Genomic DNA, 46,454 nt, shown 5'->3' with positions numbered 1-46,454 from the left:
TGGGGCGGCGAGACCATCTGCTGCAAGGTCTCCGCCAAGAAGAACATCGGCATCGACAACCTGCTGGAGATGGTGACCCTCACCGCCGAGATGGCGGAGCTGAAGGCCAACCCCAACCGCGCGGGCCAGGGCACCGTCATCGAGGCCCGCCTGGACAAGGGCCGGGGCCCCGTGGCGACCCTGCTGGTCCAGAACGGCACGCTGAAGCAGGGCGACATCATCATCGCGGGCACCGCCGTGGGCCGCGTGCGGACCATGCTGGACTACAAGGGCGGGCGGCTCACCGAGGCGGGCCCCTCCGTCCCCGTGGAGATCGCGGGCCTCAGCGAGGCCCCCACCGCCGGATCCCCCTTCTTCGCCGTCAGCGACGAGCGCATGGCCCGGGAGCTGGTGGAGCAGCGCAAGGCCGAGGAGCGCGCCAAAGCCGCCGCCCCCGTGCAGAAGGTCAGCCTGGAGAACCTGTTCGACCAGATCCAGGCCGGCGAGCGCAAGGAGCTGGCCCTGATCGTCAAGGCCGACGTGCAGGGCAGCGTGGAGGCCGTGAAGGCGTCGCTGGAGAAGCTCTCCAACGACGAGGTCAACGTCCGCGTGATCCACGGCGGCGTGGGCGCGGTGAACGAGTCCGACGTCATGCTGGCCTCCTCTTCCAACGCCATCATCGTGGGCTTCAACGTCCGGCCCGACGCCGCCGCCCGGGACGGCGCGGCCCGGCAGAACGTGGATATGCGCATGTACCGGGTCATCTACGACTGCATCGACGAGATCACCGCCGCCATGAAGGGCATGCTGGCCCCCAAGTACCGGGAGGCCCTGCTGGGCCATGCGGAGGTCCGCCAGACCTACAAGGTCTCCGGCGTTGGCACCGTGGCCGGTTGCTACGTGCAGGACGGCAAGATCGTGCGGAACTGCTCCGTGCGCCTGGTCCGGGACGGCATCGTCATCCACGAGGGCGCGCTGGCCTCCCTTCAGCGGTTCAAGGACGCCGCCAAGGAGGTCGCCAGCGGCTATGAGTGCGGCCTGACCATCGAGAAGTTCAACGATATCAAAGAAGGCGATATCGTGGAAGGTTATACCATGGAGGAGATCCCGCAGTGAGCGCAAACTAAGGACCGGCATCCGCGGCCGGGGGATGCCGGACGGGCGGAGGAGACCGCCCCTCCGGCGGCCGCGGACAGCGGATGCCGGTCTTAAGGGCGGCGGCACAGCCGCCGCCCTTTCCCCTGCGCCTCGCGGGGCAAGGCCCCCTTTCCAAAGGAGGATACAATGGCTTCGAATCGCATCGACCGGATCAACGACGAGATCCAGCGGGAGCTGGCCGCCCAGATCCGCAGCCTGAAAGACCCCCGCGTCTCGGAGAACGGCATGGTCTCCATCACGCGGGTGGACACCACCAACGACCTGCGCTATGCCAGGGTCTATGTCAGCGTCCTGGACAAGGGCCGGGAGAAGGACGTGCTCAAGGGGCTCAAGTCCGCCTCCGGCTTCCTGCGGCGGGAGCTGGGCCATGCGCTCCAGCTCCGCTGCACGCCGGAGCTCCAGTTCATCGGCGACGACTCCATCCAGCACGGCGCCCACATCCTGGAGCTGCTGCGCAGGGAAGAGGAGAAGGACGCCGCCCGCGGCCCCCGGCCCGCGCCGGAGGAGGGATGACCATGCTCACCATCGCCGGGACCGCCGCCCTGCTGCGGTCCTTCGACAACGTCCTGCTCCTCACCCATGTCCGGCCCGACGGGGACACGGTGGGCTCTGCCGCCGCCCTCTGCGCGGGCCTGCGGGCCCTGGGCAGGACGGCCTACCTCCTGCCCAACGACGGCCTGACGGACACCACCGCCCCCTACTTCCGGCCCTACGCCGCCCCGGAGGGCTTCCGGCCGGAGAAGGTCGTCTCCGCGGACATCGCCGCGACGTCCCTGTTCCCGGAGAACGCCAGGCCCTACGCAGACCGGGTGGACCTGGCGATCGACCACCACCCGTCCTTCCAGCGCTTCGGCAGGGACAACTATGTCCGTACCACCGCCGCCGCCACCGGGGAGATCGTCTACGACATCCTGGCCCGGCTGGGGCCGGTCACGGCGGAGATGGCCCTGCCCCTCTATGTGGCGCTGTCCACCGACTGCGGCTGTTTCGCCTACAGCAACACCACCCCCTACACCCACGCCGTCGCCGCCGCCCTGCTGCGGACCGGCATCGACTACAGGCATGTGAACAAGGTCTTCTTCCGCACCAAGTCGAAAAAGCGGCTGGCCCTGGAGGCCGCCATGCTGGAGGGGATCGAGTACCACGACCGGGACCGCGCCGCCGTGCTGGCGGTGCCCCTGTCCCTGATGGAGCGCCTCCAGGCCGCGGAGGCCGACGCCGAAGACCTCTCCGCCCTGGGCGGGCAGATCGAGGGCGTGGACTGCGCCGTCACCCTGCGGGAGCTCCGCCCGGACGTGTGGAAGGTCTCCCTCCGCACCGGCCCGCGGGTCGACGCCTCCAGGGCCTGCGCCCTGCTGGGGGGCGGCGGACACGCCGCCGCCGCCGGGTGCACCGTGGAGGCCCCCTTCGAGGAGGCCAAGCGCCGCCTGCTGGAGGCCATCGCCCAGGTGGTCCCGGACTTCACTCTATAGATCGGGAGGTCCCCATGCCCAACGGTATCCTCATCATCGACAAGCCCGCCGGATGGACCTCCATGGACGTGTGCGCCAAGGTCCGCGGCCTGCTCCACGAGAAGCGGGTGGGCCACGGCGGGACACTGGACCCCATGGCGACAGGGGTCCTGCCGGTCTTCGTGGGCCGGGCCACCCGGGCGGTGGAGTTCGCCGAGAGCGGCCGGAAAGGATACGACGCCGGCCTCCGCCTGGGCCTCGTCACCGACACCCAGGACGTCACCGGCGAGACCCTGGAGTCCCATCCGGTCTCCGTCCGCCGGGAAGAGCTGGAGGCCGCGCTGGCGCGCTTCCGGGGGGACATCCGGCAGATCCCCCCCATGTACTCCGCCGTCAAGATCCAGGGCCGGAAGCTCTACGAGCTGGCCCGGAAGGGCCGGGAGGTCCCCCGGGAGCCCCGTCCCGTCACCATCTACGAGCTGGAGCTCCTGGAGGCGGAGAGCGAGACGGACTACCGTCTCCGCTGCCTGTGCTCCAAGGGCACCTACATCCGCACCCTCTGCCACGACATCGGCCGGGCCCTGGGCTGCGGCGGAGCGATGTACAGCCTCCGCCGGACGATGGCGGCGGGGTTCACCCTGGCGGACGCCGTCACCCTGGAGGACGTGCGGGAACAGGGCGAGTCCCTCCTCCGCCCCTTGGACAGCCTGTTCGCCCACTGCCCTGCCCTGACGGTCCGGTCCCCGGGCCAGGAGAAGCGGGTCCGAAGCGGGGCCCCCGTCACCCTGCCGGGGACCGCCGACGGCACTTACCGGCTCTACGGCCTGGAGGGGGACCTGCTCTGCCTGTCCCAGGCCAGGGGCGGAGAGCTGAAGGCCATCAAAAATTTCTTTGGAGCGTAGTATGAAAGAACGTGTGATCGCCCTGGGCTTCTTCGACGGGGTCCACCTGGGCCACGCCGCCCTGCTCAAGCGGACGGCGGAGGAGGCCGCCCGCCGGGGCTGCGCTCCCGCCGTGTTCACCTTCGACCGCCCGCCGAAGGAAGTGGTCACCGGGGTCCCCTGCCCCCTCATCAATTCGGCGGAGGACCGCCGGGACCTGGTGAAGCGGCTCTACGGCATCCAGGAGGTCATCCTGGCCCCCTTCGACCGCGAGATGATGACCACCAGCTGGGAGGACTTCGTGACCGAGCTGCTGGTGGGCCGCTGGCACGCCGTCCACCTGGTGGCGGGCCACGACCACCGCTTCGGCCACAAGAACCAGGGCACGCCGGAGCTCCTGAAGGAGAAGTGCGCCCAGCTGGGCCTGGGCTGCGACATCATCCCCCAGGTGACCATCGGGGACATCACGGTCAGCTCCACCTACATCCGCCGTCTCATCGAGCTGGGGCAGGTGGAGCGGGCGAACCGCTTCCTGGGCCACCCCCATACGCTGACGGGGGCGGTGCGCCACGGGCGGGGGCTGGGCTCGTCCCGGCTGTTCCCCACGGCGAACCTGGCGGTGCCGCCCCACGTGCTGGTCCCCAGCCACGGGGTCTACGTCACCCGGGTCTATTTCGAGGACGGGGGCAGCTGTCCCGCCGTCACGAACGTGGGCACCCGGCCCACGGTGAACCGCGGCGCCGACGTGACGGTGGAGGCGTGCCTCCTGGACTTCCAGGGGGACCTGTATGGGCAGACCCTGCGGCTGGAGTTCTATGAGCACCTGCGCCACGAGATCCGCTTCGACTCCCTGGACGCCCTCCGGGCCCAGATCGCCGCCGACGCGGAGACGACGCGGCGCTATTTCAGCGAAGGAAAAAACGGCTGACGTTCTGTCAGCCGTTTTTCATGCTCATTTTCGGAACTCGTCCACCCGCAGGCACCGCATCGCGTTCAAGATCGCGAGGAAGGCCACGCCCACGTCGGCGAAGACGGCCTCCCACATGGTCGCCACGCCGAAGGCCCCCAGCAGCAGCACGGCCCCCTTCACCCCCAGGGCGAACCAGATGTTCTGCTTCACGATGCGCAGGGTCTTCCGGGAGATCCGCATGGCCGTGGCGATCTTGGCCGGGTCGTCGTCCATCAGCACGATGTCCGCGGCCTCGATGGCGGCGTCGGAGCCCAGGGCCCCCATGGCGATGCCGATGTCCGCCCGGGTGAGGACCGGCGCGTCGTTGATCCCGTCCCCCACGAAGGCCAGGGCCGCGCCGGGGGACTTCGCCGCCAGCAGGCCCTCCACCCGCTCCACCTTGTCCGCCGGGAGGAGCTGGGCGTGGTACTCGTCGATCCCCAGCTCCCGGGCCACCGCCTTGGCCGCGGCCTCGGCGTCCCCGGTGAGCATGACGGTCTTTTTCACCCCCGCCGCCTTCAGGCCCTCTACGAGGGTCTTGGCCTCGGGCTTGGGCAGATCCGAGATGAGGATGTGCCCGGCGTAGGCGCCCTCCACCGTCACATGGACGATGGTCCCCGGCAGGTCGCAGGGCTCCCACCGGGCCCCTTCCCTCTCCATCAGGCGGCTGTTGCCGGCGCAGACGGCCTTGCCGTCCACCTTGGCGGTGATGCCGTGCCCGGCGATCTCCTCCACGTCCGTCACCCTCCCGCTGTCGATCTCCTTCCCCCAGGCTTTCCGGAGGGAGAGGGAGATGGGATGGCTGGACCAGCTCTCCGCCAGGGCGGCGTACTCCAGCAGATCCGCCTCGCCGAAGTCCCGGGCCGGGTGCAGGGCGGTGACGGTGAAGCTCCCCTGGGTCAGGGTGCCGGTCTTGTCGAAGACCACGGTCTCCGCCCTGGACAAAAGCTCCAGGTAATTGCTGCCCTTCACCAGGATGCCGCACTTGCCGGCCCCGCCGATGCCGCCGAAGAAGCTCAGGGGCACGGAAATCACCAGCGCGCAGGGGCAGGAGATCACCAGGAAGATCAGCGCCCGGTGGAGCCAGCCGGTCCACACCGTCCCCGCCAGGAAGGCGGGCTGGGACGCCGCCGGCACCACCGCCAGGGCAATGGCGGGCACCAGGAACAGCGCCAGAGCCGCCAGGGTGACACAGGGGGTGTAGTACCGGGCGAAGCGGGTGATGAAGTTCTCGCTGGCGGCCTTCTTCTCCCCGGCGTTCTCCACCAGGTCCAAGATCTTGGAGACGGTGGACTCCTCGCAGGGCTTCGTCACCTTCACCCGCAGGAGGCCGGACTGGTTCACGCAGCCGCTGATGACCGCGTCGCCCACGCCCACGTCCCGGGGGACGGACTCGCCCGTGAGGGCGGCGGTGTCCAGGGCGGACGCGCCCTCGAGGACCTCGCCGTCCAGGGGGACCCGTTCGCCGGGCCGCACCACGATGACGGCCCCGGCCTCCACGTCCTCCGGGTCCACCTCTTCCAAGGAGCCGTCCCCGGCCTCCAGGTTGGCGGTGTCGGGCCGGATGTCCATCAGGGCGGCGATGGACTGGCGGGACTTGCCCACGGCGTAGTCCTGGAACAGTTCGCCGGTCTGGTAGAACAGCATGACGAAGACCGCCTCGGCATACTCCCCGGTGGCGAAGGCCCCCACCGTCGCCAGGGCCATGAGGAAGTTCTCGTCGAAGACCTGGCCGTTGAGGATGTTGCGGACGGCCTTCCACAGGACGTCCCAGCCGATGACGGCATAGGGGACCAGGTATAAGAGCCACAGGAACGCTGCGCCGCCCGCCGGCAGCAGCGCCGGCAGTAGCTCGACGGCGGCCAGCAAAGCCGCCGCCAGGAGGATCCTGTACAGCATCTTCCGCTGTTTGCGGGTGAGGTTTTTCATGGAAGCGCCTCCTTAAAGATCGTTCCCTGCGTTCGAAGCGCGGTCGTGCTATCCTGTAAGCGGCATGGGGCAGGACATGCCGCCCAGCTCATGCGATGAGACCGCCGCCGCTGCGGAGAACGGGCGGCGTCTCTTTGCTTCGAGGCCGGCAGCGCGGCAGGGCCCCGGCGGGAGATGTTCAGCCGGGCTTTCGCAGGACCGCCAGCCCCACGGGCAGGCGGCCGGGGATGACCTCCACAGTTACCCGGCCCAGCCCCAGGCGCTCCAGGAACATCCGGTAGGTCTCGGGGGTAAAGGCGTGCTCATAGTGGAAGCCCACTCCCTGATAGATCCGGATCATGCTCCCGTAGGCCGTCCCCACCTTTCCCTGGAGGTACGTGGGCAGGATGAGCCGCCCGCCCGGGGCGGTCACCCGCCACAGCTCCCGGACCGCCGCTTCCGGCTCCGGGAGCAGGTGGAGCACGTTGGCGGCGATGACCGCGTCAAAACGGCCGTCCGGGTCCGGCAAAGCGCACACGTCCCGGCGGGCAAAGCGCAAATGGGAAAGCCCCCGGCGGCGCGCCTTCCGTTCCGCCCGCTTCAGCATGGCCTCCGACAGGTCCGTGCAGAGGACGGAAGCGGCCCGCTCCGCCGCCGCCAGGGAAAACCGCCCCGTTCCGGCGGCGCAGTCCAGCACATCGGCCCCGGCCGGGATCAGCTCCGCCGCTCGGGCGGCGGCGGCGGTGTTCGCGCGCCGGTCGGTCCACTGGGCAAGATCATAAAACGGGGCCCAGCGGTCCCAAAACGATCTCACAGGTTGATGACGCAGTCGGGCTCCACCTTTTTGCAGACGGAGACGATCTCCTTCATGATGTCGTCGAACCGGGCGTCGTCCGCGTCCACGGTCATCTTCTGGGCCATGAAGCTGACGGTGGCGTCGTTCACGCCGTCGATCTTCTTGATGGCGGCTTCCATTTTGGCGGCGCAGTTGGCGCAGTCCAGGTCGGTGAGCTTGAAACGCTTTTTCATGGTGATCTTCCTCCTGATATGTTCATATGTCTTCGCATAGGGGAAACGAGGTCACTCCCGGACGTGCTCCAGCCCCTGGTCGATGATGGTCTTCACATGGTCGTCCGCCAGGGAGTAGAACACCGTCTTGCCCTCCCGGCGAGACTTCACCAGCCGGGCGTTCTTCAGGGCCCGGAGCTGGTGGGAGATGGCCGACTGGGTCATGCCCAGCAGCGCCGCGATGTCGCACACGCACATCTCCGCCTCGAAGAGCACGTACAGGATGCGGACCCGGGTGGAGTCCCCGAAGATGCGGAACAGCTCCGTCAGGTCATAGAGCGTGTCCTCCCCCGGCAGTTCCCGCCGGACCTTCTCCACGATGTCCTCATGGGCGTGGATGAAGTCGCAGCACTCCACGGTATAACGGTCCTCCATGGTCCGCCTCCTTTCAGTTGAACATCTGAACGAGTGTTCATATGTTCATTATACTCAGCCGCCCTGCTTTGTCAACCCCCTTTTCAAAAAAAGTGGAGATCCGTCCCGCCTTGTGGTATACTGTCGCTGGATACGAGTTCTAAGCAAGGAGGTCTTCTGATGGAGGACATGGAAAAACTGCGGCTGGAGACCCTGCAGCTGGGGTCCAACGCCTTCACGGTCTACAATTCCATCCAGCTGGAGTCCGCGGAGCCGGACCACGTGGTCTACCGTCTGGACATCCGGCCCGAGAGCCGGAACCCTTACGGCATGGTCCACGGCGGGGCGCTCTACACCCTGGCGGACGACGCCGCCGGAGGCACCGCCCACAGCGACGGGCGGCACTACGTGACCCAGAGCGGGGGCCTGCACTTCCTGGACAACCGGGCCCACGGGACCATCCGGGCCGCCGGGCGGGTCCGCCACCGGGGGCGCTCCACCGTCCTGATCGCCGTGGACATCACCGACGAGGCCGGGGCCCTGCTGGCGACGGGGGAGTTCACCTATTTCTGCGTGGATGCCAGGCGCATGGCGGAGCGGGCGGAGGAAACGTAAGGCCCGTGCCCATGGCCGCGGGGGCTTTGCTCCTGCCGGGGGGCTCCCCTCCGCGGGACAACGCCCGCCGGGGCGCCTGAGGGACGGCGGGAGGCCGTCCGGGCGGCGCCGCAGGGCCGCAGACACCGAAAAGCAGGCCCCCGGCCGGGAACGGCCGAGGGCCTGTCAGGGTCTCAAAAAGCAGTCCGGGCCGGGCGGCTCAGGTATTGTCCCGGCTGATCGGCTCCCGCACCAGCAGACGGCGCAGGGCCTTGGCGTTGAAGGGGATCAGGGGATACAGATAGCCCCTGCCCACCAGGGGCTTGGTGGTCGCCAGCAGGACGAGGATGCCCAATATGCCCAGGCCATAGCCCCACACGTCGAAGACCGCCGTCAGCAGCAGCAGCGCCACCCGCAGCAGCTTGAAGGCATAGCCCATCTCATAGCTGGGCTGGGCGAAGCTGGCCACGGACACGAAGGCCATATACACCAGCACCTCCGGCCCCAGCCAGCCCGCCTGGACGGCGAAGTCGCCCAGGATCAGCGCCCCCAGCATGGAGAAGGAGTTGGACAGCGAGTCCGGCGTGTTCAGGGACGCCAGCTTCAGCACGTCCACCAGGAACTCCACCACCAAAAGCTGCCACAGCAGCCCCAGCGCCGCCGGCTCCGGCGAGGAGAGGAACTCCAGCCACTCCGGCAGCCGCCCCGCCTCCTTGACCATCAGATACCAGGTGGGCGTGATCAGCAGGGAGATCAGGAACACCACGATGCGCAGCAGCCGGAGATAGGTCCCCACCAGGGGCGGGAAATAGAACTCGTTGGCCTCCTGGGTGAAGTCGAAGAACGTGGTGGGCAGGATCATCACCGACGGGGAGTTGTCCACCATCAGCACCACGTTGCCCTCCATGACGCTGGCGGCGGCGCTGTCGGGCCGCTCCGTATAGCGGACCTTGGGGAAGGGGTTGTACCACTGCCTGGGCCGGATGGCCTCCGCCAGGCTCTCCTGGGCCATGGAGAGGGAGTTCACGTCGATGCCCCGGAGCTTTTGCCGGATGTCCTCCAGGAGCCGGCGGTCCGCCTTGTCCTCCAGGTAGCACAGCACCGCGTCGGTGTGGGAGCGCCTGCCCAGCTTGACGCCCTCCATCGTCAGGCGGGGGTCCCGGATGCGGCGGCGGAGCAGGGCCATGTTGGGCACCACCGCCTCCACGAAGCCGTCGTGGGATCCCCGGAGGACCTTGCCGTCCGGCGGCTCCTCCACGCCCCGGCCGGGGTAATCCTTGGCGTCGATCTGGGCCGAGCCGCGGAGCCCCTCCACCAGCAGGAGGCTCTTGCCCGCCAGCACGGCGGTGACGGCCTCGTCGAAGTCGAAGCCCACGTCCACCTCCGAGAAGGAGATGAAGCGGTCGGCGAAGTCCTTCATCTCGCTCAGGCCGTCCAGGGCGTCCCCCGGCAGGGAGAGCCAGAAGGCCCCCATGCGCTCCAGGGTCTCGTCCTTGCCGTAGCCGTCCACGACCCAGATCCGGGCCCTGCGGCCCGCGATGATATAGTCCCGGCTGACCATGTCCACGCTGCGCCCGACCCCCAGGGCCTGGTCGAAGCCCCGGATGCTTTCCATGTAATTATCCGATATCGTTCCCATGCGCCACCTCCAAGAATGGGAGTAGTATGCACGGGATGGGGACGCTTATCCATAAAAAAAGACCGCCTCCCGGGACGAGACGGTCCCCCGGCGGGCCCGGTCCGGCCGGGCGGGCCCCCGGACAGGGAAGCCGCCCCTTCCCAGGGGCCCGGGTCTGTGGTATCATAGGTACAGCAGGTCCGGAACACATTTTGAAAAGGAGGTCCCATCATGCTGAGGCCGAAAGAACTCGTCCGATCGTGGGTAGACGCCTTCAACGCCGGGGACGCGGACGCCCTCGCCGCCCTGTACCACGACGACGCGGTCAACCACCAGGTCGCCAACGACCCGGTCTGCGGCCGCGCCGCCATCCGCGAGATGTTCGCGGAAGAATTCTCCGCCGCCGAGATGGTCTGTATCGTGGAGCACCTGTTCGAAGACGGGCAGTGGGCGATCCTGGAGTGGCGGGACCCGCTGGGCCTGCGCGGGTGCGGCTTTTTCCAGGTGGTCAACGGGAAGATCGTGTCCCAGCGGGGCTATTGGGACAAGCTCTCCTTCCTGCGCCAGCACGGCCTCCCGATCGAGTGACGGGGCGCGCCGGGGCCCCTCAGCCCTCCCGCTCCTTCCACAAGGCCACCAGCGTACCGTTCAGCTCCGCCCCCAGGATCAGCACGTTGGCGGACATGTACAGCCAGATCATCAGCACGATCACCGTGCCGATCGACCCGTAGAGCAGGGAGTAGTTGGCGAAATTGTCCACATACATGGCGTACAGCCAGCTCAGGGCCATCCACACCGCCAGGGCCGCCAGGGTCCCCGGCCAGAGGTCCCGCCAGGGCCGGCGACCGTCCTGGGCCAGGGCGTAGAGGAAGAACAGGGCGAAATACCCCACCACCGCCGCCGCCGGGAAGCGCATCCGCGCCCACAGCTCCGCCACGAACAGCGGGAGGCGGAAGTTCCCCACGGCGTAGCCCAGCAGCCGGTCGCCCACGGTCATGAGGGTCAGCGTCAGGGCGATGGCCGAGATCAGCACCACGGTATAGAGCAGGGTCTTCAGCCGGTGGATCACCGCCCGCTTCGGCGGGCCCAGGTGATAGGCCGTCCGCACGGAGACCATCAGGGCATTGGTGGCCCGCATGGGGAACCAGATGGAGAAGAACAGGCCGAACAGCAGCAGCTGAGGACTGGGGTCCGCCCCCACGTGGAGCAGGTAGGCCCGGATGATGTCCACGATATCCCGGGGCAGGAACTCTCCCAGGGCCAGCAAGATCGCGGTGACGTTCAGGTCCAGCAGGCCCAGCAGGGCGCTGATGAAGATCAGGAACGGGAAGATCATGAACAGCAGGTAGAACGCCAGCGCCGCGCTCTGGACGCCCACGCCGTGGCGGAAATAGCGCTGGATCAAAAGATATGCCCCTCTGGGCAGTCTGCGGGTCCAGGATGTCACGAAGCACTCACTCCCACTCCTCCCAGATCTCGGGATGGTATCCCACGGTGGCCTCCCTGCCGTTGCGGACGATGGGCGTCCGGAAAAGCGCCGGGTGCTCCAGCAGCTTCTCCTCCCGGGCGGCGGGGGCGATGTAAGCCATGTACAGCTCCTCATAGGCCCGGCCCTCCGTGTCGACCAGGGCCTCGAAGCCAACTTTCTGCTTGACGGACTGGTACTCTCTGGGGGATAATCCTTTCGAGGGCAGATCGATGTACTGGAACTTGATCCGGCGCTCCTTGAACCAGCGCTGGGCCTTTTTCGTGTCGAAGCACTTGGAGGAACCGAAGATCTGGATGTTCATAACGCGTTCTCCTTTGCGTCTGTCCCAATGATTATAATCCGTGGGGAGGTATTTTTATGACGGAAGCAGTCGAGACCCTGAAGGCATGGGTGGAAGCGTCCCGGCAGATCGTCTTCTTCGGCGGCGCCGGGGTCAGCACGGAGTCCGGCATCCCGGATTTCCGTTCCACCGGCGGGCTCTACCACCAGGAGTGGAAGTATCCGCCTGAGGTCATTTTAAGCCATACCTTCTACAAAAGCAACCCCGAAGAGTTCTTCCGCTTCTACCGGGCCAAGATGCTGGCTCCGGAGGCCAAGCCCAACGCCGCCCACAAAAAGCTGGCGGAGTGGGAAGCGGCGGGGAAGCTGACCGCCGTGGTCACGCAGAACATCGACGGCCTCCACCAGGCCGCCGGGAGCCGGCATGTCTGCGAGCTCCACGGCAGCGTCCACCGCAACCACTGCGAGCGGTGCGGGAAGTCCTATGGCCTGGACTTCATCCTGAACGGGAGCGGCATCCCCCGGTGCAGCTGCGGCGGCATCGTCAAGCCGGACGTGGTGCTCTACGAGGAGGGGCTGGACCAGGACGTGATGGACGACGCGGTGAGCTCCATCGCCAGGGCGGACCTGCTGATCGTCGGCGGCACCTCGCTGAACGTCTGGCCGGCGGCGGGGCTCATCAACTACTTCCGGGGGGACCGGCTGGCGCTGATCAACAAGTCCGCCGTGGCCCGGGACCTTTCCGCCGGACTGGTCATCACGGACCCCATCGGGGAGGTCATGGCGCGGTTGTGAAGCGGCGAAGGAGCGTCCCTCCGCCCAAGGCGCGGAGAGACGCTCCAAGGAAAAAAATCGGGAAAAACCGAAAATGGGTGTTGACAACCAGGGCGGTTCTGGCTATAATAATCAAGCAGTCTTTTCTGGGAGACGCAAGATCATGCGGCTGTGCTGGAACTGGTAGACAGGCCAGCTTGAGGTGCTGGTGTCGTATCGACGTGTGGGTTCAAGTCCCGTCAGCCGCACCATAGGTCCTCCTCAGGAAGACCTCGCACACCATGCGCGAGTGGTGGAATTGGCAGACTCGCTAGATTCAGGTTCTAGTGTCCTTTACGGACGTGCGGGTTCAAGTCCCGCCTCGCGCACCAGGATGAAAACCGGGGTCCCGTCTCATACGGGGCGGGACCTGGTTTCATGCTCCGTCCGGCGGACCATCACAAGTTCATATCAATGCGCGCGAGTGGTGGAATTGGCAGACTCGCTAGATTCAGGTTCTAGTGTCCTTTACGGACGTGCGGGTTCAAGTCCCGCCTCGCGCACCAGAAAAACGAGACAGGCGATGCCTGTCTCGTTTTTCTGGCGCCCCGCCCTCCCCGTATCCCCGTTCTCTCCTCTCCGTGATGGCACGGAGACCACACCATATCAAGGAGGACAGCAGCGCCATGGCATTTTCAAGAGGAGACCTGACAGAGGCCAAGCGGCAGATCGACTCCACCCTCCACAAGCTGCGGCAGACCGTTTCCACGCTCCAGGCGAAGGAACGCCCCGAGCGCTATAGACCGCAGATCACCCTGGCCCTTCGGCGGATAAGGGCCTTCGAGATCGCAGCGCACCTGATCGAGGACGAGCTTTCGCGAACAGGAGATCCCGATCAAAAAGGCGGCTGACCGGAAGGTCCGCCGCCTCAGGCTGTCGAAAAGTCTTTTCGACAGCCTGAGCAAGTTTTCAGAACTTTCAAAAAAGTTCTGAAAACTTATTTATCGAAAACGAAAGGGACCCTTCCTGGGTCCCTCTCGTAGCTCTCTTCCTTCCCATCGATGTAGTTCTCTCTACTTTTTCGACAGGCTGAGGCGGCTGACCGGAAGGTCCGCCGCCTTTCTCCATGCTCCGCCCCGTCCGGCAAAGCCTCATCCCTCTTCCTGCTCCGGCGGGACCGCCAGCTGGAACCCCTCCCAGTCGTATCCCTCCGCCTCCACGGCCCCCCAGGTGTAGCCCTCCCCCTCGCACTCTCCCCAGGTGAGATACCGGAACGAGAACTCCACCCCCAGATGGCAGGGCAGGATATCCATCACGATCTTCTCGATCTGTTCGAACTCCGGCGGGACGCCCGCCGTGCCGGGGAACTCCACCCGGACCTGGTTCGTCCCCGTCTCGATGACCCGGGCCCAGATGCCGCAGCCCCGTATCGTCCTGTCGATGGCCTCCGGGGTCAGGCTGTCCCCATCGATCTGCAGCAGCGCCGCGATCGCCGCCCGGCGCTCTTTCGGCGTCGCCGCGGCGGGGCGGCGGAGGAACAGCGCCTCCCGCCGGCTCAGGCCCTCACCCTCCGCCGTGGCGGTGACGCTCTCCCGCTCCACGTCCTCCAGACGCTCCGCCACGAAGTCCAGCCCCCTGCCCAAGGCGCAGATCTCCGCCCCGCTGAGGGACTCCCGGTCCAGCCGGTAGACGCCCAGCGGGGCCAGCAGCGCCCTCAAATACTCCTCGTACATGTCACGCCTCCGTCAGCTCCGTCACATCCAGCGTCCCCAGCACCGGCAGCACCATGCTGTTCGCCGGGAGGTCCGCCGCCGGGGAGGTGAACCGGTAGTTCTCCACGCCCTCCACGTGATAAAGCCGATCCCCCAGCTCCGCCAGGCGCACCGCCTTGCCCAGCAGCCGCCCGCCGAAAAGACCGGCGATCGCCCGCCGCGCGGACTCCAGCACCGCCTCCTTGTCCGCCCCCTCCTTGGGGGCCACCTTGACCGCCACGTCCACCGTCTCCGCAGTGGGGGCCAGGACCTTCACCGTCACCGCGATCTCCCGCTTCTCCTGCAGCTCCGCCCGCAGCCCCTCCAGCAGCTCCGCGTCCGGCAGGCCCTTCTCCCCCGTGACGTAGACGTTCACCGTCCCCGGCCCTTCCGCCCGGCCCACGGCCTTCGCCGCCGTCACGCCGGGATAGCGCATGGCCGTCGTCTCATACCAGGCCGTGTTGGCCCCGTTGGGCAGCCGCTGATAGCTCTCCAAGATCCGCGCCCGGAAGGTCTCGTCATCCTCCTCGTCCGCGCCGCCGGTGAAGGCGCCGGGGTTCGTCACCGCGGTCACCGCCAGGGGGCAGGCCGTCAAAAACCGCACCGCCCCCGGCACCACGTTGCCCCCCGTCCCGGCCTCCACGGCCTCGGCCGGGGCGTCGGCATACAGCGTCCCCTCCCGGAGCACCGCGTCCGCCGTGGTCCTGACCCGGACCTCCTCCGCCGTCATGCACACCGTCCCCGCCGGGATGGCGATGTCCATGGCCGGGGCCGCCGCCACGGAGAAGCGCAGCACGCCGCCCGACCGGACCGCCTTCAGCCGCTCCAGCCCCCGCATGGTCCCATGCCGGTCCAGGAAGGCCCCCTGGGCCGTCTGGGGGAAGCTCTGGTCCAGCACCCAGTCTGCCTGCATCTCCAGGGCCTGGAGCTCCGCCGCCGCGGCCCACAGCCGGACCGCCAGGTCGCAGCCCGCCTCCGGCGTGAAGCCCGCCCGTGCGCGGAAGTCCGCCAGCAGTCCCTCATAGATCGTCTCGATGGTCCGCAAATCCTCTCCTCCTTCCCCTGGCGCTCAGACCAGGACCTCCACCGTCACCGGCAGCGGCTCCCCCTGATAGCGCAGCCGCGCCGTCACCGATGCCGTCCCGGCCGGGCCCGGCTCCAGCGTCACGTCCTCCACCGTCACCGGCTCCTCCGCCAGCGCCTCGGCCACATACTGCCGGGCGGCGGCGGGCCGTTCCAAGGCGGGGACCCTCCCCAGCTCCCACAGGCGGCTCCCCAGCTCCTCCCAGAAGGGGAAGGCCCCCCTCCTGGCCGTCAGGCGGAAGAGCACCCTCTGCAGCAGGGCCTCCCGGCCCCGGACCCGGCGCAGGCCCCCCACGCCGTCGGCGACATAGTCCCCGTCCCTCAGTTCCAGTTCCATCGTCTCCTCCTCAGCACCGGCAGGGCCCGTAGGGCGTCCCGTTGACCGTCAGCTCGCCGGAGATGTCCACCCTGCGCCCCCGGATCGCCACGTCGCCGCCCACGATCTCCACGCTCCCGTCCTGCCGGAGATATACCGTATTGCCGCCGGGGCCGTAGATATAGACCTCCCCCGGCCCGACGTCCGCCGGCGCTTCCGGCGGCCTCGTCCCGGCGACGCACTGCTCCTCGCCGCCGGGACCGCCCTTGATCACCAGCACCGCCGCCCCGTTGGCCGGGGTCCACAAATAGCCGCCCGGCCCGTATACCGGCAGGTCCCGGACCTCCCCCCGCGTCACGACGCCCACCCGCCTGCCGCTGATGGTGGTCACGCCCATGTCCGCGTCGGCGGTCGCCGCCGCCGGCTTCACCTGTTTCGAAAGCCACATCCCGCGTCCCTCCCCGCACCGATCTTCAAAGGGGCTTCAATGTCAGCGCCGCCGTCGCCCCGTCCCGGCGGTCGAAGCGGTTCTCCGCCTCCGCCACCCGGAAGGTCCCGCTGAGCCCCATCCGCTCCAAGGACACCGCCGCCCGGTCCCCCGGGAAGGCCAAAAAGCTCCCCGGCAGCGTCACCTCCGCCGTCCAGGCGTCCTCCTTGGACCGCCGGATCTGATATTCCCCCGTGTACCGCATCGCGGCCCAGGTGCTCTGTCCCGGCGTGTACATCACCCGGCGGCACTGTCCGCCCCGGTCGATCGTCTCCTGGTCCTTCACAGAGAAGGACTTGTTCCGCGTCTTGTCGATGACCAGCACCTCGCTCAAAACGCCGTAGCGGTCCTCCCGCAAAGTGCAGGAGAGCACCGGGTCCTCCTCTCCGATGGAGAAGGTCTCCCCCTCCTCCTCCGGCACGGCCAGCAGCTCCCCCTCCCGGCTGAACCGGGGCGAGAACCCCCCATAGGTCCGGCAGAAGCCCTCCACCGCTTTCCACTGGCTGGACCCCGCCGCCACCGTGTAGACGGACCCGGCCCGGAGCTCCGCCGCCGCGGCGCAGTCCACGCCGTAGGGCGTCACATGGTTGTCCAGGATCTCCGCCAGCGTGGCGCGCTCGTAGGTGACGGGCCGCGACTCGTTGTCCAGCAGCCGGGCGGCGCAGCCCCGCCCGGTGACGGTCGCCGTCAGCCCCGTGCTGTCCAGATCCACCGTGTACTCGTCCACGACGGCCCGGAGCATCACCTGCCCGCCCTCCTCCGCCGTGAAGCCCGCGGCCATGCGCAGGGGCTGGGCCATCTCCTTTTGGTAGACGAAGGTGACGGAGAAGCTGTCGCAGGGCACCGTCCCCGTATGGTTCACCCGCCAGCTCAGCAGCGGCGGCAGCTGGAAGGTCCGATGGTCCGCCGTATGGAGCTTCCCCGTCATGGGACGTTCACCGCCTCTCCCGGATAGATCAGGTTCGGGTTCTTGATCTGCGGGTTGGCCCGGATCAGCGCCGCCAGCTCCACGCCGTACTGCCTGGCGATGCCCCAGAGGGTGTCGCCCCTGCGCACGGTATGGGTCCTCGCGCCCTGGCTGGGGCCCCCCGGCGGCGCGGCGTCCTCTCCGCCGCCCTCCTCCGTCACCGCCTTCAGTCCGCCGTCATAGCCGTCCCAGTCCTCCCAGAACTCGAAGCGGTAGCGCACGAAGTCCGGTCTGGGCTCCTCCGCCGCCTCCAGCGACACGAAGTAGGCCCGTTCCGCCTGCCACACCGGATGGATCAGCAGCCCCGGTCCCCCCTCCCGGAAGACCTCTGCCAGCTCCCGGAACCGTGCATAGGCGTCCCCGCCCGCGAACACGCCCTCCCCCTTCAGCACCCGGTAGGAGCCTCCCAGCTCCTGCATCACGCACCCGCCGAAGGGCACCGGGTGGACGGCCATCCGCCGCCGGTGCTCCACCGCATAGGTCTCCGGGTTGTGGGGCCATGTGAAACCTTTGAACCGCATCGGCGTCAGCCGCATGCGTCATCCCCCCTCCCGCCGGGCCCCGGGGCCCGGCTTCGCGTCAATATATCGTGAACCCGCCGTCATAGCGCCGGGCGTCCCGCTGGACCGCCCTGGACAGCGCCCTGGCGCCCTCCTCCGCCCGGAGGGCCGCCGTCTCTCCGGGGCCGCCCCAGGGGACAGTCCCGCCGGCCCCTCCCGTCTCCGGGAAGGCCGGCAGTCCCTCCTGTCCCCCGGGCCCCGTCCCGCCTCCACCTCCGCCCCGACGGGCCGGGCCGGCCATCGGCATCCACTCGATCCGCCCGCCGTCGCCGCCGCTTCCGGCATCCCCTCCGCGGCCGGGCCCTCCCTCCGCGGACCGCTCTCCGGCGCGTCTCCTCCCGGCGGTCCCTGCCGCCGCCGTCTCCCGGGTCCTCCGCCGGGCCTCATATCCGCCGGAGGGCCCCGAAAGCTCCTTCCGCGCCGCCGCCGTCCCGCCCAGCGGACCCGCGCCGTCTCCCTGCGCCGCCCAGGCCGGGACCGCCGGGACGTCCGTCCCCCGGCGGCTTCGCTCCGGGCCCCCGCCAGATCCGCCTGCGCCCGGGCCCTCCGCCCGGAGGTCCTCCGCCTCCCCGCTCCTCCCGGCGCTTTGGGACCAGCGGTCCTGTCCAGCCCCCCGGACCAGCTCCCCGGCCCCCAGGGCCTCATCCCCCGGCCCTCCTTCGGGCCCGCCTCCGGCGTATCGCCCCGACGGCCCGGCGGCTCGCCCCCGCGCCGCCGCGGGCCCTGCCGGGCCCCGCTCCCTGCCCCGGGCGGCATCCCCGTCCTCTCCGCCGCCCAGCAGCAGTGCCGCCAGCGCCGCCCGCTGCCGCTCCAGCTCCCGGCCTAAGTAGTCCATGTCCTCCCCTCTCCCCTCAGCGCCTCGAACCGCGCCATGTCGAAGGCCGGGTCCTCCGCCCCGTCTCCGTCTCCTCCGGGGCGGCGGCCCTCCGGACCGCCGTCCTCCGCCAGATGCAGCAGCAAACGCTCCATCTGCCGTCCCGTCAGATCCCCCAGGGCCTCCGCTCCGTCCTCATAGACCCGCCGGCCCCGGAGGAAGCAGCACTCGGCCACGATCCGCCCGTTGCACATCAGCACCCGCTCCAGCGGGTCCCCGATCTCCCGGCACTCCTGCCACAGCCCCAGCAGCCGCCCCGCCGTCAGGGGCCGCAGCTCGTCGAACTCCCTCATGCCGACGTCTCGATCCGCTTCGCCGCCACCACGGTGACCTTCTCCGCCACCATGGCGTTCAGCTCCCCGTCCTCCTGGATGCCGCTCCACTGGCAGTCGCTGTAGATGACCCGCCGGTCAGGCTTGCAGATCACCAGGGAGAAGTTCGAAAGATCGTAGAAGTCGATCCCGTCGGACACCGCGCTGTCCGTGGCGTAGAGCCGGGTCAGCTCCAGGGTATAGCGCTTCTGCCCCTCGATGGTGGCCACCGGCTCGCTCTCGCCGAAGGCTTCCACGCTCTGAGAGGTCTTGCTGGCCTTGGCAGTGTAGCTCTGCACCACCGCCACCTTCCTGCCGTCCATCTCCAGATAGATGTCGGCGCTGGTGGGAAATCCCGTCACGCTCCTCACGCTCCCTTCCTCAGATCTCGATGTGTACGTTCAGCCGCACCTGGTTCAGCCCGTGGGCCACGGAGAACCCGAACTCCACCAGGCACACGGCGGGGTCCTCCGCCGACGGCGTCACCGTCACGCCGTCATAGCCGTCGATGATCTCCGCCGCCAGCTTCTTCTCCAGCTCCACGATGACCTGGGAGCGGATCGCGGCCCGGTTCCGGGCGTTGTTCTTGCTCCGGGAGAACTTGCTGCGCAGGGCAGAGCGCACCGCCGGGATCACGTCGTCCACGATCAGGACGGTGGTCAGCTCCCGCCACGCGGCGTCGTCGATCCCGCCGGTCTTGGTCCGGGTCGTGATGCCCCGCACGGGGGACACCACGCCCGCCGCGCACTCCAGCGGCGTCACGCCGCCCCGGACCAGCCGGTCGATGTCCCGGTCGCTGTAGTCCTGGCGCAGTCCGCCCAGGCCCTTCACCGCCGCGCCGTTCAGGGGGACCGCCGGGTCCCCGCCCGCCGCGGCCAGGGCCGCCACCGCCGCCGCCGCGAAGACGCCGGGCAGCGGCTCCCCGGCGCTGTCCAGGGCGTCGGGCCCCACCAGCACCATGCGCTCGCTGTTCAGCTCCGCCGCCCGGCCCACCAGCGCCTCCACGTCCGCCCCGTCGCAGCCCACCACGGCGATCCGCTCATGCCGCAGGCCGCTGGCCTCCTCCACCGCGGCCCGCAGGGCCTTGTGCACCGTCTCCTCGCCGCTGTCGCAGACCAGGATCTGCGCCTCCGCCGTGCCCAGCGCGGCGAAGGCCCGCTCGTAGTCCTCCGCCGTGCCCTCGTCCGCCACGCGCACCGCCGTCACGGCGGACGCGCCGCCCGCGAACAGCAGGCGCAGGATGATGCTCATCCCCGCCGTCCGGTCCTCGCCGAAGATGGACGCGCCGGCGGCGTAGCCCGTCACCGTCACCGGCTCATCCACCGTGCCCTTCGCGGCCTTCGCCGCCACGCCGATGGTCCGCGCCGCCCGTCCCCCGGACACCACCGAGGACGTGTCGTAGACCGAGTAGACCCCCGGCCGCTCATGCAGATCGTTCACTTCGCAAAACCCCTTTCAACTGAAAATCCAGGAACACGCCTTCCGCCTCCCCGGCCTCGGCCAGGAACAGCGCCTCGCACCGGAGCTCTCCCCGCCGCAGGAACAGCCCCGTCCCCTTCTCCCAGGCCAGCGCCTCCCAGCGCAGCTCCCCAGGCCGGATGCCCTCCGGCAGTCCGCCCAGCAGCACCGCCGCCGCCGTCTCGGCGCCGTCCTCACAGTCCGCGGCCCGCGCCGCCCGGAGATCCACCGTGATGCGCCCCTCCAGCCGCTTGCCATAGACCTCCCGGATCTCGCCGCCGGCCCCCCGCGTCTGCCCCAGGTATCCGCAAAGGCCCAGCGCCTTCCCCTCGGCGGCCCCCACGGCCACCGTCGCCAGCGCCGTCTCCCTCTCCGCCGCCCATTTGGCGGGGAAAGCGGCCTCCGCCTCCAGCCCCGCGTCCCGCAGGGCGCCGATCACCGCGTCCCGGATCTGCCGCAATTCCTTCATCCCGTCTCCCTCGCCCGTTCCAGCACGGCCCGCCAGTGGCAGAGCGTGCCTCCGATGTGATGGGGCCGTCCGCTCCGCGCCCGGAACCGTCTCCCGTCCCAGCAGACCACGTCCCCGGCCTCCACGGCCGCCCGCCCCAGATACAGCCACAGCCGCCCGTCCAGCCAGCCCACCGCCGTCATCTCCGGCACGGCCTCGTCCCGCTCCGTCACCGGCTGGAGGAACGCCCGCACGGTCTCCGCCGTCCCCCCGTGCTCCACCGTCACCTCCTGCCCGTACCGGGCCAGGATCTCCTCCACCCAGCGCGTCATCCTTCGACCCCCCGGGCCCAGAGCCCCGCCGCCCGGACGTAAGGCTCCATCAGCCTCTGCGCCGCCTGCCGCAGGCTCTCCGCCGCCCTGTGCCGCTCGCCGCCGTCCCGGATCCGCACGGAGACGTCCCCGGCGGAGAAGGAGGCCACGCCGCCTCCCCCGGTCCCCGCCGTCAGATCCGCCGCCGCCGTGAAGGCGGCGGCGCAGACCAGCGCCTCGCCGCACTCCTCCGGCTCCACGCCCTCCCGCAGGCGGCTCACCCAGGCGGTCTCCGCCGCGGCGCACAGGGGCTCCAGCAGCGCCCGCTCCGCCTCGCCGGCCCCGGCCGCCGCCATGGCCAGCTCCAAGATCCGTCCCCTCATCCGGCTGCTCCTCTCAGGCCCCGGCGCCCAGCTTCATCACCTTGGACGCATCCGTGAACAGCTTGGCGAAGCCGGAGATGGAGGTGATGGCCGCCCGCTCCAGCTGGCGGTCGATGAGCTTGTCGTACTCCACCGTCACCTCGCTGCCGGTGACCTGCTCCAGGGCGTAGTTCCTGTCCAGCCCGATGATGGTCCCGGCGGGCATGGCGGAGGTCCGCAGGAGCTTGGCCCCCAGCGGCGTGGACAGCGTGCCGGTGCCCTGGAAGTTCAGCCCCGTCAGCGGGTTCTGGAACTCCTTGAGCTTCAGCAGCTTCAGCATGGTGTCCCCGCCCACCAGCAGGGTGTTCATGGTGTAGGGGTCGAACCGGCTCCAGAACTCCAGCAGCGCGTCATAGCTCAGCTCGCCGCCGGCGTCCACCACCTCCGCCGGGTTGCCGTTGCCGTCGCCCTCCATCAGCACCCCGATCGCGTCCTGGAGGTGCATCTTGCCGATGTACGCGCCGATCTGCCGCAGCGTCACGGAGAACAGGTCCAGCCGCTGGAAGCGGATGGCCTCATAGGACGCCACCAGCATCCTGCCCCGCTTGCGGAGCTTGACCAGGTTCTCCTGGGTCCGCACGGAGGTCTCGGGGATCGCCCCGCCCTCCTCCACCTGCACCAGCTCCTTCTCCTCCTCCGTGGGCACGGAGGCGATGGAACGGTAGTCCATCCCGTCGAACTTCGTCACCGTAGCGGTGATGTCGGGCAGGATGCCGCCCTCCTCCACCCCCTGGCGCACCACCCGGGACACGAACTCCGGGAACAGCACCGAGGACTCGGTGGTGTGGAAGAACTTCTCCACCTGGTCGCTGTCCGCGCCCTTGACGCGGATGTCGAAGCGCTTCAGCTGCCGCTGGAAGGCGTCCAGCCCCTCCAGGCTCGTGCCGCGGTATCGCTCGCTGGGATCGAGCTCCTCCAGCGTCTTGGTGAAGCTCTTCCCGCCGCGGCCGTACATGCCCTTCTCCAGCCGCACGTTCTCGAAATGATAGCTCATACGTCTCTCCTCCTTACTGTATATCCAGCCAGGGGCCCCCGCCCCGCCGCTGCCTTCAAACCAGGAACGCGGACGCGTCTTCCTCCGCCGTCCCCTCCCTGCGCCGCAGCTGCACCGGGAGGGGGAAGCGCTTCGCCGCCCGGGCCTCATAGGTCCGCCGCAGCTCCAGCAGCTCCGGCTCCTCCAGCCGCCCGGCGGCCTTGGCGAAGATGCCGCCGTCCAGCCCGTCGTCCGCCAGCATGGCAAGGCGCACCACCTCCCGCCGCAGCTCCCTGAGGTACTTCCGTCCCAGCTCGGCCTCCTTCCGAAGGGCCTGCTCCCCGCCGTCCCGCTCCTGTCCGAAGCGTTTCAGGATGCCCGCCCGCCTCTGTGCGGGCACGGCCACGAAGGACCACTCGTAAGCGTCCGTCACGTCCTTGAGCTCCATGAAGCACAGCCCCCCGTCGTAGACCTGTCCCCGGACGTGGGCGCAGCCGCCGCTTTCCGCGCCGCAGATGGAGCAGACGCTCCGCCCCACGCTGCACCCGACGCTGACCTCCTTCTTGATGCCGCCCTCGATCTCGGCGATGAGGTCCCCGTTCTTCTCCGTCCTCAAAAGATAGGCCCAGCCTTTCAGCCAGCGGTAGCCCTCCCCGGCGGCGGTCCGCACCGCCGGTTCCCGGACGACCTCGGTCTTGTAGATCCGCGCCGTCTGCCCCTGGGCGCTCCACTGGTGGTCGAAGATGCCGCTCTTGCCCACCATCAGCTCCCCCAGCCGCTCCAGCGCCTCCTCGTCGAACCGCTCGAAGTCCCGGTCCACCTCGTTGTCGCACAGCCGCACGGCGAACGCATACACCTGTTCCGCCTCCAGCTCGGCCTTCGCCAGCCGGTTGATGAGCGCCAGGTCCTCCGCCGTGACCTCCAGTCCCTTCCAGTCCTCCATGCACGTCCCTCCTCCGTCTCACGCCTCCGCGGCGTCGTTCTCGATCCTCAGCTTCCGGGCCTGTTCCCGGTAGAGGGCGGCCCTGGCCTCCTCCACCTGGTCCTGGAGGTTGATGTCGTCCCAGACGACCTCGAACCCGCACCCGAAGCCCTTCATCCGCAGCCACAGCCGGCAGACCCGCTCCACCACCGGCGTCAGCGTCCGCCGCAGGGCGGTGATCTCCGTGGTCAGCATGTCCGCCTGCTGGGAGCTCATCCTCTCCGTGGAGTTCCAGCTCAGTCCCAGCAGGAAGGGCGGGATGCCCGTCTTGGCCACGATCTGCTCCAAGATCTGCCGCACCGGCACCTGGCTGTCCAGCACCGGCGCGTCGGCGCCGATGACCCGGATGTCCACGTCCCCGGCGGCGACGAGGTCCCGCACGTTCCCGCCCCGGGTCTCCCGCATGGCCCTGGACCACTCCCCGGCCAGCAGCTTCCCCCGTTCCGCGGCCCCCTCGCCGCCCCGGCAGGTCACCGCGAACCGCAGGTTCCCGCACCGCTCCCAGTTGACCCCGATGGTGTTGTAGATCTTCATCAGGATATCCGCCAAAAACGGCAGCGACCTCAGCAGCGACACCCCATAGGGGGCCTCCGCCTCCGGGTCGAGGGGCGTGAACAAGATCAGGTCCTGATAGGGCAGCGCCGTCATCCGTCCGTCCTCGTCCGGCCCGCAGATGGTGAAGGTCAGGGGGTCCCGCCCCTCCCGGATCTCGATGTCCTCCACCCGCCCGCACAGCAGCGCGGCGATGCCCCGGCCCCCCGCCTCGGGCACGATCTCGCCCACCGCCCTGCCGCAGGTCAGCAGAGAGTCCAGATAGCAGTCCAAAAAGGCGTTCGCCCCGAACTGCCCCCGCCCCACCGGCACGGTCCTCAAAAACTCGCCCAGCTCCCGTCCCGCCGTCTTGTCCTCGCAGGAGACCGTCAGCCCCCCGGTCATGCGGATCAGCTTGTAGACCGCCGCGTCCACCACCGGCACGGCCTCCCGCACGGCCCGGTAGAGCCGGGTCTCGCCGCTGCGCAGGGGCACGTACTCTCCCAGCATCCCGAAGGGGTGCCTCTCCCAGTTCCGCAGCTGCACCGCCGCCGGCGCGGCCTCCGCCGCCTCCCGCTTCTTCCGCCGCTTCAAAGCCCCCATCTCCTCTCCAAAGAAATGTCCGGACGCTCCACCGCCAGCGCCGTGAAGCCTTCCTCCTCCCGGTCCCCCGCCAGATCCATGGCGAAATACCGCAGATCGTCCATCGCGTGGTCGTCCTTCTTCCGGGGCGCGTCCCGCTCCCCCCGCTGTTCCCAGCAGTACTGCCCGATCTCCCGCAGGCAGTCCCGGCACCCCCGGCACAGCACGATCCGCCCCTCCCGGAGGAGGTCCGCCGTCACCCGTATGCCGTCGGCGACGTCGTTGTCCGCCCGGACCACCCGGAACCCCCGCCGCCGCAGCACCTCGATGAAGCTGGCCGCCGACGGGTCCACGATCACCCGCTCGATCTCCCGGCCCCCCGCCAGGCGCTCCAGATCCCCGGCGTACTCCGCGTCGGTCCTCTGCCGCCCCCGCTTCCGGGAGTCGTAGTAGAACTCCTCCACCCGGTACCACGTCCCGTCCCGGAGCCCCCACAGCCCGAAGGACGCCGGATTGACCGTCCCATAGTCCGCCGAGATCCTCCACGCGGAGAACCCCCCCGCCGGGGCCTCCGGGGCGTCCCGCGCCGGATCGAAGAAGTCGTAGACCAGCCCCTCGGCGGCGCTCCACTCCCCCAGCACGAACCGCCGGAAGAACGCTCCGGAGTAATTCCGCCGGTATCGCTCCCGGATCCGCTCCGGCAGCGCCGGATTGTCCTCCATGGTGAAGCGGAGCCTCAGCGCCCTCCGCTCCTCCGCCTTCAAGATCCACTCCTGGTAAAACCAATGCTGCGGCCCCTCCGGGTTGCAGTTGAACCACAGCCGGCTCCCGGCCACGCTGCACCGGGCCGCGGCCTGCTCCACGAAGGACCGGGGCATCAGCGCCGCCTCGTCCAGCAGCACCCCCGCCAGCGTGCTCCCCTGGATCAGCGCGGCGCTGGACTCGTCCCGTCCCCCGAACAGCAAGAATCGGTTCTCATGCCCCCGGAACCGCACCGTCAGCGCGTGCTCTCCCCGCCGCTCCCGCACGTCCATCCCCAGCCGCCGGAGGTACGGCGTCAGCTCCGCCAGCAGGTTCCGCCGCACGGACGCGATGGTCTTCCCGCACAGCCCGAACTGCCTCCCGTCGAACCGCGCCTGGGCCCATAAGAAGAAGCCCACCCCCATGGCGAAGGTCTTCCCGCTCCGCACGGCCCCGTCGCAGATGACCGCCTCCCACCGCGGGTCCTGCCACCATGTCAGCACTCGCAGCTGCTTGGGCGAGAAGGTCGTCCCCTTATCCGCCATAGCCGCCGTCCCCCATCTGTCCGGCGGCGTCCTCCAGCGCGCGGTAAAGCTCCTCCGCGCCGCTGCCGCCGCTCTCCTCCAGGAGCCCGCACAGTGTCTCCAGCGCCCGCACCCGGTCCACCAGCTTCACCTCCACGCCCTTGTCCGTCACCTTGAACTCCGCCACGGCGGACAGCTCCAGCGTCTCCGGATCCACCTCCCGGGGCCCCAGCGCCAGCCGCACCGCGTCGTTGGCCCGTCCGAACGCCAGCTGGGCCAGCCGCCGGAGGGCGTCCTCCCGCCGCAGCTCCCCCGCCGCGGCGCTCCGCATCCTCTCCAGCCGCCCCCGGGTCCCCTCCCTGGCCAGCGCGGCATAGCCGTCCTCATACCCCGCCGCCTCCGCGGCCCGTTCGGGGTCCATGGTCTTCAGGTACGCGGAGCAAAACGCCCTCGCCTGTCCTCTCCATCCCATCGTCTCTCCTCCTCACATCCCCCGCCCGTCCCCGCCGATAGTTGCACGCCCCCATGCACGGCGCAAAAAAATATTCCAGCCCGGCGGAGATCGTGCTATACTGTTCGGCAAGAAACGATCCTTAAGGAGGCGGCCCCATTGCTGACGATCCTCACCGGCCGGGCGAAGACCGGCAAATCTCAGATGCTCCTGGACCAGATCGCGTCCCATCCCGGCGGGCGCAGGCAGATCCTCCTGGTCCCGGAGCACGCCTCCCACCAGGCGGAGGTGGACCTCTGCCGCGCCTGCGGCGACGCCGCCAGCCGCTATGCCGAGGTCCTGAGCTTCCGCCGCCTCTCGGACCGGGTGCTCAGCATCACCGGCGGCGCGGCCCAGGTGACGCTGGACGCGGGCGGCAAGCTCCTGACCCTGGAAAAGGCCCTCCTGGAGGTCGCGCCGGAGCTGACGGTCTACCGCCGTCCCTCCCGGAAGTCCGCCTTCCTCCGCCAGCTCCTGGACCTCCTGGACGAGCTCCGCTGTTACGAGGTCTCCCCCGAGGCCCTCTACGAGCAGTCCCTGGCCATCACCGGGGCCACCCGTGACAAGCTCCACGATCTCAGCCTCCTCTACGCCGCCTATGAGGCCCGTCTCCTCCGCCCCGGCCTGGACGCCCGGGACCGGATGACGAAGCTCTGCAACAGCCTGGAGGCGTCCGCCTATGTCCAAAACAAGGACGTCTATATCGACGGCTTCACCTACTTCACCGCCCAAGAGCGCCGCTGCCTCTCCATCCTCCTCCGGCAGGCCCACTCCGTCACGGTCTCCCTCCTGGGGGAGCCCAACAGCAAAGAAGAGATCTTCGAGGCGTCCCTCCGCACCCTGGAGCGCCTCCGCCGCCTGGCGGAGCGCGAGGGCAGGCCCGTGGCCGTCAAGGTCCTCCGGCGCGCCGACCCCACCCCCCTGGGCCATCTGGAGCGGCACTTCTTCAGCGGCCCCGCCCCCTACGGCGGCGGCGCCCCCATGATAAAGCTCCTCCAGGCCGATACCGTCTTCTCCGAGGTGGAGCAGACCGCCGCCGCCATCCGCGGCCTCCTGGCGCAGGGCCGGTGCCGCTGCCGGGACATCACGGTGGCCGCTCGGAACATGGGGGATTACGAGGCCGTCATCGAGACGGTCTTCGAGCGCTACCAGATCCCCGCCTATCTCAGCCGCCGCAGCGACATCCTGGAAAAGCCGGTCCTGAGCCTCCTCACCGGCGTCCTGGCCTCCATCGGCGGAGGCTATGAATACGACGACATGTTCCGCTGGCTGAAGACGGGCCTCTCCGGCCTCTCCCCGGAGGAGTGCGACGTCCTGGAAAACTACGTCCTCAAGTGGGAGATCCACGGCGGCATGTGGCTCCGGGACGCCGACTGGACCGAGGGCCCGGACGGCTACGGCGCTCCCTGGACCCCCGCCCGGGAGGCCCGCCTCGCCCAGGTCAACGCCCTCCGCCGCCGCGTCCAGGCCCCCCTCTCCCGCCTGGCCGGGGGCCTCAAGGCCGGCGAGACCGCCGCCGCCAAGGTCTCCGCCCTATACGGCTTCATGGAAGAGCTGGGCCTCCAGGACGCTCTGGAGCGCCAGCTCCGCGCCCAGGCGGAGTCCGGCCGCCTCCAGGAGGCGGAGGAGACTGCCCAGCTCTGGGAGATCCTCTGCGGCGTCCTGGACCAGTTCGTGGAGATCCTGGGCGGCGAGCCCATGGAGCTGGAGGAGTTCACCCGCCTCTTCCGCCAGGTCCTGACCCAGTACAGCGTCGGCACCATCCCGGTCTCTTTGGACCAGGTGCAGGTCAGCGGCGTCGCTCGGAACGACCGCCATACCGCCAAATACCTCTTCCTCCTGGGCGCCAACGACCACGTCCTCCCCACCCCCAGCGAAGGCGGCGGCATCCTGAACGAGGACGACCGGAACGAGCTGGCCCTCCGCGGCGTGGAGCTCTCCCCCACCGGCATGGACCAGATGTCCATCGAGCTCCAAAACCTCTATGCAGCCCTGGCCCAGCCCACCGACGGCCTGACGGTCAGCTGGCCGGTCACGGACGTCTCCGGCGCGGAGCTCCGCCCGGCCTTCGTCGTCGACCGCCTCCTGGCCCTGTTCCCCTCCCTCCGCGTGGACCGGGAGCCCTCCGGCCGGCCCTACCGCCTGACGGCCCCCCTCCCGGCCCTGGAGTCCGCCGTCCCCGGCACGCCCCTGTGGCGGCACCTGGCCCAGATCCCCCGGTTCCGGCCCTCCCTCTCCGCCATGGCCCGCGCCGCCGCGCAGACCCGGGGCTCCCTGTCCCCCCGCGCGGTCCGGGCCCTCTACGGCAGCCGGATCGGTCTGACGGCCTCCCGCCTGGAGCGGATCCGCACCTGCCACTTCTCCTATTTCATGGAGTACGGTCTCAAGGCCAAGCCCAGGGCCCCCGCCGCCTTCGACGCGCCGCAGATCGGCACCTTCCTCCACTTCCTCCTGGAGCGCGTCACGCGGGACGTCCAGTCCCTGGGCGGCTTCGCCCAAGTGGACCAGGAGGCCCTCCATGCCCTGGTCCGCAAATACATCGACGAGTACGTCGAGACGGAGCTCCGCGGCCTCCAGGACCGCGACGCCCGCTTCCGCTACCTCTTCGCCCGCCTGCGCCGGACGGCCTGCGCCGTCGTCGACCAGGCGGCGGAGGAGCTCCGCTGTTCCGACTTCGTCCCCGTGGCCTTCGAGCTCTCCTTCGGCGACGGCAAAGACGCGGACCTCCCCGCCGTCGTCATCTCCGAGCCGGACGGCGAGCTCCGCGTCGGCGGCAAGGTGGACCGTGTCGACGGCTGGCTCAAAGACGGCAAGCTCTATCTCCGCGTCGTGGACTACAAGTCCGGCCGGAAGTCCTTCGACCTCTCGGCGGTCCGCATGGGCCTGGACATCCAGATGCTCCTGTACCTCTTCACCCTGCAAAAGACCGGCTCCGCCCGTTTCGGGCGGGAGATCGAGCCCGCGGGCGTCCTGTACCTCCCGGCCCGCGACGAGATCTTGTCCGCCCAGCGGAACATCCCCCCGGACAAGCTCCAGGCCGAGCGGGAGAAGCAGCTGCGCCGCAGCGGCCTCCTCCTGGCGGAGCCCCAGGTCCTCCAGGCCATGGAGCACGACGCCCTCACCGAGCCCCGCTACCTCCCCCTCCGGGTGAACAAAAGCGGGGACCTCTCCGGAAGCCTGGCCTCCGCCGCCCAATTGGGCCGGCTGGGCCGGTACGTGGAGTCCCTCCTCCATGACATCGCCCGGGAGGTCCGCCAGGGCCGCATCGACGCGGACCCCTGCTGTCATACCGAGGAGGACGCCCCCTGCCGGTGGTGCGACTGGGCCCCCGCCTGCCACTTCCGCCCCGGCCGGGACGGCGACCGCTTCAACTTCATCCTCCCGGTGAAGCCGGAGGAGTTCTGGCAGGAGATCGAACGAAAGGAGGATCCCTGACATGCCCGTGACCCTGACCCCCCAGCAGCGCGCCGCCGTCGAGGACCGGGGCGGGAGCCTCCTGGTCTCCGCCGCCGCCGGATCCGGCAAGACCCGGGTCCTGGTGGACCGCCTCTTCCGTTACGTGACGGAAGAGCGCTGCAACGTCGACGACTTCCTGATCATCACCTACACCCGCGCCGCCGCCGCGGAGCTCCGGGGCAAGATCGCCGCCGAGCTGAGCCGCCGCATGGGGGAGGACCCCAGCGACAGCCATCTCCGCCGCCAGCTCCTCCGGGTCTACCAGGCGGATATCAAGACGGTGGACGCCTTCTGCACGGCCCTCCTCCGGGAGAACACCCACCTCCTGGCCCAGGATGCCGACAAGCACGCCCTGACCCCGGACTTCCGCGTCCTGGACGACAGCGAGGCCCTCCTGATCCGCCGCCGCTGCCTGGACCGGACCCTCTCCGGCTTCTACGAGTCCCTGACCCCCGGCGGCGAGCTGCTGGCGGACACCCTGGGCGCGGGCCGGGACGACAGTGCCCTGGCGGACCTGGTCCTGGAGCTCTATGATAAGCTCCAAAGCCACGCCTCCCCGCACGACTGGCTCGCCCGGAGCCGCGCCGCCTGGGACCCCCCCGCCGCCGTTTTCGACGACACCCCCTACGCCCGGGCCCTGCTGGAGGCCGTCCGCCGCCGCGCCGCCCATTGGGCGGACCAGCTCCGCCGGGCGGCGGAGCGCACGGAGGGCGACACTCCCCTGGAGGCCGGCTACGGCTCCAAATTCCTGGAGACGTCCCGGGCCTTCCGGGCCCTGAGCCGGGCCGACAGCTGGGGATCCGCCCGCCAGGCGGCCTCCGCCGTCGTCTTCCCCCGCCTCGCCACCCCCAGGGGCCGCCGGGACGACCCCCTCGTCGTCTCCCTGAAGCAGACCTGGGACGGCTGCAAAGCCGCCCTGAAGCCCCTCGCCTCCTGGCTCGACGTCTCCGGGGAGGAGGCTCTGGAGGACCTCCGGGCCGTCTCCCCGGCCATGCTGGCCCTCCTGGACCTGACGGCGGACCTCTCCGCCGCCTACCGGGCGGAAAAGCTCCGGCTCAACGCCGCCGACTTCTCCGACCAGGAGCATCTGGCCCTGGCCCTCCTGGTGGGGCCGGACGGCGCTCCCACCGAACTGGGCGAACAGGTCTCCGCCCGCTATGTCGAGATCCTGGTGGACGAGTACCAGGACACCAACGAGGTCCAAAACGCCATCTTCCGCGCCGTCTCGAAAGGCGGGGAGAACCTCTTCACCGTGGGCGACGTGAAGCAGAGCATCTACCGCTTCCGCCTGGCGGACCCCGGCATCTTCCTCGCGAAATACGCCGCCTTCAAGCCCCATACGGAGGCCCGGCCCGGCGAGGGCCGCAAGATCGTCCTCTCCCAGAACTTCCGTTCCCGCCAGGAGATCCTGGACGCCGCCAACTTCATCTTCCAAAACATACTCTCCGCGGAGATGGGGGAGCTCGATTACGACGAGGACGCCTCCCTCCACTTCGGCGCGTCCTATTACCCGCCCCGGACGGACTGCCAGACGGAGTTCCACCTCCTCACCGCCCGCCAAAAGTCGGCGGAGGACCCCCACCCCGTCAAAAAGCTGACTGCCGAGGCCCGTTTCGTGGCCCGCCGCATCCGGGAGCTCCTGGACTCCGGCTATCCCGTCACCGCCCCCGACGGCGCCCTGCGCCCCTGCACGCCGGAGGATATCGTCATCCTCATGCGCTCCCCCGGGAGCCGGACGGCGGTCTTCGCCTCCGCCCTGGCGGAGCAGGACGTCCCCTGCTCCTTCCAGGAGGACCGCGGCTTTTTCGACACGATGGAGGTCTCCACCACCGTGGCCCTCCTGGAGCTGATCGACAACCCCCGCCAGGACGTGCCCCTGATCTCGGTCCTCCGCTCCCCCATCTTCGGCTTCACCCCGGACCGCCTGGCGGAGCTCCGCGCCGCCGCGCCCGACGGCGATTTCTACGATGCCGTCGCCGCCTCCGGCGCGGAGGACTGCGCCGCCTTCCTGGACACGCTGGCCGCCCTCCGCCTGGCCGCCCGGGACATGAGCGTCCACCGCCTCCTCTGGCATATCTACAACAGCCTGAACCTCCTGGGCCTCTTCGGCGCGATGGACGGCGGCCTGGAGCGCCGGGAGGGCCTGATCGCCCTGGCCCGCCAGGCCGAGAAGTTCGAGTCCAGCGGCCACCGGGGCCTCTTCGCCTTCGTCACCCAGCTCCGCCGCCTCCTGGAGGCGGGGAAGGCCCCCCCGTCCTCCGCCGGCGCGTCGGTGAACGGCGTCCGCCTGATGAGCATCCACAAGTCCAAGGGCCTGGAGTTCCCCATCGTGATCCTGGCGGACCTGGACCATGCCTTCTCCCGCCAGGACTTCGACACCCCCGTCCTGGTCCATCCCACCATGGGCCTGGGCCCCCGCCGGGTGGACCTGGCGCGCAAGATCCGCTATCCCACCCTGGCCCGCACCGCGGTGGAGGAGACCCTCCGCCGGGAGGACCTGGCCGAGGAGCAGCGGGTCCTCTATGTCGCCATGACCCGCCCCAAGGAGAAGCTCATCCTGGTCGATTCCCTCTACTTCGCCGAGACCCGCCTCCAGCGCCTGGCGTCCTCCGCCGCCTGCCCCGTCCCTCCGGAGGCCGTCGCCGCCTGCCGGACCTTCGGCGAGTGGCTGCTCCTCCCCCTCCTCTGCCGTCCGGAGGCGGAGCCCCTCCGCGCCCTGGCCGGGGCCGAGGTCCCCGTCGTCCCCTGTCCCGACGCCCCCTGGCAGATCCATATCCACGACAGCGAGGATCTCCGGGACCGCCCCGCCCCCGCCGCCCCCGCGGCGGAGGAGGACGGCGCGGAGACGCCCTTCGACCCGGCCCTCCTCTCCTTCGAGTATCCCTACCGGCGGGAGTCCGCCCTCCCTGCCAAGCTGACGGCCACCCAGCTCAAGGGCCGCCTCCTGGACCAGGAGATCGCGGAGGGCTCCGCCCATACCCCCTATATCCGCCCCCTCTCCCAACCCAGGTTCCGCCGGGAAGAGCAGGGCCTCACCCCGGCGGAGCGGGGCTCCGCCACCCACCTGGTCCTCCAGTACCTGGACTTCGCCGACCCCGACGTCCCCGCCCAGATCTCCGCCCTGGAGGCGAAGGCCCTCCTCACCCATCCGCAGGCCCAGGCCGTGGACGTCCCGGCCCTCCGCCGCCTCCTGGCCTCCCCCCTGGCCGAAGAGCTGCGCACGGCGGAGGCTTCCGGCCATCAGCCCCTCCGGGAATACCGCTTCACCCTCCTGGTCCCCGCCCGGGAGTACGATCCCCAGGCGTCGGAGGAGGACGCCGTCCTCCTCCAGGGCGTGGCGGACTGCTGTTTCGAGACGCCGGAGGGGCTGACGGTCGTCGATTTCAAAACGGACCATGTCCGCACGCCCCAGGACGTCCGCCTCCGCGCGGAGCACTACCGCCCCCAGCTGGAGGCGTACAGCCTGGCCCTGAGCCGGGTCCTGGAGCGGCCGGTGACCCGCCGCGTCCTCTACTTCCTCGCCTCCGGCACGGCGGTGGAGCTTTGAACCGCTCGTAAAATTTTCCCATTGCTAGATCCGCCGGGATCGGACAATCTAAGGACCTGTATCCATGACCGATGGATGCCGGACGGGCGGCGTCCCCTCCCGCCATGCCGCGCGCGCTCCCCGGGCCGTGCGGCCGCATGACCGGGGCTCGGCGCGGCACGGCGGCGGGGCCGCTCGGACGGCGCTCAGCGGTCGGGGATGCAGGTCCGAAAGGACATCCCAGCAAAAAGGAGGTGCTCCCACGATGTTAGATAAGATCGCGGTCCTTCTGGCCGTCATCGGTGCGCTGAACTGGGGCGGCATCGGCCTGTTCGGCTTCGATACGGTGGCCTGGCTGTTCGGCGGCCAGCTCGCGGTGTTCTCCCGGATCGTCTATGCCCTGGTGGGCCTGGCGGGCCTGTGGTGCCTGACCCTGCTGTTCCGCCTGGACCGGGAGACCGCTCCCGGCGCGGCCTGAGGGAAAAAAGACCGGAGAGGCGCCGCCTCCCCGGTCTTCCTTCGTCCCCGGCCCGAAGATCCGTGAACGTTTTTTGAATCTCGCCGCCCCCGTCTTTACTTCCCTGTTAAAATGTTCTATAATCGCACATCATATGATGTCCCATACGACCGGAAAGGAAGGACCCCTGAAATGGAAGGAAAACTGCGCGAATACGCCCGTCTGCTGGTCCGGGTGGGCCTGAACGTGGAGGAGGGCCAGCGGATGATCGTCTCCTCCCCGGTGGAGTGCGCCCGCTTCGCCCGCCTCTGCGTCCAGGAGGCTTATGACGCCGGCTGCAAAGAGGTCGTCATGAACTGGACCGACGACGCCGTGACCCGGATGAGATATCTCCACGCCGCGGAGGAGGTCTTCGACACCGTCCCCCTCTGGCGGCAGCACTTCTTCAACGACCACGCCCTGGAGGGCGCGGCGTACCTGGCCATCTCCGCCGCGGACCCGGAGAACCTGAAGGGCGTGGATCCCCGGCGGATCGTGGCCGCCCAGCGCGCCAGCGGCAAGGCGCTGAAGGACTTCGACCGCCTCCAGATGTGCGGCGGCTTCCCCTGGTGCATCGCCTCCATCCCCATCCCCTCCTGGGCCGTCCGGGTCTTCCCGGGCCGGTCCGAGGCGGAGGCCGTCTCCGCCCTCTGGGACGCGATCTTCTCCGCCGTCCGCGTCACCGGCGACGGCAAAGCCGTGGACCGCTGGCGGGAGCACCTGGACACCCTGGACGCGCGCCTGGAGAAGCTGAACGCCCTGAAGCTCAAGTCCCTGCACTACACCAACTCCCTGGGCACAGACCTGACGGTGGACCTGCCCGAGGGCCATATCTGGGAAAGCGGCGGGGACCGGACCCTCTCCGGCCGGAGCTATATCGCCAACATCCCCACGGAGGAGATCTTCACCTCCCCCCTGAAGACCGGGGCCAATGGCATCGTTTACGCCTCCCTGCCCCTGGTGCACGACGGCAACGTCATCGACAAGTTCCACTTCGTCGTCAAGGACGGCAAGATCGTCGAGGCCCACGCCCAGCAGGGCGAAGAGACCCTCCGGGCCGCCATCTCCGTGGACGAGGGCGCGTCCTGCTTCGGCGAGGTGGCCCTGGTCCCCTACGACAGCCCCATCTCCGCCCAGGGCCTCTTGTTCTACAACACCCTCTTCGACGAGAACGCCGCCTGCCACATCGCCTTCGGCGAAGCCTACCCCTGTCTGGAGGGCGGACAGCAGATGAGCAAAGACGAGCTGAAGGCCCGCGGCCTCAACGACTCCATTACCCACGTGGACTTCATGATCGGCACGCCGGACCTCTCCATCGTGGGCACGACCCGAGACGGCGAAGAGGTCCCCATCTTCATCGACGGCAATTTCGCCCCTGCGTTTTGACCGCCGGGATCACATAACAGGAACGAGGAGGACACCATGCCATACGAACTTAGGAAGACCGACGCGGACGTCCTGATCTGCGAGGGGGCCCGCGTCAGCGGCGATGTGGCCCTTGGCCGCGGCGTGAACATCTGGTACAACGCCGTCATCCGGGGCGACGACGGCGCCATCACCATCGGCGAGGACACGAACGTCCAGGACTGCGCCGTCCTCCACGAGGAGACCCGCATCGGCGCGGGCTGCACCATCGGCCACGGGGCCGTCGTCCACGGCTGCACCATCGGGGACAACGTCCTCATCGGCATGGGGGCCGTGGTCCTGAACGGGGCCAGGATCGGCGATGACTGCATCGTCGGCGCCGGGGCCCTGGTCACCGGGAAGATGGACGCCCCCGCCGGCTCCATGATCCTGGGCTCCCCCGCCAAGGTGGTCCGCCCCCTGACGGAGGCGGAGATCGAGTCCAACCGCCGCTCCGCCCGGGGCTACCTGGAGGCCGCGGCCGCGTACCGCCGGAGCTGACCTATGGACTGGGACCACGATCAGATCAAACAGCGCCTCCTGGTCGTCTGCGGAGGCGTGGCCTTCTTCTGCGCCCTGCAAAACCTCCGGGCGGTCTTCGCCGTCCTGGGCCGGGCCCTCGGCGTCCTGAGCCCCTTCCTGATGGGGGGCGCCATCGCCTTCATCCTCAACGTCCCCATGCGCGCCATCGAGCCCCTCCTCCCCAGCGGCAGGCGGTGGCGCCCCCTCCGCCGCCCCCTGGCCCTGATCTTGACCCTGACGGCCATGACCGGGGTCGTGGCCCTGGCGGCCGGCGTCATCAGCCCCGGCATCGGCGAGGCGGTCCGCTCCCTCACCGGCCAGCTCCCCGCCGCCATCCAGCGGGCCCAGGAGCGCCTGTCGGAGCTCCAGTCCTTCCTCCCCCAGCTCCAGGCCCTGGCGGAGAACATCGACTTCGACTGGAAGGCCCTCTCCGAGAAGGCCATGGCCCTGCTCCAGGACTGGGGCAGCGGCCTGGTCTCCTCCGGCGGCGGCATCATCGGCGGGGTGGTCAGCGGCGTCAGCACCTTCGTCATCGGCCTGATCTTCTCTTTCTACATCCTCCTGCAAAAAGAGCGCTTAGGCCGTCAGGGCCGCCAGGTCCTCTACGCCCTCCTGCCGGAGCCCTGGGCGGACGAGACGCTCCGCGTCCTGCGCCTCTCCTCCAGGACCTTCTCCAGCTTCCTCTCCGGCCAGTGCGTGGAGGCGGTGATCCTGGGCTCCCTCTTCGTGATCTCCATGACCGTCCTCCGGATGCCCTATGCCCTGCTGGTGGGCGTCCTGATCGCCCTGACGGCCCTCATCCCGGTGGTCGGGGCCTTCATCGGCTGCATCGCGGGCGCGCTCCTCATCGCCGTCACGGACCCGCTCCAGGCCCTGGCCTTCATCGTCCTCTTCCTGGCGATCCAGCAGATCGAGGGCAACCTGATCTACCCCCACGTGGTGGGCGGCTCCGTGGGCCTGCCCTCCATCTGGGTCCTGGCCGCCGTGACCCTGGGCGGCAAGCTGATGGGCGTAGCGGGGATGCTGTTCTTCATCCCCCTGTGCTCCGTCCTGTACACGCTCTTCCGCAGCTTCATCAAGGCCCGCCTGGCGTCCCGGGGCGTCCCCGCCCGGAAATGGGACGCTCCCTCATGAACGAGATCGTGCGGGAGGCCCTCTCCGGCCCCCCGCACACGCCCTCCCCATCCTCTCAGCCTCCCGCATCTTTCGGCGGCTGGAGCCCTCCGAAACGTTCGGAGGGCTTTTTTCGTTTTCCCTATTGACAACTATCCTTGTCAGTGCTATCCTATATCTGACAAGGATAGTTGTCAAAACGACAATCACCCTTGTCAACAAGAAGGAGGGAACGCCATGCCCTTATACAACCGGCTGAAGGAACACCGGGCCCGCCTGAGCGTGAACCAGCAGGAGCTGGGCCGTCTGGCGGGGGTCTCCCGGCAGACCATCAGCCAGATCGAGCGGGGGGACTACTCCCCTTCCGTGGCGCTGGCGCTGAAGCTGGCGAAGATCTGCGGCGTGCAGGTCGAAGACATTTTCACTTATCAGGAGGACGATCCCCATGAATGAACGATCCCAAGAGAAAAGCGAGAACCGGAAAGCCCTGCCCAAGTTCGCCCTGACCATGCTGGTCTCCATGCTGGCCGGGGGCGTGTTCGGCTTCGTCATCGGCTTCAGCCGGGTCTTCGGCCTGGATACCGCCGCCTTGGCCCGGTGGCTGGACGGCGCCGTCCAAGCCGCCACGCCCTGGGGCATCCCCGTCACCACGGTGGTGACCATGGGAGGGAGCTTCCTCCTCTACCGCTCCGCCGCCAGAGGGTACGCCGCCTGGGACGGCGGGGACGAGGACGAGACCAGCGAGTCCATCGAGATGTCCCTGAGCTGGGTCCTGCTCCTCAGCGCCGTGCAGCTGCTCATAGACCTGTTCTTCATGGCGGCCCTGGCCACCCGCCTGCAGGAGGGCAGCCTCTGGGTGGTGGGCCTGTTCCTGCTCTCCTGCGGCCTGGTGGTCTTCGCCCAGCAGAAGGCCGTGGACCTGGAGAAGCGGATGAACCCGGAGAAGCACGGCAGCGTCTACGACACGAGGTTCCAAAAGGAGTGGCTGGACAGCTGCGACGAATCGGAGCGCCGGCAGATCGGCGAGGCGTGCTACCGGGCCTATATGGTCACCGGCCGGGTGTGCCTGGGCCTGTGGCTGATCCTGACGATGCTGGGCATGGTCTTCGAGATGAGCATCCTGCCGGTCTTCGTCCTCCTCCTGGTCTGGGGGACCATGCAGGTGACTTACACCCTGGCGTGCATCCGCATGTCCAAGCATCCAGGGACCCTGTGAGATCGCACGGCATCCGGAAAGGAGGCGATCCATATGTACGAGTATCAGGTCCTGACCTTCCTCCAGCCCAAGGAGTGCGAGGCGGTCCTCGGCCAGCGCGCGAAGGAGGGCTGGCGCTTGGCCGCGATGTGCCCGGACCTGGCGATGGGCGTGGGCGTCATCGTCACCCTGGAGCGCAAAGCCGAGGGATGACGAAAGGCCAGCCGGGGAGCAGATGCTCCCCGGCCGGCCTTTCCCTGTCTCATCCTTATCCCGCGTCCTCCGCCTCCGGCGCGACCCGCTCGAAGGCGAAGCTCCCGCTGGTCCTCCGCCCGTGGACGAGGATGGTGTGCTCCCCCGTCTTGGCGATCTCCACGGACTGTTCCCCATTCAGCGGGGACCCCTCCAGGACGGTCTCCCCGTCCTCGTCGCTGACCTCCACCTCCAGCCAGCCGTCACAGGTCTCGATATGGCCCGCCAGGGTATCCCCGGCCTCCAGCCGCAGGGTGTGGGAGTCGAAGCCGTCGAAATAGCGGTAGTCCATGCGGTAGCTGGTCTCGTCGGCGTACCGGGAGCAGTCGTAGGCGCTGCGGTACTCCCCGTTCTCGATGTACCAGGCGGCGCCGTACAGCGCCAGCCCCGCCCCCACCAGGAGGAAGCACAGCAGCATCCCTATCCAGTCGTACTTGACCTTCCCGCCGCCCCTGGCGGCCAGCAGCACCTCCGCCCCCAGGGCGACGAGGATGACCGGCGACGCCTTCAGCATCCAGCTCAGGTCCAGGGAGGGCCAGAACAGGGAGGCCATCATCCCGCATCCCGCCGCCACCAGCACCACGCCCAGGGTGAAGGTCCCCGCCCGGCGCTGGGGGCGGGCCGCCGTCCCCTCACCGGACGTCATGGGGCTCCTCCTTCTCCTCCTGGAGCTCCTTCTCGAACTTCTCCACGTTGAACTCGGACTTCCACTCCAGGACCACCGGCGCGGGCTCCTGGGCCTCCGGCGTCCCCGGGGGCTCCGGGGCCTGGGGCTCCGCCTCCTGGCGGAACTGCGCCTCCGCCTGGGTCCAGGGGGTCGCCTTCATCTTGGGGGGCTCGGCGGGGCCCTTAGGGGGCGTGTAGGAAGGCCCGTCCTCTTTGGGCGCTTTGGGCCCCTTGATGAACCAGATGCCCAGGGCCACGATCAGCACCGTCCCCAAGATCCGGGGCATATCCCAGACCAGCAGGTCGTACAGCCAGTCGAAGAAGAAGTTGCCCCGCAGCACACCCAGGACGTGCCGGGCCAGGATCATATACAGGCTGTACAGCCCCAGCGCCACCAGCAGCCAGCCGATGAGGCTCCCCCGGCGGCTGAGGATCCGGGTCAGCTTCTGCGAGTCCATCTCGGACAATCCAAACATGAACTCGTCCTCCGGGGCGAGCCCGTCCCGGACCTGGCGGCGGAGGTTGAAGCTGTCGAAGAACGAATAGGCCCACAGCGGCGCGATCAGCACCGTCAGCGCCCCCATCTCCAGGAACACGGCGATGAACGCCAGTGCGCTGAAAATGATCGTCTGGGAGATGCCCCGCTTCAAATACCCCTGGCACATCTGCCCGCAGCCGGGGACACAGGCCCACATCAGGTGCCAGCAGCCCCGCAAAAATTTCCGAATGGCTTTCATGCCTCGTTTCCTCCTTTTATGAACTGACCGGGCCGCAGCCCGTCAAAAAAGTCCGACAGCCCCCCCATGGTCCCCCGCAGGGAATCGCCGATGTCCCCCGTCAGCCCGGTGAGCTGCCGGGAGATGCTGGGCCGGTCCTCCGGCAGGACGGGCCGGATGGGCTCCACCCGCTCTCCGCCCCACAGCACCGTCAGCGCCAGGGCCACGGCAGCCGCCGCCGTGGCGTACCGGCTAGTGACCATCCGGAGGGCCCGGCTCCGTATCCGGGCCCAGAGGGCCCTTTGACAGGACTGCTCCGGGACCAGCAGGGCCCCGTCCTCCAGGGCCAGGTCGTACCGCTGCAGACAGTGATCGCAGAAGGCCAAATGCTCCGCGATTTCCAGCCGCTCCAGCTCATCGAAGCGGTCCTCGTTCCGCGCCAGGGCGGTCAGGGCCCCGTCGCTCAAGTGCCCGTCCTCACGAAATATCATGCCTCCCACTCCTTCCCAATGCCTCCCGCAGGAGCTTCTTCCCCCGGGAGAGCTGTGTATAGACCGTCTTCACCGGCCTGCCCAGGGCCAGGGCGGCCTCCTCCACGGAGCGCTCCTCCAGCAGGCACGCCTGGCACACCTGCCGGTAGGGCTCCTTCATGCCCCGGACGGCCTCCCGGACCTCCTCCGCCCCGCTGCGGCGCAGGGCCACCTCCTCCGCGGGCGGGGCCAGCCCCCTGGCCAGCTCCTGGTCCCCGGGGAGGACCGTGCGGCGGTTCCAGGCGCTTTGCAGATGGTCCTTGGCCTTGTTGGCGGCGATGCGCCCCAGCCACTGCCGTTCATAGCCCTCCGGGATGCTGTCCCGGTGGAGGTAGGCCGAGAGGAAGGTGTCCTGGGTCAGGTCCTCCGCGGCGGAGGCGTCCCGGACCAGCTGGAAGCAGACGGTGTACACCAGCCGCTCATACTGGAGCACCAGCGCGGAGAACTGTTCCTTCGTCATGGATGCCACGCCGTCACGCCACCCCCTCCTCTCAGGGCCTGCCGGGACACGTCCCCGGCGGACCTTCGTTGTCCGACGTATATGATACGATCCCCCGCCTCGGGATTCTTCAAAAAATAAAAATTTTTCCTTCGCCGGCCCGGAGCGGCGCGCCCGGCCGCCGCCTGTTTATTCACGATCGAATAGCATATATTCGATCGTGAATACATGCACGCATCCCCCCTCCCTTTTTGCGCACTTTCCACAGGGATGCCCGCCGCCGTTCCCATACTTCCCACAACGTGTCCGGAGCACGGACGCCGCCCTCCCGCTCCCGCGGCTATTCAAAATTGAATGATCCCGCCGTCCTCCTCGGGAGCCTCTCTCCCAAACATAGAAAACCGCCCCCGATTTTTTGGCAGTTTGAACAGCCCGCCGCCTGGAACGGCAGAAACTGCGGCTTGAAAAGTTGGCACATAATTTGCTATAATAATCGTCGGGAAAAACGGGGGCCGCCCCGAAAAAATGAAGGAGGATACTACTATGTATCAGACCGTTCGTTATGAGAAGAAAGACGGCATCGGCATCGCCACCATCGCGCGTCCCGAAGCGCTGAACGCCCTGAACTCCCAGGTCATCTCCGACCTGGAGGCGCTGATCTGCGAAGTGGAGGGGGACGCGGACCTCCGGGCCTTCATCCTCACCGGCGAGGGCCGCTCCTTCGTCGCCGGGGCCGACATCGGCGAGCAGAAGCCCATGGACGTGGCCCAGGGCCGCAAGTGGGGCCAGCGGGGCAGCGCCCTGTTCCGCCGCATCGAGAAGCTGGAGATCCCCACCATCGCGGCGGTGAACGGCTTCGCCCTGGGCGGCGGCTGCGAGATCGCCATGAGCTGCGACATCATCCTGGCCGCCGGTCCCAACGCCGAGGGCAAGGGCGGCGCGAAGTTCGGCCAGCCCGAGGTGGGCCTGGGCATCACCCCCGGCTTCTCCGGCACCCAGCGCCTGCCCCGCCGCGTGGGCACCGCCAAGGCCAAGGAGCTGATCTTCTCCGGCAAGGTCATCGGCGCCGACGAGGCCAAGGCCATCGGCCTGGTCAACGAGGTCTATCCCCCCGAGCAGCTGATGGACGCCGCCGTGGCCATGGCGAAGTCCTTCACCGTGAACGCCCCCATCGCCGTGAAGTATTCCAAGGCGTGCATCGACCGCGGCATGCAGATGGACATCGACGACGGCATCGCCCTGGAGAACGAGCTGTTCGCCATGTGCTTCGCCACCGAGGACCAGAAGGAGGGCATGGGCGCCTTCCTGGAGAAGCGCAAGGAGAAGCACTTCCAGAACAAGTGAGCAAGGCTATCCTAACATAAAAAAAGGAGAACGAAAAGCATGAAGAAAGTTCGCGTGATCACCGCTGAAGAAGCGGCCCTGATGGTCAACGACGGCGACACGGTCTCCACCGGCGGTTTCGTCAGCTGTGCCTGCCCCGAGGCGCTGACCAAAGCGCTGGAGCAGCGCTTCGTGGAGACCGGGCACCCCCGGGACCTGACGCTGTTCTTCGCGGCGGGCCAGGGCCACCGGGACGGCACCGGCGGCGATCACTTCGGCCACGAGGGCATGTGCCGGCGGGTCGTGGGCGGCCACTGGGACCGCGCCGCCAAGCTGGGCGAGCTGGCCCTGGCCAACAAACTGGAAGCCTATAACCTCCCGCAGGGCGTCATCACCCACATGTACCGGGACATCGCCGCCCACAACATCGGCACCATCACCCACGTGGGCCTGTACACCTTCGCCGACCCCCGCAACGGCGGCGGCAAGCTGAACGAGTGCACGAAGGAGGACCTGGTCAAGCTGGTGGAGATCGAGGGCGAGGAGCGCCTCCTCTATAAGCCCATCCCCATCGACGTCTGCCTGGTCCGGGGCAGCTATGCCGACGAGTACGGCAACTGCACGGTACATAGGGAGATCGGCCCCCTGGACGTGACGGCCCAGTGCCAGGCCACCAAGAACTCCGGCGGCAAGGTCATCGTCCAGGTGGAGAAGATCGTCCAGGGCGGCACCCTGGATCCCCGCCTGGTGAAGATCCCCGGCATCTACGTGGACGCCATCGTCGTCGGCTCCATCGAGGATAACCTCCAGTGCCTGGGCATGCCCTATGACGGGGCCCTGAGCGGCGAGTTCCGCATCCCCGTGGACGACATCCCCTCCATCCCCCTGGACGCCAAGAAGATCCTGGCCCGCCGGGCCGCGATGGAGCTGCCCCAGGACGCCATCGTGAACCTGGGCACCGGCGCCCCCGAGAAGATCGCCAACGTCGCCGCCGAGGAGGGCATCTCCGACAAGATGACCCTGACGGTGGAGGCGGGCTCCATCGCCGGCGTGCCCTACGGCGGCACCCAGTTCGGCGGCGCGGCCAACTCCATGGCCATCCTGGACCACAACGTCCAGTTCGACTTCTACCAGGGCGGCGGCCTGGACGTGGCGTTCCTGGGCCTGGCGGAGACGGCCCCCAACGGCGACCTGAACGTCTCCAAGTTCGGCACCCGCCTGGCGGGCGCGGGCGGCTTCATCGACATCACCCAGAACGCCAAGAAGGTGGTCTACTGCGGCACCTTCACCGCCAAGGGCCTGAAGACCGAGTGCCGGGACGGCAAGCTGGTCATCACCCAGGAGGGCGCGAAGAAGAAGTTCGTCAACCAGGTGGAGCACATCACCTTCTCCGGCACCTATGCCAACAAGGTCCACCAGCCCGTGCTCTACGTCACCGAGCGCGCGGTGTTCGAGCTCCGTCCCGAGGGCGTGACCCTGATCGAGATCGCCCCCGGCATCGACCTCCAGACCCAGGTCCTGGACCAGATGGAGTTCATGCCGAAGATCGCCGAGGACCTGAAGCTCATGGACGAGCGCATCTTCCGCGACGAGCTGATGGGCCTGGCCAACGACTGAGCCCAAGGGGACTGCGTCCCCTCCCCAGGCGCCCCGCCGCGCCGAAGGCGCGGCCCCGCCGGACCCCCTCGCGCCCCAGGCGCGGCCGGCGGCGTCCCCAGCGGGCAGAGCCCGCCCGGGACGGATCCGGACGCCGCACCGGCGTCCCATCAAAATCAGGAGGAAACAAGAAATGGCCTTAATGACCGCTCAAGAGTACATCGAGAGCCTGCGCAAGCTCAAGACCCGGGTCTACATGTTCGGCGAGGAGATCAAGGACTGGGTGGACCACCCCATGATCCGCCCCAGCATCAACTGCGTCGCCATGACCTACGCCCTGGCCCAGGACCCCCAGTACGCGGACCTCATGACCGTGAAGTCCAGCCTGACGGGCCACACCGTCAACCGCTTCACCCACCTCCACCAGTCCACGGAGGACCTGATCAACAAGGTGAAGATGCAGCGCCTCCTGGGCCAGAAGACCGCCAGCTGCTTCCAGCGCTGCGTGGGCATGGACGCCTTCAACGCCGTCTTCTCCTCCACCTATGAGATCGACGAGAAGTACGGCACCCACTATCACGAGAACTTCAAGAACTTCATCACCATGGTCCAGGACAACGACCTCACCGTGGACGGGGCCATGACGGACCCCAAGGGCGACCGCTCCAAGGCCCCCAGCCAGCAGGCGGATCCCGACATGTACGTCCACGTGGTGGAGCGCCGCCCGGACGGCATCGTGGTCTGCGGCGCGAAGTGCCACCAGACCGGTTCCATCAACAGCCACTGGCACATCTTCATGCCCACCATCTCCATGGGCGAGGCGGATAAGGACTGGGCCGTGAGCTTCGCCTGCCCCACCGACGCCGAGGGCATGTATATGATCTACGGCCGCCAGTCCTGCGACACCCGGAAGCTGGAGGAGGGCGCGTCCATCGACGTGGGCAACGCCAAGTTCGGCGGCCAGGAGGCCCTGGTGGTGCTGGACCACGTGTTCATCCCCAACGAGTACATTTTCCTGAACGGCGAGTATGAGTTCGCCGGCATGATCGTGGAGCGCTTCGCGGGCTACCACCGCCAGAGCTACGGCGGGTGCAAGGTGGGCGTGGGCGACGTGGTGATCGGCGCCGCGGCCCTGGCCGCGGAGTACAACGGCGTGGAGAAAGCCAGCGCCGTGAAGGATAAGCTGATCGAGATGACCCACCTGAACGAGACCCTGTATTGCTGCGGCATCGCCTGCTCCAGCCAGGGCTTCAAGACCAAGGCGGGCAACTATCAGATCGACCTGCTCCTGGCCAACGTCTGCAAGCAGAACGTGACCCGCTTCCCCTACGAGATCGTGCGCCTGGCCGAGGACGTGGCCGGCGGATTGATGGTCACCATGCCCAGCCAGAAGGACTTCGATTCCGACACGGTCGTGGGCCGCAACGGCGAGACCATCGGCGACATCTGCAACAAGTTCTTCGCCGCCCGGGAGGGCGTCTCCACCGAGGACCGCCAGCGCGTCATGCGCTTCCTGGAGAACATGTGCCTGGGCGCCGCCGCCGTGGGCTACCGGACGGAGTCCATGCACGGCGCGGGCTCTCCCCAGGCCCAGCGCATCATGATCGCCCGCCAGGGCAACATCCAGGGCAAGAAGCAGCTCGCCAAGGACATCGCAGGCATCCAGTAGACCGCATCACGCCACAACGCCCGGAACAGCCCCGGGCCAAAAGGTCCGGGGCTGTCTCTTTTGCGCGGAACGCCTGGGAACATGTGGCAGAATGACCAAGATCGACCCCAGAAATTTATCATAAAAGGAGAGATCATCATGGATTTCAATCTGAGCCGTGAGCACCAGCTGATCCGGAAGATGATGGCCGACTTCACCGAAAATGAAGTGAAGCCCATCGCTGCCGAGACCGACCTGACCAGCGAGTATCCCCGGGAGAACATCGAGAAGCTGTTCGACCTGGGCGTCATGGGCATGTGCGTGCCCAAGGAGTATGGCGGTACCGGCGCGGACCCCTTGGCCTCCGCCATCTGCATCGAGGAGCTGAGCAAGCAGTGCGCCTCCACCGGCGACATCGTCGCCACCCACAACGGCCTTTGCTGCGACCCCATCCTGACCCACGGCACCGAGGAGCAGAAGAAGAAGTACCTCCCCATGCTGACCACCGGCCATAAAGTCGGCGCCTTCGCCCTGACGGAGCCCAACGCCGGTTCCGACGCCTCCAAGGGCCAGACCGAGGCCAAGCTGGAGGGCGACCACTACGTGATGAACGGCTCCAAGATCTTCATCACCAACGGCTACGTGGCGGACGTGTTCGTGGTCTTCGCCATGACCGACAAGTCCAAGGGCACCAAGGGCATCTCCGCCTTCATCGTGGAGAGCAGCTTCCCCGGCTTCTCCGTGGGCAAGCACGAGGTGAAGATGGGCCTCCACGGCTCCCCCACCGCCGAGATCGTGTTCACGGACTGCATCGTGCCCAAGGAGAACCTGCTGGGCAAGGAAGGCCGGGGCTTCCCCATCGCCATGCAGACCCTGGACGGCGGGCGCATCGGCATCGCGGCCCAGTCCCTGGGCATCGCCGAGGGCGCGCTGGCCGAGGCCAAGGAGTACACCAAGGGCCGCGTCCAGTTCGGCAAGCCCATCAGCAAGTTCCAGAACACCCAGTTCACCTTCGCCGACATGGAGCTGGGCTGTGAGGCGGGCCGTCTGCTGACCTATCAGGCCGCCGTGATGAAGGGCGAGGGCGTGCGCTATACCAAGGCCGCCGCCATGGCGAAGCTCTTCTGCTCCGAGCACGCTATGAAGACCACCACCAAGGCCCTGCAGATGTTCGGCGGCTACGGTTATACCAAGGACTATCCCATGGAGCGCATGATGCGCGACGCCAAGATCACCGAGATCTACGAGGGCACCAGCGAGGTCCAGCGCATCGTCATCTC

51 protein-coding genes and 3 tRNA genes are annotated in these 46,454 nt (G+C 68.6%); 25 read left to right on the top strand and 29 right to left on the bottom strand.

Annotated elements, in window-relative coordinates; translation table 11 throughout:
- From infB to ribF, 5 genes are all read left to right on the top strand, one after another.
- The coding region (gene infB, locus QZ332_RS05515) for a translation initiation factor IF-2 (protein WP_295763374.1) at positions 1-1,095 on the top strand (1,095 nt) is incomplete at its 5' end.
- A 168-nt stretch (positions 1,096-1,263) separates the two neighbouring features.
- Positions 1,264-1,650 carry a 30S ribosome-binding factor RbfA gene (gene rbfA, locus QZ332_RS05510; RefSeq protein WP_295763373.1) on the top strand — a complete coding sequence of 129 codons (387 nt, stop codon included), beginning with the start codon at positions 1,264-1,266 and terminating at the stop codon, positions 1,648-1,650.
- Positions 1,651-1,652: 2 nt separating this feature from the next.
- Positions 1,653-2,609, top strand: a complete 957-nt coding sequence (locus QZ332_RS05505) for a bifunctional oligoribonuclease/PAP phosphatase NrnA (RefSeq protein WP_295763371.1) — start codon at positions 1,653-1,655, stop codon at positions 2,607-2,609.
- A 14-nt stretch (positions 2,610-2,623) separates the two neighbouring features.
- On the top strand, positions 2,624-3,490 hold the full coding sequence (truB, locus tag QZ332_RS05500; protein ID WP_295763369.1) for a tRNA pseudouridine(55) synthase TruB: 867 nt from the start codon (positions 2,624-2,626) through the stop codon (positions 3,488-3,490).
- A 1-nt stretch (position 3,491) separates the two neighbouring features.
- Complete coding sequence (gene ribF, locus QZ332_RS05495; protein ID WP_295763367.1) at positions 3,492-4,397, top strand: riboflavin biosynthesis protein RibF; 906 nt, start codon at positions 3,492-3,494, stop codon at positions 4,395-4,397.
- A 24-nt stretch (positions 4,398-4,421) separates the two neighbouring features.
- On the opposite strand, the gene QZ332_RS05490 is transcribed toward ribF, so the two are convergent.
- From QZ332_RS05490 to QZ332_RS05475, 4 genes are all read right to left on the bottom strand, one after another.
- Positions 4,422-6,347 carry a heavy metal translocating P-type ATPase gene (locus tag QZ332_RS05490; RefSeq protein ID WP_295763365.1) on the bottom strand — a complete coding sequence of 642 codons (1,926 nt, stop codon included), beginning with the start codon at positions 6,345-6,347 and terminating at the stop codon, positions 4,422-4,424.
- A gap of 178 nt (positions 6,348-6,525) precedes the next feature.
- A complete protein-coding gene (locus tag QZ332_RS05485; protein WP_295763363.1) occupies positions 6,526-7,140 on the bottom strand; it encodes a class I SAM-dependent methyltransferase in 615 nt (204 codons plus the stop codon).
- Positions 7,137-7,355 (bottom strand): cation transporter, encoded by a 219-nt coding sequence (locus QZ332_RS05480; RefSeq protein WP_295763361.1) that lies wholly within the window; start codon positions 7,353-7,355, stop codon positions 7,137-7,139. The genes QZ332_RS05485 and QZ332_RS05480 overlap by 4 nt, the downstream gene beginning before the upstream one ends.
- A gap of 51 nt (positions 7,356-7,406) precedes the next feature.
- The gene (locus QZ332_RS05475; RefSeq protein ID WP_295763359.1) at positions 7,407-7,769 is read right to left on the bottom strand and encodes a metalloregulator ArsR/SmtB family transcription factor; all 363 of its coding nucleotides are present in this window, start codon (positions 7,767-7,769) and stop codon (positions 7,407-7,409) included.
- 159 nt (positions 7,770-7,928) lie between these two features.
- On the opposite strand from QZ332_RS05475, the gene QZ332_RS05470 reads away from it, so the two are divergent.
- Positions 7,929-8,363 carry a PaaI family thioesterase gene (locus QZ332_RS05470; protein WP_295763357.1) on the top strand — a complete coding sequence of 145 codons (435 nt, stop codon included), beginning with the start codon at positions 7,929-7,931 and terminating at the stop codon, positions 8,361-8,363.
- A gap of 199 nt (positions 8,364-8,562) precedes the next feature.
- On the opposite strand, the gene QZ332_RS05465 is transcribed toward QZ332_RS05470, so the two are convergent.
- On the bottom strand, positions 8,563-9,981 hold the full coding sequence (locus tag QZ332_RS05465) for a spore germination protein (protein WP_295763355.1): 1,419 nt from the start codon (positions 9,979-9,981) through the stop codon (positions 8,563-8,565).
- A 213-nt stretch (positions 9,982-10,194) separates the two neighbouring features.
- On the opposite strand from QZ332_RS05465, the gene QZ332_RS05460 reads away from it, so the two are divergent.
- Positions 10,195-10,548 (top strand): nuclear transport factor 2 family protein, encoded by a 354-nt coding sequence (locus tag QZ332_RS05460; RefSeq protein WP_363324022.1) that lies wholly within the window; start codon positions 10,195-10,197, stop codon positions 10,546-10,548.
- 19 nt (positions 10,549-10,567) lie between these two features.
- On the opposite strand, the gene QZ332_RS05455 is transcribed toward QZ332_RS05460, so the two are convergent.
- Together QZ332_RS05455 and QZ332_RS05450 are read right to left on the bottom strand one after the other, a co-directional pair.
- Complete coding sequence (locus QZ332_RS05455; protein WP_295763352.1) at positions 10,568-11,365, bottom strand: YihY/virulence factor BrkB family protein; 798 nt, start codon at positions 11,363-11,365, stop codon at positions 10,568-10,570.
- A gap of 49 nt (positions 11,366-11,414) precedes the next feature.
- Positions 11,415-11,750 (bottom strand): arsenate reductase family protein, encoded by a 336-nt coding sequence (locus tag QZ332_RS05450; RefSeq protein WP_295763350.1) that lies wholly within the window; start codon positions 11,748-11,750, stop codon positions 11,415-11,417.
- 56 nt (positions 11,751-11,806) lie between these two features.
- Between QZ332_RS05450 and QZ332_RS05445 the strand changes: the two genes are divergently transcribed.
- The 5 genes from QZ332_RS05445 (at position 11,807) to QZ332_RS05425 (ending at position 13,392) form a co-directional block, all read left to right on the top strand.
- Complete coding sequence (locus QZ332_RS05445; RefSeq protein ID WP_295763348.1) at positions 11,807-12,523, top strand: NAD-dependent protein deacylase; 717 nt, start codon at positions 11,807-11,809, stop codon at positions 12,521-12,523.
- A gap of 144 nt (positions 12,524-12,667) precedes the next feature.
- A tRNA-Leu gene (locus tag QZ332_RS05440) sits at positions 12,668-12,753 on the top strand.
- 32 nt (positions 12,754-12,785) lie between these two features.
- Positions 12,786-12,873, top strand: a tRNA-Leu gene (locus tag QZ332_RS05435).
- 86 nt (positions 12,874-12,959) lie between these two features.
- A tRNA-Leu gene (locus tag QZ332_RS05430) sits at positions 12,960-13,047 on the top strand.
- Between the two features lie 120 nt (positions 13,048-13,167).
- Complete coding sequence (locus QZ332_RS05425) at positions 13,168-13,392, top strand: hypothetical protein (RefSeq protein WP_295763346.1); 225 nt, start codon at positions 13,168-13,170, stop codon at positions 13,390-13,392.
- A 240-nt stretch (positions 13,393-13,632) separates the two neighbouring features.
- On the opposite strand, the gene QZ332_RS05420 is transcribed toward QZ332_RS05425, so the two are convergent.
- The 18 genes from QZ332_RS05420 to QZ332_RS05335 are packed head-to-tail and all read right to left on the bottom strand — an operon-like array spanning position 13,633 to position 26,274.
- On the bottom strand, positions 13,633-14,214 hold the full coding sequence (locus QZ332_RS05420; protein ID WP_295763344.1) for a hypothetical protein: 582 nt from the start codon (positions 14,212-14,214) through the stop codon (positions 13,633-13,635).
- Between the two features lies 1 nt (position 14,215).
- A complete protein-coding gene (locus QZ332_RS05415) occupies positions 14,216-15,277 on the bottom strand; it encodes a baseplate J/gp47 family protein (RefSeq protein WP_295763343.1) in 1,062 nt (353 codons plus the stop codon).
- A gap of 24 nt (positions 15,278-15,301) precedes the next feature.
- Complete coding sequence (locus tag QZ332_RS05410; protein ID WP_295763342.1) at positions 15,302-15,652, bottom strand: hypothetical protein; 351 nt, start codon at positions 15,650-15,652, stop codon at positions 15,302-15,304.
- 10 nt (positions 15,653-15,662) lie between these two features.
- On the bottom strand, positions 15,663-16,079 hold the full coding sequence (locus QZ332_RS05405) for a hypothetical protein (protein WP_295763340.1): 417 nt from the start codon (positions 16,077-16,079) through the stop codon (positions 15,663-15,665).
- 25 nt (positions 16,080-16,104) lie between these two features.
- On the bottom strand, positions 16,105-17,046 hold the full coding sequence (locus QZ332_RS05400) for a hypothetical protein (protein ID WP_295763338.1): 942 nt from the start codon (positions 17,044-17,046) through the stop codon (positions 16,105-16,107).
- Positions 17,043-17,621, bottom strand: a complete 579-nt coding sequence (gene safA, locus QZ332_RS05395; RefSeq protein WP_295763335.1) for a SafA/ExsA family spore coat assembly protein — start codon at positions 17,619-17,621, stop codon at positions 17,043-17,045. Before safA ends, QZ332_RS05400 begins: the two co-directional genes overlap by 4 nt.
- A gap of 43 nt (positions 17,622-17,664) precedes the next feature.
- The gene (locus QZ332_RS05390; RefSeq protein ID WP_295763333.1) at positions 17,665-18,480 is read right to left on the bottom strand and encodes a hypothetical protein; all 816 of its coding nucleotides are present in this window, start codon (positions 18,478-18,480) and stop codon (positions 17,665-17,667) included.
- Positions 18,468-18,812 carry a hypothetical protein gene (locus tag QZ332_RS05385; RefSeq protein ID WP_295763332.1) on the bottom strand — a complete coding sequence of 115 codons (345 nt, stop codon included), beginning with the start codon at positions 18,810-18,812 and terminating at the stop codon, positions 18,468-18,470. The genes QZ332_RS05390 and QZ332_RS05385 overlap by 13 nt, the downstream gene beginning before the upstream one ends.
- Entirely contained in the window at positions 18,809-19,153 is a 345-nt protein-coding gene (locus QZ332_RS05380) for a hypothetical protein (protein WP_363324021.1), read from the bottom strand. The genes QZ332_RS05385 and QZ332_RS05380 overlap by 4 nt, the downstream gene beginning before the upstream one ends.
- A 58-nt stretch (positions 19,154-19,211) precedes the next feature.
- The gene (locus tag QZ332_RS05375; protein ID WP_295763327.1) at positions 19,212-20,270 is read right to left on the bottom strand and encodes a phage tail sheath C-terminal domain-containing protein; all 1,059 of its coding nucleotides are present in this window, start codon (positions 20,268-20,270) and stop codon (positions 19,212-19,214) included.
- A complete protein-coding gene (locus QZ332_RS05370; RefSeq protein ID WP_295763325.1) occupies positions 20,254-20,757 on the bottom strand; it encodes a hypothetical protein in 504 nt (167 codons plus the stop codon). The genes QZ332_RS05375 and QZ332_RS05370 overlap by 17 nt, the downstream gene beginning before the upstream one ends.
- Positions 20,754-21,068: a hypothetical protein gene (locus QZ332_RS05365; RefSeq protein ID WP_295763323.1), complete on the bottom strand. Its 315-nt coding sequence runs from the start codon at positions 21,066-21,068 to the stop codon at positions 20,754-20,756. Before QZ332_RS05365 ends, QZ332_RS05370 begins: the two co-directional genes overlap by 4 nt.
- Entirely contained in the window at positions 21,065-21,430 is a 366-nt protein-coding gene (locus QZ332_RS05360; protein ID WP_295763321.1) for a hypothetical protein, read from the bottom strand. Before QZ332_RS05360 ends, QZ332_RS05365 begins: the two co-directional genes overlap by 4 nt.
- A gap of 13 nt (positions 21,431-21,443) precedes the next feature.
- Positions 21,444-22,463 (bottom strand): phage major capsid protein, encoded by a 1,020-nt coding sequence (locus tag QZ332_RS05355; RefSeq protein ID WP_295763319.1) that lies wholly within the window; start codon positions 22,461-22,463, stop codon positions 21,444-21,446.
- A 55-nt stretch (positions 22,464-22,518) separates the two neighbouring features.
- The gene (locus QZ332_RS05350; protein ID WP_295763317.1) at positions 22,519-23,385 is read right to left on the bottom strand and encodes a hypothetical protein; all 867 of its coding nucleotides are present in this window, start codon (positions 23,383-23,385) and stop codon (positions 22,519-22,521) included.
- A gap of 18 nt (positions 23,386-23,403) precedes the next feature.
- A complete protein-coding gene (locus QZ332_RS05345; protein WP_295763315.1) occupies positions 23,404-24,558 on the bottom strand; it encodes a serine/threonine protein phosphatase in 1,155 nt (384 codons plus the stop codon).
- Complete coding sequence (locus QZ332_RS05340) at positions 24,546-25,823, bottom strand: PBSX family phage terminase large subunit (protein WP_295763313.1); 1,278 nt, start codon at positions 25,821-25,823, stop codon at positions 24,546-24,548. The genes QZ332_RS05345 and QZ332_RS05340 overlap by 13 nt, the downstream gene beginning before the upstream one ends.
- On the bottom strand, positions 25,813-26,274 hold the full coding sequence (locus QZ332_RS05335; protein ID WP_295763311.1) for a terminase small subunit: 462 nt from the start codon (positions 26,272-26,274) through the stop codon (positions 25,813-25,815). The genes QZ332_RS05340 and QZ332_RS05335 overlap by 11 nt, the downstream gene beginning before the upstream one ends.
- Before the next feature lie 138 nt (positions 26,275-26,412).
- Between QZ332_RS05335 and QZ332_RS05330 the strand changes: the two genes are divergently transcribed.
- The 9 genes from QZ332_RS05330 to QZ332_RS05290 all read left to right on the top strand — a co-directional run bounded on the left by QZ332_RS05330 (position 26,413) and on the right by QZ332_RS05290 (position 38,217).
- Complete coding sequence (locus QZ332_RS05330; RefSeq protein ID WP_295763309.1) at positions 26,413-29,727, top strand: PD-(D/E)XK nuclease family protein; 3,315 nt, start codon at positions 26,413-26,415, stop codon at positions 29,725-29,727.
- Position 29,728: 1 nt separating this feature from the next.
- Positions 29,729-33,295, top strand: coding sequence for a helicase-exonuclease AddAB subunit AddA (gene addA, locus QZ332_RS05325; protein ID WP_295763307.1), 3,567 nt, complete (start codon positions 29,729-29,731; stop codon positions 33,293-33,295).
- 244 nt (positions 33,296-33,539) lie between these two features.
- A complete protein-coding gene (locus tag QZ332_RS05320; RefSeq protein WP_295763305.1) occupies positions 33,540-33,752 on the top strand; it encodes a DUF378 domain-containing protein in 213 nt (70 codons plus the stop codon).
- A gap of 171 nt (positions 33,753-33,923) precedes the next feature.
- The gene (locus QZ332_RS05315; RefSeq protein ID WP_295763303.1) at positions 33,924-35,156 is read left to right on the top strand and encodes an aminopeptidase; all 1,233 of its coding nucleotides are present in this window, start codon (positions 33,924-33,926) and stop codon (positions 35,154-35,156) included.
- 36 nt (positions 35,157-35,192) lie between these two features.
- The gene (locus tag QZ332_RS05310) at positions 35,193-35,675 is read left to right on the top strand and encodes a gamma carbonic anhydrase family protein (protein WP_295763301.1); all 483 of its coding nucleotides are present in this window, start codon (positions 35,193-35,195) and stop codon (positions 35,673-35,675) included.
- Between the two features lie 3 nt (positions 35,676-35,678).
- Positions 35,679-36,830 carry an AI-2E family transporter gene (locus QZ332_RS05305; RefSeq protein WP_295763298.1) on the top strand — a complete coding sequence of 384 codons (1,152 nt, stop codon included), beginning with the start codon at positions 35,679-35,681 and terminating at the stop codon, positions 36,828-36,830.
- A 216-nt stretch (positions 36,831-37,046) separates the two neighbouring features.
- On the top strand, positions 37,047-37,262 hold the full coding sequence (locus tag QZ332_RS05300) for a helix-turn-helix transcriptional regulator (RefSeq protein ID WP_295763296.1): 216 nt from the start codon (positions 37,047-37,049) through the stop codon (positions 37,260-37,262).
- The gene (locus QZ332_RS05295; protein WP_295763293.1) at positions 37,255-38,025 is read left to right on the top strand and encodes a DUF3169 family protein; all 771 of its coding nucleotides are present in this window, start codon (positions 37,255-37,257) and stop codon (positions 38,023-38,025) included. The genes QZ332_RS05300 and QZ332_RS05295 overlap by 8 nt, the downstream gene beginning before the upstream one ends.
- Positions 38,026-38,058: 33 nt before the next feature.
- Positions 38,059-38,217: a hypothetical protein gene (locus tag QZ332_RS05290; RefSeq protein ID WP_295763290.1), complete on the top strand. Its 159-nt coding sequence runs from the start codon at positions 38,059-38,061 to the stop codon at positions 38,215-38,217.
- Positions 38,218-38,272: 55 nt separating this feature from the next.
- Here QZ332_RS05290 and QZ332_RS05285 read toward each other — a convergent pair whose 3' ends face one another.
- The 4 genes from QZ332_RS05285 to QZ332_RS05270 are packed head-to-tail and all read right to left on the bottom strand — an operon-like array spanning position 38,273 to position 40,628.
- On the bottom strand, positions 38,273-38,902 hold the full coding sequence (locus tag QZ332_RS05285) for a hypothetical protein (protein ID WP_295763287.1): 630 nt from the start codon (positions 38,900-38,902) through the stop codon (positions 38,273-38,275).
- On the bottom strand, positions 38,889-39,659 hold the full coding sequence (locus QZ332_RS05280) for a hypothetical protein (protein WP_295763284.1): 771 nt from the start codon (positions 39,657-39,659) through the stop codon (positions 38,889-38,891). Before QZ332_RS05280 ends, QZ332_RS05285 begins: the two co-directional genes overlap by 14 nt.
- The gene (locus QZ332_RS05275) at positions 39,656-40,129 is read right to left on the bottom strand and encodes a hypothetical protein (protein ID WP_295763281.1); all 474 of its coding nucleotides are present in this window, start codon (positions 40,127-40,129) and stop codon (positions 39,656-39,658) included. Before QZ332_RS05275 ends, QZ332_RS05280 begins: the two co-directional genes overlap by 4 nt.
- A complete protein-coding gene (locus QZ332_RS05270; protein ID WP_295763279.1) occupies positions 40,116-40,628 on the bottom strand; it encodes an RNA polymerase sigma factor in 513 nt (170 codons plus the stop codon). Before QZ332_RS05270 ends, QZ332_RS05275 begins: the two co-directional genes overlap by 14 nt.
- 522 nt (positions 40,629-41,150) lie before the next feature.
- Between QZ332_RS05270 and QZ332_RS05265 the strand changes: the two genes are divergently transcribed.
- From QZ332_RS05265 to QZ332_RS05250, 4 genes are all read left to right on the top strand, one after another.
- A complete protein-coding gene (locus QZ332_RS05265; RefSeq protein WP_295763277.1) occupies positions 41,151-41,951 on the top strand; it encodes an enoyl-CoA hydratase-related protein in 801 nt (266 codons plus the stop codon).
- Positions 41,952-41,990: 39 nt separating this feature from the next.
- Entirely contained in the window at positions 41,991-43,547 is a 1,557-nt protein-coding gene (locus QZ332_RS05260; protein ID WP_295763275.1) for an acyl CoA:acetate/3-ketoacid CoA transferase, read from the top strand.
- Between the two features lie 172 nt (positions 43,548-43,719).
- Positions 43,720-45,195: a 4-hydroxyphenylacetate 3-hydroxylase family protein gene (locus QZ332_RS05255; protein ID WP_295763273.1), complete on the top strand. Its 1,476-nt coding sequence runs from the start codon at positions 43,720-43,722 to the stop codon at positions 45,193-45,195.
- 138 nt (positions 45,196-45,333) lie between these two features.
- Positions 45,334-46,454: acyl-CoA dehydrogenase (locus tag QZ332_RS05250; RefSeq protein WP_295763271.1), on the top strand; the 1,121-nt coding region annotated here is incomplete at its 3' end.

The sequence above is a fragment of the uncultured Oscillibacter sp. genome (assembly GCF_910584465.1).
In the GTDB taxonomy this organism is placed as follows: Bacteria; Bacillota; Clostridia; order Oscillospirales; family Oscillospiraceae; genus Oscillibacter.
This window is presented reverse-complemented; position numbering and strand designations above follow the sequence as displayed.

Coding starts and splice junctions, on each gene's coding strand:
- QZ332_RS05450 (WP_295763350.1), bottom strand. CDS start 11,750: ATGAACATCCAGATCTTCGGTTCCTCCAAGTGCTTCGACACGAAAAAG.
- addA (WP_295763307.1), top strand. CDS start 29,729: ATGCCCGTGACCCTGACCCCCCAGCAGCGCGCCGCCGTCGAGGACCGG.
- QZ332_RS05335 (WP_295763311.1), bottom strand. CDS start 26,274: ATGGGATGGAGAGGACAGGCGAGGGCGTTTTGCTCCGCGTACCTGAAG.
- QZ332_RS05355 (WP_295763319.1), bottom strand. CDS start 22,463: ATGAGCTATCATTTCGAGAACGTGCGGCTGGAGAAGGGCATGTACGGC.
- QZ332_RS05270 (WP_295763279.1), bottom strand. CDS start 40,628: ATGACGAAGGAACAGTTCTCCGCGCTGGTGCTCCAGTATGAGCGGCTG.
- QZ332_RS05420 (WP_295763344.1), bottom strand. CDS start 14,214: ATGTACGAGGAGTATTTGAGGGCGCTGCTGGCCCCGCTGGGCGTCTAC.
- QZ332_RS05295 (WP_295763293.1), top strand. CDS start 37,255: ATGAATGAACGATCCCAAGAGAAAAGCGAGAACCGGAAAGCCCTGCCC.
- QZ332_RS05405 (WP_295763340.1), bottom strand. CDS start 16,079: ATGTGGCTTTCGAAACAGGTGAAGCCGGCGGCGGCGACCGCCGACGCG.
- truB (WP_295763369.1), top strand. CDS start 2,624: ATGCCCAACGGTATCCTCATCATCGACAAGCCCGCCGGATGGACCTCC.
- QZ332_RS05275 (WP_295763281.1), bottom strand. CDS start 40,129: ATGATATTTCGTGAGGACGGGCACTTGAGCGACGGGGCCCTGACCGCC.
- QZ332_RS05480 (WP_295763361.1), bottom strand. CDS start 7,355: ATGAAAAAGCGTTTCAAGCTCACCGACCTGGACTGCGCCAACTGCGCC.
- QZ332_RS05470 (WP_295763357.1), top strand. CDS start 7,929: ATGGAGGACATGGAAAAACTGCGGCTGGAGACCCTGCAGCTGGGGTCC.
- QZ332_RS05490 (WP_295763365.1), bottom strand. CDS start 6,347: ATGAAAAACCTCACCCGCAAACAGCGGAAGATGCTGTACAGGATCCTC.
- QZ332_RS05350 (WP_295763317.1), bottom strand. CDS start 23,385: ATGGAGGACTGGAAGGGACTGGAGGTCACGGCGGAGGACCTGGCGCTC.
- rbfA (WP_295763373.1), top strand. CDS start 1,264: ATGGCTTCGAATCGCATCGACCGGATCAACGACGAGATCCAGCGGGAG.
- QZ332_RS05345 (WP_295763315.1), bottom strand. CDS start 24,558: ATGGGGGCTTTGAAGCGGCGGAAGAAGCGGGAGGCGGCGGAGGCCGCG.
- QZ332_RS05385 (WP_295763332.1), bottom strand. CDS start 18,812: ATGAGGGAGTTCGACGAGCTGCGGCCCCTGACGGCGGGGCGGCTGCTG.
- QZ332_RS05475 (WP_295763359.1), bottom strand. CDS start 7,769: ATGGAGGACCGTTATACCGTGGAGTGCTGCGACTTCATCCACGCCCAT.
- QZ332_RS05290 (WP_295763290.1), top strand. CDS start 38,059: ATGTACGAGTATCAGGTCCTGACCTTCCTCCAGCCCAAGGAGTGCGAG.
- QZ332_RS05300 (WP_295763296.1), top strand. CDS start 37,047: ATGCCCTTATACAACCGGCTGAAGGAACACCGGGCCCGCCTGAGCGTG.
- QZ332_RS05410 (WP_295763342.1), bottom strand. CDS start 15,652: ATGGAACTGGAACTGAGGGACGGGGACTATGTCGCCGACGGCGTGGGG.
- QZ332_RS05390 (WP_295763333.1), bottom strand. CDS start 18,480: ATGGACTACTTAGGCCGGGAGCTGGAGCGGCAGCGGGCGGCGCTGGCG.
- QZ332_RS05255 (WP_295763273.1), top strand. CDS start 43,720: ATGGCCTTAATGACCGCTCAAGAGTACATCGAGAGCCTGCGCAAGCTC.
- QZ332_RS05445 (WP_295763348.1), top strand. CDS start 11,807: ATGACGGAAGCAGTCGAGACCCTGAAGGCATGGGTGGAAGCGTCCCGG.
- QZ332_RS05505 (WP_295763371.1), top strand. CDS start 1,653: ATGCTCACCATCGCCGGGACCGCCGCCCTGCTGCGGTCCTTCGACAAC.
- QZ332_RS05265 (WP_295763277.1), top strand. CDS start 41,151: ATGTATCAGACCGTTCGTTATGAGAAGAAAGACGGCATCGGCATCGCC.
- QZ332_RS05340 (WP_295763313.1), bottom strand. CDS start 25,823: ATGGCGGATAAGGGGACGACCTTCTCGCCCAAGCAGCTGCGAGTGCTG.
- QZ332_RS05380 (WP_363324021.1), bottom strand. CDS start 19,153: ATGGACGGCAGGAAGGTGGCGGTGGTGCAGAGCTACACTGCCAAGGCC.
- QZ332_RS05320 (WP_295763305.1), top strand. CDS start 33,540: ATGTTAGATAAGATCGCGGTCCTTCTGGCCGTCATCGGTGCGCTGAAC.
- QZ332_RS05360 (WP_295763321.1), bottom strand. CDS start 21,430: ATGAGGGGACGGATCTTGGAGCTGGCCATGGCGGCGGCCGGGGCCGGC.
- QZ332_RS05285 (WP_295763287.1), bottom strand. CDS start 38,902: ATGACGTCCGGTGAGGGGACGGCGGCCCGCCCCCAGCGCCGGGCGGGG.
- QZ332_RS05315 (WP_295763303.1), top strand. CDS start 33,924: ATGGAAGGAAAACTGCGCGAATACGCCCGTCTGCTGGTCCGGGTGGGC.
- QZ332_RS05310 (WP_295763301.1), top strand. CDS start 35,193: ATGCCATACGAACTTAGGAAGACCGACGCGGACGTCCTGATCTGCGAG.
- QZ332_RS05465 (WP_295763355.1), bottom strand. CDS start 9,981: ATGGGAACGATATCGGATAATTACATGGAAAGCATCCGGGGCTTCGAC.
- QZ332_RS05365 (WP_295763323.1), bottom strand. CDS start 21,068: ATGACGCGCTGGGTGGAGGAGATCCTGGCCCGGTACGGGCAGGAGGTG.
- QZ332_RS05425 (WP_295763346.1), top strand. CDS start 13,168: ATGGCATTTTCAAGAGGAGACCTGACAGAGGCCAAGCGGCAGATCGAC.
- QZ332_RS05280 (WP_295763284.1), bottom strand. CDS start 39,659: ATGAAAGCCATTCGGAAATTTTTGCGGGGCTGCTGGCACCTGATGTGG.
- QZ332_RS05370 (WP_295763325.1), bottom strand. CDS start 20,757: ATGAAGGAATTGCGGCAGATCCGGGACGCGGTGATCGGCGCCCTGCGG.
- QZ332_RS05305 (WP_295763298.1), top strand. CDS start 35,679: ATGGACTGGGACCACGATCAGATCAAACAGCGCCTCCTGGTCGTCTGC.
- safA (WP_295763335.1), bottom strand. CDS start 17,621: ATGCGGCTGACGCCGATGCGGTTCAAAGGTTTCACATGGCCCCACAAC.
- QZ332_RS05260 (WP_295763275.1), top strand. CDS start 41,991: ATGAAGAAAGTTCGCGTGATCACCGCTGAAGAAGCGGCCCTGATGGTC.
- QZ332_RS05400 (WP_295763338.1), bottom strand. CDS start 17,046: ATGACGGGGAAGCTCCATACGGCGGACCATCGGACCTTCCAGCTGCCG.
- ribF (WP_295763367.1), top strand. CDS start 3,492: ATGAAAGAACGTGTGATCGCCCTGGGCTTCTTCGACGGGGTCCACCTG.